The sequence below is a fragment of the Citrobacter sp. Cf072 genome, from assembly GCF_030334485.1.
Lineage (GTDB): Bacteria > Pseudomonadota > Gammaproteobacteria > Enterobacterales > Enterobacteriaceae > Citrobacter > Citrobacter freundii.
This window is the reverse complement of the sequence record NZ_JAOWDX010000045.1, coordinates 332780-390233: the sequence shown is the minus strand read 5'-3', so window position 1 is coordinate 390233 and position 57454 is coordinate 332780. Positions and strand designations below refer to the sequence as shown.

Genomic DNA, 57454 nt, shown 5'->3' with positions numbered 1-57454 from the left:
GTCAGCATGGCGGCATCATCCACGCCCGGAAAAATATGATTGTGTCTGATTATCTGGGCGGTGGCCTGACTTACGACCAGCTGGAAGCCGCGGCGTTCGACTATACAACCTTCGGGGATATTGCGATTGGCAAAATCCGCAACGGATGGGGGGATGTGATTGCCCTGGAACCTTTACCCGGCCTGTATATTCGCCGCCGCAAAGTCAGGGACAACGCCACAGACCAGCCCGGCGATTATGTGGTATTGCAGGACGGTGAACCGCAGGTATGGCCGCAGGAAGATATCATTTTTATCAAGATGTACGACCCGCAGCAGCATATTTACGGGCTGCCCGACTATATCGGCGGCGTACACTCGGCATTGCTTAACAGTGAAGCCGTAATTTTCCGCCGCCGCTACTACCACAACGGTGCCCATACTGGCGGCATTCTCTACACGCGCGATCCCAGTATGACGGATGAAATGGAAGAAGAAATTGAACAGCAGCTGCGTGACAGCAAAGGTATCGGCAACTTCTCCACCATTCTGGTGAACATTCCTGGCGGGGATGGGGACGCGATCAAGTTCATTGAAATGGGGGATATCTCTGCAAAAGATGAATTTGCCAACATCAAAAACATCAGTGCGCAGGACATTCTCAACGCGCACCGCTTTCCTGCTGGGCTGGCCGGAATTGTCCCGCAGAACACAGCCGGCCTGGGGGATGTTGAAAAGGCAGAAAGGATTTACAAGAAAAGCGAGATAGCGCCTATTCAGCGCCGGTTTATGACCGCTGTTAACAACGATCCCGAAATACCGGAACGTCTGCACCTTCACTTTGATTTAAGTTACACAGAATCAGCGGATAAGGATGCGGCATGAGGCGAAAAAGGCTAAAATCCAGGCATCATTTAACAGCTGGAGCATGGAATATGCGAGTTCTGAAAATCGAATGCCCGGAATGCGGCTCAAAGGCTGTTATTCGTAAAACAAACCGGAAGCACCGGCAGATTGCGGATATTTACTGCGCCTGTTCAGATGTGGAGTGTGGCCATACGTTTGTGATGAATCTGACGTTCTCCCACACTCTCAGCCCCAGCGCGAAAACGGGTGATGCGATGGTGCAGAAAATACTGAATGCACTTTCACCCGACCAGCGCCAAATGGCATTAGACCTACTGAAAGCGACTCCCGCCGCCTGATAAGCCCCCTTCCTGGGGGTTTTTAGCTTCTGTTCTGACCATCTTCCGCATTTCTCCAGCAATCTCACCAATCCAGGCCAAAGCGATTGTTTTTTCTCTCTGGTTACTTTCGTACACATGGGCAATTTTGGCCAATAACTCAATGCGCTCCAGCTGTGCCGACGCTTCCAAAAGATCCATTTAGCCCCCACAAACAATATATCACTGTATATACATACAGTACACCGTAAAGCACAAATTGTGAAATGTATTTTCCTGCCATCTACTGACAAATTAACGTGTTACACAGATTTATACCGCTACAACCACCCCGGCCACAGCTCGTGCATTGGCTCGCTTCGTGTCTCTTGCAACCGGCCATTACGGTAAATCAATGCCACCTGGCCAAATCTCAAACCACTACCCCGCATGAGAATGGCTATTTCATCGTCAGAACCATCAAAACCCCGGCTGCGCAATTCCAGTTTTAACCGTCTGCGGGTTCCACCCTCCGTACAGTTATTGACAGAACTCCAAGGGGCGGCGTTGCCGCCAGAAAAACCCGCCTCCGCTGGCGCTTCGGCCAACTTCGCAACCTTCTGCCACTTCACCAGGCGCGTACATACCGCTGAATCTGGAATCAATGGAGAATAGACACCCTGAACGCGCTGCACGTCCTCTGCGTATTCATTGCCCTGCTCTGTGATTTCATAAGCCAGACGAACAACCAGATCACGACGGGCAACCAGTGCGCCACCCTGCGCCTGGGTGTATGCCGCCCAGTCCCCAACATCCGCAGCAGCCAGAACCGCATCCATTCTGCGGTCAGTCAGCACCTGATCACGTAACCGGCGCAACTCGCGCCAAACTGTCACCGGCGCACCGCCAATCTGCTGAAACTGGCGAATGCGCCAGCGTGAAGCCCATGCAGAAACGGACTTGGCCATATCCCGCAGGTTCTCCCCTGTTTCGTCGTCCTGCTCACCATCCAGCGCAAACCCATCAATGTTTTTGGATATGTATTTGGCGATGTAACCCGTAGCCGAACCTTTAGCGGGATCGATGGCTTCAACATGGAAACGTGCCTTTAGCGCGTTTGGCGTTTGCAGTTCTTCGGAGTCGGTAATTCTGGCGTGATAGCAAAGAATATCGCGCACGGTATCCACATCACCAGGACGCATAAAAAGCAGCATGTGCCAGTGCGGTGTCCCATCGTGGTGAGGCTCTACCACACGAAAACCAAAAACATGGATACCAGCACGGGAAATAGCGGCGCGGGCTTTCGCCCATACACCGCATAAGTAGCGCTGGGTGTCCTGCGGGGTGCAGCCATCCCACTGTGAAACAAAGCCCCCTTTGCTGTGTACCGCATGGAATCGCGATGGCGCAGTGATGGTGTAAAACTCACCGGCCAGCCCTTCTTCATTGGCCATATCTTCAAATCCTCTCATTCTTACCATTAGCTCACAGCGACGGATCGCCGGATTAGCAACGCTGCGGTGCACCATGCTGTCCAGCGCAATACGCAGCCCTTCATCATTCAGCAGGTCAAACTTTTTGAAGAACTCAAGGTTCCGCTTTTTCTGGTCTATCCATTCACCCAGGGTTTTACGGGACACATAAGCACTGGCGGCTTTCTGTACCTGCCCCACGGCAATGGCCATATGCTCACGCTGCATATCACGCGCCCGCTTAAGACGCAGATACCACCATTCAGGTGCCATCATGCGAAGAATCCCGGATTCAGCCTTACGCGTTTCCAGTTGCCCGCCATTAGCTTCATGCTCTGCCCAGTACGGCGGTTGATTGTTCAGCATCAGGGAACATGTGCATAAATGGCGGTAAGACTCCAGCGTACGGCGGCGCAGCTCTGCGGCATCGTCAGTGCTGCCCACAAACTGATCGGTAAAGTCATACAGTGACTGGGAGATCCAGCCAGATATCTGGCCAGCCAGTTTTTTGAGTTCCGGGCGGTCAAGTGACGGTAGTCGCTCCAGCGACTTACCGAAAGGAAGATCAAGTGCATCAGCGGCCAGTTTGTAACGTGCAGCCACTTTGCGCAGACGTGGCAATACATTCCCGCCGATAGTTTTACGCAGGAATGTATTGGCACGGCGACGCCCGTCACGGCCAGCCAGCAGCTTTTCGTAACGGTTGCCAAAATACCCGGCTAACCAGTCGGGTATTTCATGCAGGTACAGGGAACGCCATTCATAATCCTGTGGGTTTACAGCCCACAAACGGCGTTCTGTGATCGTTGCATCTGAAGGAGTGCCAGGCGCAAAGGTTTCACGCCGCCAGGCATTGACGGCGTGGTGTTGGCCAGGCTCCAGCATATCAACCACGGTTAACCCACTTGCGCCAGAAATCTATCAGGAAAGCCACAAGTACGGACGCTACCAGCGGTAGCCAGAAAACCGCACTCAGAGTGATTAACCCTAAGTCCTCAGCATCGTGATCAAATTCATCCTGGCATTCGTCCCATAAGAGAAAAACGAAAGTGATACAGGCAAACAAGGCATAAATGCCGGTGATTATTTCCGCCATCATGCCACCACCGCCCTAACGTCGATCGCCGGGTTTGCAGGTGACTTAAGAATCAGCTCTGCGGTCACTTTCTGGCTTGCAGCTGCTGCACCCACACTGCGTGGCGCATTTACCCGCACAGCGTCAAATCCTGCATACAGGTAATGCACCATTTCCAGATCGCTGTTTGACGCGACAACCCTAATCCCACGCTCAGCCAGGCGACGCAGCTTACGCGCCAGCCGTCCCTGATCCATGTGCGAAAAACCGCGCTCATGGTAAGCGGTGAAATTGTCGGTATCAGTCAGGTAAGGCGGATCACAATAAACAACGTCATGCCCGTCCCTTACCAAATCAAGCGTTTCTGAATAGTGGGCAGTAATGAACGTTGCACGTTTCGCTTTTTCAGCAAAAGCGCGGATTTCATCAGCAGGAAAGTAGGTTTTTTTGTACTTACCAAACGGAACGTTGAACTGCCCACGGCGATTGTATCGGCACAGGCCATTGAAGCAGTGACGGTTCAGATAAAGAAAACGCGCCGCAGCTTCCACAGATTCAGAACCAAAGGATTTGCCGGACTGGTTGAAGGCATCACGTACCGCGTAATAGAAAATTGCCCGGTTTTCTTCATCACCTACTGAACCGGCAGAAAATAAAGCCTCCAGCTCAATAAGCAACGCGTCGGTGTGATAAGCCATCGTCTTATACAGGTTTACCAGATCAGGATTCACATCAGCGATCAGGTACTCGTCATAATCCGTATTCATCATGACAGCACAGGAACCGGCAAAAGGTTCTATCAGGCGCTTACCCTCCGGCAGATGGGGAAGCAACTGCGGCATAAGGCGGGCTTTGCTGCCCACCCACTTAAGCGGAGTTTTTACTGCCATGCTGCACCGCCTTTGCTGCAAATCGCTGCGGCTTCTTCGCGGATTAACTCAACAATTTCCGTTGCACTTAAACCTTCATTGGCTGCATGGGTGGCCAGCTTATCCAGGCGGATGGAACACAGATCAGCAGCTGCGGCTTTACCTTCCTGCATGGCTTTGGTGAGCATGGCCAGCAGGTCAGTACCTGATTTTGTTGCGGGTAAATCCTGGCGTGTCATGTGCATTTTGGTTTCCTTAAGGCAAAAGAATCCCCGGCCACCTAAGCTGTGGCCAAAAAATTCAGGTTGTTAATTAGTGAAAAGCGGGTTGTACAGTGACGGCTGAATGGTTCGGTGCTGGAATAAGGTGCAGCTCGTACGTTGTCCGCCACCACTCCTGGATCAGTGCTTTAATCTCGCCAACACCCAGCGCTCCGGCTGTATAGAAAATCGCTCGGATCCCGGCCAGCGCTTCAATCTGTGCTTCTTTGCTTTCGGCCTCGCGGTACACGCAGCACCAGAAAGCGGCATTGATTGCCAGCCAGTGACGTGGATTAGTCATGTGCTCAGTGTCATTAAAGAAGAACGGATGCAACGCAATGCGACCATTTTTACTGGTACTTTTCTCTGCAAAAGCCACGGCGTAATTATGAGGAACCCCCCACACGGCCAGCTCAGCCCCTAGCGATTTACCTTCAACGGAAATAATGGCCATCAGTGATTCCCCTGTTGTTGCAACTTATGGACGATGTGAGGTGCGATAACCATCTGCACCCCGCTACTGCTATAAATGGGATGTACCTTTTTGATCGGGCGGTTCGCGGTGCGCTTCGAAAAATCGCTGTCACGTAAACTGCCGAAACCTTCAAACGTTAACCGCGCCCGTGAAATGCCTTGGCGCAGCAGAATCATGTCCCGATAGCCCAAGCGTTCATAAAGTTCCCGCCAGCAGCATTTGCTTAAGTGGGCTTTGAATACACTCATTCCAGAATTAACAGCGGCGGCATGGAGAACAACCCCGCGCCACTCCGGTGTTAATTTGTCCCACCAGTCAGCAGCCTCACTGCTGGTATTGAAGTATTTGCGGCGAATCTTTTTAAGCTGATCAAGTCCGCGCTGTTGCTGTTCCTGACTAATCGCCATAACAACCCCCTATAGCCTCATCAGGCGACGCCACCACGGACGGTGCAGTTGCTGACCATTGAATTTGTACATGTGGCTAGGATTCCAGCGCTGGCCATTTGGCAATTCAATCCAACCAGTGGAACCGCTTGGCAGCTGCATGGCCGGTGATTCATTTTTCAGATAAGTAACAAACGCTTTCATGGTGCTCCCTCACATTAAGCCGGTGGCGTTAGCCGTCACCAGATCCACCGCTGCGGCCAGAACGGGCGCAGACTGGATGCGGCTTTCAACGGTATAAGCCAGCACGGATAAGCTACGGATTGCATCGCGAGCGCGATCCAGAATTTGTGTACGGCGGGCAGCGGTCATATGACCAGTAGATACGGCTTCCCCAGCAATTGCGCCCACACAAGCTGTGGCACTCAGTGCGCACATCTGCATGTTGCCTTCGGTTGCATTGTTCACCGGTACGGATGGAAGGCAGTTAATCTGCCCCAGCATTCCATCCAGTAAACGCGCATCTTCGGTGTAATCCGTAATAGCTAAAAGCTCGTCACAGGTTAAACGGTGTGGCTGTGCTGGATTCAATTTGTTGCGCAGGATCTGCGGCCTCATGCCAACTGCTGCGGCCACATCTTCCAGATTGTGCTCAATCGCAAATGCTCGGCAAGCCGCATCAAAATGCGCATGTTTAGAGGTGAGATAATCAAACATTGTTAGCCTCTCCCTAATCAGTAAGACTGATTACGCGTTAAGCGAAATGTTGCATTCGCTTAACGCCTGAACGGTCAAGGCGGCCATATTAATTTCAACACGGGCGCGGGGCTTATCGCCTTTGCCACGAATCGGCAGACGGCCATCACGCACCATGTCACGGGCTGTCCCCATGGGCGTACCGGTGATTCGGCAGTATTCATCAATAGGGAGGTAAGGCGTGGGAATGGTAATTGTAATGTTAGGACGCATAAGGCAAACTCCTCAGTTCAGCTGAGCGCTGCAACGCTCATTAACATTCGAACTTCAACAACTTTCGGAGCTAGACTAATTCGCGAATCGAGAAGTGTCAATATTCATTTCTTGAATAGCGAATTACGAGATTCGTCATGAGCACATTCAAAATCAATCTGGACGTAGACAGCACCCCTATTCTGAACAGGGTTATCGAGGCTTACGGCTTTACGCAAAAGTTACAGCTTGCCGAACATCTAGACATGGCTGCTAGCTCCCTTTCTTCTCGCTATAAGCGTGGCGTTTTCCCTGCTGATATTGTCGTTAAATGCATTGCTGAAACAGGTGTTAACCTGGAATGGCTGGCAACTGGTGAGGGGAAAAAATTCAATGACAATGAACTCGATATTTTAAAGTTTCCACGCAAAAAGCTTGTAGATGGCCAACTCTACGATTCTGGCTATGCCATGTTTGACAAGATATTTTTCCGAGCTGGTACACCACTACCGGCAGCGCCAATCTGTGTTCAGGATGAAAAAGCGCAGTACATCCTAGATCAGCAATTTGCGGAGGTTTTCGATGGAGAATGGCTTGTTAACATTGAAGGCAAATCAAGCATAAGAACACTGACCCGTATTCCTGTTAAAAAAGTACGAGTTAGCGGCGTGGGTATGGCTTTTGACTGCGGCTTGGAAGATATAGAAATTATCGGCCGAGTCGTGATGACTATCGTTAATTCATAATGAGCATACGAAAGAAGGCGGACGGGAAATGGCTGCTAGACTTTTACCCGGAAGGAAAACCCCAGGGGAAAGCCAGCAAGCGCATCCGTAAAACCTTTACCACCAAAGGTGAGGCGTTGGCCTACCAAAGCCACATAATGGAAAACGTCCATGTAAAACCCTGGCTGGACGGAAAAGAAGATCGCCGCAAATTGCGCGACCTAGTAAACCAGTGGTTCGATGAACATGGCGTAACACTGGACGATGGCGAAAAACGCAAAAGCGCTATGGAATTTGCCTGTGAAAGCATGGGCGATCCCCTTGCTCATGAATTTGATGCAACCATGTTTTCCCTATACCGTAAAAAACGCCTATCCGGGGAGATATCCCGCACACCTCGCGTTAAGCAGGTTTCACCCAGAACCATGAATTTAGAGCTGGCATATTTTCGCGCGGTGTTTAATGAGCTGAAGAGACTTGGCCACTGGAAGCCGGAAAACCCTCTTTCAAATGTTCGGGCCTTTAAATCAGAAGAAGCAGAACTGGCATTTCTCGAAGACGAGGAAATTGAACGACTGCTGAATGAATGTTCCAAAAGTCGGAATGAAAGCGCATATTGGGTTGCCTGTCTGTGCTTAGTAACAGGGGCGCGCTGGGATGAAGCTGAATCGGTAACAACCAAACAAATCAGAAATCTCAAAGTCACCTTTTCAAAAACTAAGGGGAACAAAAACCGCACAGTGCCGATCAGCCAGGAATTCTTTGATGCACTTCCAAAACCAGCAAAACCCGGCCGCTACTTTAGTTCTTGCTATTCGGCGTTCCGTAAAGCAGTTGAACGCGCTGATTTAGATTTACCAGACGGACAGCTCTCACATGTACTGCGTCATACATTCGCAAGCCACTTTATGATGAACGGCGGAAACATACTGGTTCTTAAAAGCATACTTGGCCATACGGATATAAAGATGACTATGCGCTATGCTCACTTTGCTCCAAATCATTTGAACGAAGCAACAAAATATAACCCTTTAAATTATAAAAACTCGGTCTTTGGTATAAGAGAGAGAAAAAAATGAGTATATTTGCTAATGAAGATGAAATGCAGGAATGGATGGAAGAAAGATTGGAGGAGGTTGAAGGCCTTCACGAATTAATATTGAACACTGATGACATATCAAACTTTCTCCCTACTAATACCCCCGAACAAAAAATTAAAGATAGCTTCATCTCGTGTTTGAATGGCTTGCATATCACGAATGTTATATCTAAAAATGAAAATATATCGAATAAGAAGGGTGATGTACTAAAGCCAGATATTCTTGCATATGCGCCTGAAAAAGAAGCAATCGTAATAATAGAATTAAAAAACTTCGGAAATGCTACAAGAGAGGCCGGTACTGAGTTATCTGCCTACGCAGCTGAAGTCAAAACATCCCTAGACCATTTATCGGATGGAGATATTATTAGCATAATTGTGTCTCCAAAATGGCCTACTTTAATCAAACATCATTTATACAACGCGATTGTCTGGCAAAACAAGAACATTCTCTGCCTTGAACCGCTCATGAAAGGCGATGATATCTTTCTTAAAGTGGTGGACATACAGACGCTTGTACAAGGAATTCCTCCAGAAAAATTTAGCGAACAACAACTAGCAGCATATACTATCTGCCTGTATGACGATACACAACAGTCTCGCACTCCTCCGCCAACGAAACTGCATGGACAATTACCATTAATGCTCGCAAGCATCGATACGATCGCGACAAAAGGAGAGAAAATAAACAGTCATGGATTCGCATTTTTAAGTAAGGAGAATTTAGGGTTTGGTTTATCGCCATATTTCATTCATGTGGTAAGCATCGCCCCTTTTAAATGTCTTGAGAGAATACTCCATACAAATGAAATATCCACATATGACGACCTTCCCAAAATGACGAAGAAATACATAGATATTTATATGGAACATTCGCCATATGGTTATGGTTCAAATATGGACTCAATAATAAAAACCTCTCTTGAATTTCTTAATAATATTTGCTCGCCTCATATTGAAGGATTAACAACATGGGAGATTATTAAGGAAGGATTTGATTCCTTACAATGGGAACCATTATATTTTACTTCATGGGGTTTATTCAAAGACATTGCAATAAACAAACTTGGCGTGGAATATTGTTGCGGCAATACCAGTCTAAATATAAACTCAGTTAAATTGGGCCTGGATGTTGTGAATGAGACTATAGATGTAAATCATAGATATATTGAAATACAAAGCATGCATGAAAGCTTTTTCCCTGAAGGCTACTTTGACGATTGAGCATTAGTAGCGGTACAGTCTCTGTTCCTTGAAGCCTGTCCCCTTTCTGCCCCCTCAGAACTCAGACGACCAATAAAGACCGGCAACATTCATTCTTTAAGCTTATGATTCACCTGTAACTTATTGTTTTTTCAAGGTGAGACAGCGTTCTCATAATCGCTTGGTCGCTGGTTCAAGTCCAGCAGGGGCCACCAAATTTCAAGGACTTGCGAGAAATCGCAGGTCCTTTTTGTTATTGGAAATATATGCAATTGTTGGCAAAGCCAATAATTGGATGGCTCTGAATGCGTAGCGGGGGATGGCGTGGGAATAAGGATATATCACGCGATACGCCAGCCCATATCGCTGGCATTCCATTTGGACGCCGCCATCCCGAGATGGAAACGTCCGTTAGAGTTTGATTCGATAGTCAGCTCACACTAGCTCTTTGAGCTGCTCCTGCATATAGGTTGAAAAATACTCTGGGTTCTTGATAAGGATGCGGTTACCGGAGGCAACTTTTTCTGCCCATCCGGCCACTTTTTTCGTGAACTCGGGATTCCATCCCTCCTGCTCACCCCGTGCCATCACAACTTCCGGACTCGCTGGCACACCTAAGTCATGCAAATACTTTAAGATTCCCTTAGCGGTGCTTTCATCCATTGAATGGGGTACTGACGCCGAAGTGTTCATACCACCAATAAAATCCAATGCTTTCTCAATTGCTGTTGGCATGCTCTTATCCTTAAAATTAACCACGTGAGAGACACATTTATACTATGTACCCAACTCCGCCGGGATATCAAAGAGAACATCGCCTTTATTTGACTTACCCCGCAGCTAAACGCTTGCGCGGCTGTTTTCTGCGCTATTTTTTTGCATCTCCGGCTAAAACCAGTCCAGTTGCCACCGCATTACGCGGCCCTTCGGTACCTCGAATATTGCCCTGCCCGGCGACAACGCCGTAATGCGCCAGCGCATCGGTGATCATCTGCGGGATTTCGAAATCCAGAGAAGAACCGCCTACCAGCACCACAAAAGTCATATCGCGAATAGATCCACCGGGTGACACCTGGCGTAACGCGCGCAGGCAGTTGGTCACAAAAACCTTCTCTTTGGCCTGTCGGCGCACCAGACGTATTTTTTCCAACGAGGTCTGGTTATCTACCGGGATCAGCTCGCCCTCTTTCAAATACACAACTTTGGCAAACACCGACGGGCTGAGCGGTTCGCGGAAAAACTCTACCGCGCCGTTCTCATGGCGAATGCTGAACAGGCTCTCCACTTTTGCCAGCGGGTATTTTTTAATTTCCTCCGCCAGAAATGCATCGCTTAAGCCCAGCTCTGTTTGAATCAACAGGCTGACCATATTCCCCGCCCCGGCCAGATGTACCGCTTTCACTATGCCATCGCTATTGATGACGGCTGCATCGGTAGATCCTGCGCCTAAATCGAGGATTGCCAGCGGCGCAGCGCATCCAGGTGTTGTTAACGCCCCCGCTACAGCCATGTTGGCCTCCACGCCACCAACTTCAACCGGCGTGTTTAACCGGGCACTCAGCTCACTGGCGATGGCCTGCATCTGTAAGCGATCGGCTTTCACCATCGCCGCAATGCCCACGGCGTTCTCCATTGAACACTCTCCGGCGATGCCGCCCTGCACCTTACGCGGAATAAATGTATCGACCGCCAACAGATCCTGAATATGCACCGTGTTCATGTCATGACCGGTCAGCGAGGCCATCACCTTTCGCACCCGCTCCAGCATGCCGCCTGCGTGCGTACCAGCTTCCCCGGCAATATCGCGCACGGGCGCGCAAGCGCTCATCGCCTGCATAATGGCCTGCGCGCCTTGCGCTACGTCGGCTTCACCGCCACGCTTTTCACCACGGATAAAGATCTTACCCGCCGGGATCACTCTTGATTGCACATCGCCCTGCGGGGTTTTCAGCACCACGGCGGAACGGTTGCCAATCAGCGCTCTGGCGATGGGGACGATAGTTTGCGTTTCCTCGGGCGTCAGGGCAAAGAAGGTCGCAATGCCGTAAGGGTTCGACAGCACCCGTACCACCTGTCCCGGGGCCGCCACTTCCACCGCCGCCAGCACACCTTCCGGCACCTTCTCCAGCAGGGTGACTTCATCAACCACCGGCATTGGCCGACGCAGGCGATTATTCACCAGCACCCCATCATCTTTTTTCAGGATGGCCGCCACCACATTTACGCCGCGATCCAGCGCTTCATTGATAAACCAAACCGCCTCAAGGAAATCCATCTCCTCACCTACCAACGGGATCCAGCCCTGGGCAAATCGATCCTCGCTCAACGCCGCCAACTTCTCCACGGCGATGGTGGTTCCCATACCCACGCCAACGCCACCGGGCGTTTGCGGGTTATGGCCAATCATTGTCGATTCGGTAATGATGGTTTCAGTGATGGTTTCCATCGCCACATCGCCAATCACCGGTGCGGCCTCGTTGATGCAAATTTTTGCTACGTCCTGCAGCGACCACGGCGTGTTTTTCAGCGCCTGCTGCAGGGACGCGACTACCCCGGCGATATTATCCCGCGTGCCTTTCATACCGGTCGTGGCGACAATCCCGCTGCCGATAAACCGGCCATCCTGCGCCAACGCCACTTCGGTGGTGGCGTTGCCGATATCGATCCCTGCAATTAACGGCATGCTGCCTCCGTCACTGGCTGCCTTTACGCAGCTTATTTCTCTGCTGGTATACCTCTGCCGATTCGCGGACAAACCCGGCGTTCACCGTGGCATGCCATGTGTGTTCCAGTTCATCGGCAATGGCCTGCAACTCGGCGAACGAAGAACGAAACGGCCGCAGCGCGTTGTAGATCTCCAGAATGCGGGCATCCGGAATCGCAATCAGCTCAGCCGCACGACGAAAATTGCGCGCCACGGCATGACGCTGCATCTGCTCGGCAATCTGCGCCTGGTACTCCAGCGTTTGCTGAGAAATACGCACATCCTGCGGTCCTACGCGGCCCGCCAGCACATTCTCAAGAGTAATGTCGGTTAGCGGCTTGCCGGTAGGCGTCTGGATTTTCTCCGGGCAGCGGGTCGCTAATGGGTAATCCTGCGCAGTCATGATGTTGTCGTTCATGGTCATTCCCTTACCAGTGCAATGTGCAACGTGACAGGCGCAGCATCCTGCACCACGTGTTTTGTTTCTTTGATATGAAACAGCGCGGCCTTGGCCATAAATTTAGGGCGCACCATCTGGTCATTGACCACTGGTACCGGCGAAGGCGACTCTTTGCGTGCATATCGCGCGGCGTTTTTACCAATCTGACGATAGGTTTCCAGCGTCAGCAGCGGAGCTTGAGAAAACAGCTCGAGGTTGCTTAACGGCAGCAGATCGCGCTGATGAATCACCGTGGTTCCTTTCGACTGGATGCCAATCCCGATGCCTGAGCCGCTGAGGTTTGCCGCATCCCATGCCATAAAAGAAACATCCGAGGTGCGCAGGATCCTTACTACCCGCGCATGTAATCCCTCTTCTTCGATGCCAGCAACCAGCTCTTTCAGAATCGCGTTGTGAGGCATATCAATCAGGGTTTTATGCTGGTGCTTGCCAAAGGCCGGGCCGACGCCAATCACCACTTCATCCACGCGTTCATCCGCGTTAGCCGCCTCGCCTTCGCTCACCTGTAAGGTGAAAACCGGCTTACGTTCAGTTGTGCATTCCACAGTGTTCCGCCTTATTCGATCGAGCTGGGCTGAACCACGCCCGCAATATTTTTAATTTCCGCCCAGCGTTCGGCACTGATGCGATAGCCGGTACCAGGTCCCTGATAATCATTGATGTCGTTGACGGCGCTGACGACGTCGAACTGGCGATCCAGAATGGCTGACGTTTGCAGGTAATCACCGGTAACACGCTGTCTCAGCATATTGAGGATATTGCTGGCGATATCTTCAAAACCGCTGCAACTCAACGCGCCGACGATATCCAGCCCGGTGATATTACGCTTCATCATCTCTTCCACGGCCGCCAGATCCTCCACTACATTGCGCGCAGGCATATCTTTGCTGCCGTGAGCATAAGTAGCGGCTTCCACTTCTTCATCGCTAATCAGCGGCAAGCCCAGTTCGCGGAACACCGCCTGAATGGCGCGTGCAGCCTTATTGCGTATAGCGATAGTTTCTTCTTCAGTCACCGGACGCAGACCGCCGTCAACCATCAGATCGCGTTGCAGGATGTTGTAATCATCGAAGTCTTCAGCGTCGAAGTTCGACCCGGCAAACATGTTGTCGTAGTTGGGTACCGCGCTGTAACCAGAGAAAATAAAGTCGGTACCCGGCAGCATCTGCATCAGGGTGCGGGCAGTACGGCGAATATCGGAGTGAGAAAAGGTCTGGTCATTGGCGGAGGCCACTTCAAGGTCGAGCATTGAGGCAATCAGGTTTTCCGCCAGCACCGCGCGGATCCCCGAAGGCACAGCGCCGGTCATGCCGATACAGCTGACCGCACCGTTTTGCAGCCCCTGTACGCCCGCGCCTTTAGTGATAAAAATGCAGCGCGACTCCAGATATAGCATCGATTTACTTTCGGAATAGCCCATCAGCGCTTCCGAGCCAGTGCCGGAGGTGTAGCGCATCTTCAGGCCACGCGATGCATAAGCCGAGGCGAGAAACGCTTTGGACCACGGCGTGTCATCACCGTCGGTAAACACCGATTCTGTGCCATACACCGACACCGTTTCGGCATAACTGGTTAGCCCACGCATGCCCAGCTCCAGCTCCGTGGCCTCTTCAACAGAACATTGCGTCAGCACACCGGGACGACCGCATTGGGAACCCACCAGCAGCGCCAGGGCGTTAAACGGCGCGTAGCGGGCGATCCCGACCGTCGTTTCCTGCTCGGAAAAGCCGCGGATCCCCGCTTCAGCAGCGTCGGCGGCAATCTGTACCGGGTTATCTTTCAGGTTGGTCACGTGGCACTGGTTGGATGGCGTGCGTCTGGCACGCATTTTTTGCAGCGCCATCATCATCTCCACCACGTTCATTTGCGCCATCACTTCCACCGCTTTCGCCGGGGTGATGGCGGTGGTAATGGCAATAATATCTTCCCGACTGACGTGGATATCCACCAGCATTCTGGCGATCTCCAGCGCGTCGAGCTGCATGGCGTGCTCGGCCTCAGCCACGTTAATGGCGTAGTCGGCAATGAAACGGTCGATCATGTCGAACTCGGCGCGGCTCTTACCGTCCAGCTCAACAATACGACCATTTTCCACCTTCACCGACGACGCTGGATCGTAGGGGCTTTCCATGGCGATCAGCCCCTCTTCAGGCCATTCGCCAATCAGCCCATCCTGATTTACAGGCCGCTTCGCAAGTACTTCGAATCGTTTTGATCTTCTCATGATTTATTGACTCAAAAGATAAAAAATAGGGACGCCGGGCCGCATTGCCGGGGACACAACACCCGTCATTCGCCTTTCATCAGCAATGGTCGAACTCTAAATGAGCAGAACAATAAAGAAATAAAATTAATTTCGTTCCAATTTGGTACCTAATAAAAACGCATCGTTTCATATTGAAACGCAATTCAGGAATATCCATCGTGAATTGTGACGAGGTTAAATGATCATTATCAATAAACGCAAAACCGGGAAGGTGAATTTAATATCTTTGAAATTTTCGCCCTATTGACTTAATAACGCACGGCGAGAAAATAAGGTAAAGCCAATGATAAAAATAGCTGTTGCGCGATATGTTTCGTGACCTCAGCCCTACAACATTTTCAGGAGAAACTGTGAATAAGAGCCAACAAATTGCCACCATTACGCTGGCGGCTGCAAAAAAAATGGCGCAGGCCGTTGAGGCTAAAGCGCTTGAGATCAGCGTTCCGGTGGTCTTTTCCGTGGTGGATCGCGGTGGGAATACGCTGCTAATGCAACGCATGGACGATGCTTTTGTCACCAGCTGTGATATCTCTCTTAATAAAGCGTATACCGCCTGCTGCCTGCGCCAGGGTACCCATGAAATTACCGACGCGGTACAACCTGGTGCTTCGCTATATGGTTTGCAGCTTACCAACCAACAGCGCATTGTTATTTTCGGCGGCGGTTTACCCGTTATATTAAACGGTGAATTAATTGGTGCCGTTGGCGTTAGTGGCGGCACCGTGGAACAAGACAGATTATTAGCAGAAACCGCACTGAATTGTTTCTCTGAATTATAATTTAAATCTAAGAAGGTATATTATGAGCTATCGTATGTTTGATTACCTGGTGCCAAATGTGAACTTCTTTGGCCCCAATGCTATTTCCGTTGTCGGCGAACGCTGCAAACTGTTAGGCGGTAAAAAAGCGCTGCTGGTTACTGATAAAGGTCTGCGGGCCATTAAAGACGGCGCGGTAGATAAAACCCTCGCCCATTTACGTGAAGCGGGCATTGACGTGGTGGTTTTTGATGGCGTTGAACCTAACCCCAAAGACACCAACGTGCGTGACGGTCTGGAAGTCTTTCGCAAAGAGCATTGCGATATCATCGTTACCGTCGGTGGCGGTAGCCCGCATGACTGCGGTAAAGGCATCGGTATCGCAGCAACTCACGAAGGCGATCTCTACAGCTATGCCGGGATTGAAACCCTGACCAACCCGCTGCCGCCGATCGTTGCGGTAAATACCACTGCCGGTACCGCCAGCGAAGTCACCCGCCACTGCGTGCTGACCAATACAAAAACCAAAGTGAAGTTTGTGATTGTCAGTTGGCGCAACCTGCCGTCGGTCTCCATTAACGATCCACTGCTGATGCTCGGCAAACCCGCCCCGCTGACCGCCGCGACGGGTATGGACGCCCTGACCCACGCCGTAGAAGCCTATATTTCCAAAGATGCCAACCCGGTCACCGACGCTGCCGCTATTCAGGCTATTCGCCTGATCGCACGCAACTTGCGTCAGGCCGTAGCGCTGGGCAGCAACCTGAAAGCTCGCGAGAATATGGCCTACGCCTCCCTGCTGGCAGGTATGGCTTTCAACAACGCCAACCTCGGCTACGTTCACGCGATGGCGCATCAACTTGGCGGTCTGTACGACATGCCGCACGGCGTGGCGAATGCCGTACTACTGCCGCACGTGGCGCGCTATAACCTGATCGCTAACCCGGAAAAATTTGCCGACATTGCAGAGTTTATGGGCGAAAACACTGACGGACTTTCCACCATGGATGCCGCAGAACTGGCCATTCACGCCATTGCTCGTCTCTCTGCTGACATCGGCATTCCGCAGCATCTGCGCGATCTGGGTGTCAAAGAAGCCGATTTCCCGTACATGGCGGAAATGGCGCTGAAGGACGGCAACGCCTTCTCTAACCCGCGCAAAGGAAACGAGAAAGAAATTGCCGAGATCTTCCGTCAGGCATTCTGATAGTACAGGGGGCGCAATGTCACTTTCATCACCGGGCGTACATCTGTTTTATCACTCGCGCTGGCAGGATACTCGCGTGCTTGATGAGCTGTGCTGGGGACTGGAAGAGCAAGGCGTCCCTTGTCGGGCAATCTGTTGCAACGAGCATGACTGCGCACTGGCATTGAGCAAACTTGCGGCCAAAAGCTCAACGCTACGTGTCGGTCTGGGTCTTAACGCCACGGGTGATATTGCGTTAACCCACGCCCAGTTGCCCGAGGATCGGGCGCTGATCCGTGGGCATATCACCGCCGGAATTGCGCAGATCCGCACGCTTGGCGCCAATGCCGGTCAACTGGTCAAAGTGATTCCCTTCAGCGAGATAAAATAAATGTACCGCATCTACACCCGAACCGGCGATAAAGGCATGACCGCACTGTTTGGCGGCAGCCGTATCGACAAAGACGACATCCGCGTTGAGGCCTATGGCACGGTGGATGAACTGATTTCCCAACTTGGCGTCTGCTATGCCAGCACGCGTCATGCCGGGCTACGCCAGGATCTGCACGCCATACAGAAAATGCTGTTTGTTCTGGGTGCGGAACTCGCCAGCGATGAGAAAGGACTCGCTCGCTTACAACAGCGTATTGGTGAAGAGGATACTCAGGCGCTGGAGCAGCTTATTGACCGCAATATGGCGCAAAGCGGCCCGCTCAAAGAGTTTGTTATTCCGGGGAAAAATCTCGCATCGGCACAGCTACACGTAGCGCGAACCCTGACGCGCCGACTGGAGCGGGTCCTCATCGCGATGAGCAGATCGCTAACGTTACGCGATGAACCCAGGCGTTATATCAACCGACTGTCAGACGCGCTGTTCTCGATGGCGAGAATTGAAGAAACTAGTCCAGATGCTTGCGCTTAAACTGGCTGGCATCAATGTCGTACTGCTTCATCTTGCGCCACAAGGTAGTGCGACCGATATTCAACAGTTGCGACATCTCCTGCACGCGCCCGCTGGTGACGCGGGCAGCATGGATAATCGCCTCTTTTTCGATAGCGGTAAACGTCAGACTAGCAGGCAGCAGTGAAGACGCCGTCTCCAGACCAGGACGTTCGGCAAACAAATAATCCGGTAGATTGCTCAGCCGAATATGGCCGTTATCACTGCTGATGGCGATGTTTTCGATAATGCTGTTCAGCTCAAAGTCATTGCCCGGCCACGAATAGGCCACCAGTTGCGCCAGCGCGTCGTCGTCGATCTTCAAACTGTATGAAAAGCGTTTTTTCAGGCTATTCAGCCGCGTATAAATCAGCGAGGGAATACTACTGCGCCGCGCCCGCAGCGGTGGGATCACTATCTCAAAAGAGTGCAGCGCATAATACAGCTGACGGCTAAAGCGGTTTTGCTCCACCAGATTGGCGAGATCAACCGTGGTGGTGGCGATCACTTTGACATCCACCGGAATCAGCCGACGGGCATCCAGGCGGGTTAACACCCCCTGTTTGATCACCTGTAACAGCGCGGATTGCAGCTCCGGTGCCAGATATTCAATTTTTTCCAGAAACAGCGTGCCGCCGTTCGCCAGTTCAAGACGGCTCAACCGGCCATTTTCATCGTCGGTGGGCGCACTGCCCATAAAATCCTGCCCCAGTACGCTGTTGGCATACAACTGACAGTTCACGGCGATATACGGCCCGCTGGCGCGCTCGCTTTCATTGTGGATGGCTTGACTCAGCAGTTCTTTGCCAACACCCTCTTCCCCGCACAGCAGGATCGGGAAACTCCCCCTCGCTGCCTGGCGTCCAAAATGGATCAAGCGGCGGGTTTCCGGATCGTCAGTCGACATCTGCTCAAAGGTGTGGCTCACCTTGCCGAGCTGGCTGGTCATCAGCTGGCGCATTTGTTCCACCGGATGCAGTAGCAGAATAAAGCTGTTGCCCTGCTCCTCAACAATCGGCTTCAGGGTAATGACGGCATCAACAAACTGATGCTGGCTTTCAAAGGTAACTTCGACGTGATTCAGACCGCGGGCATGTTTGATCGCCCGGCGCAACAGCATGGGGAGATTGAGCAGATCGTGAATGTTTTTCCCCTGACTGGCCTGCGCATCGAGATGCAAAAGCAGCGCCGCTCGCGCATTGATGAACTGCAATACGCCCTGTTCGTTCCAGGCCATCACACCATCATCCATACTCTCCAGCAGCCCGTACATCTGGTTCAGATGGCGGTTGGATTCAGCCAGCAGGCTGTCGGTCAGCAAAGAGTTGCCGACTTCTCTGGCAATCGCCAGCGTCAGGGATAAATCAGAAACGCACTCATGCTCCACCAGACAACACAGCGAAATGGAGCCGAACAGTCGACCATGGTTATCGAAGACCGGCGTCGAGCAGAACGACCACGGATGTAGCGCCTGTTTAAAATGCTGATCGCCAGAGGTTTTTGTCGGCTGACCCGGCATCGTCGCCAGCGACAGGGCACAACTGCCAATGATGCTTTCCGCACAGTAGCTGCCGTCACGAAACCCAAGCTCCGCCAGCTGTTCTACCGTCTGCGGATCGCCGCAACGGCTGAGAATACAGGCTGATTCATCCAGAATCAGCAGCGCGCACGGGCGGCCGTCCATAAACTCCCAGGCATCTTCCAGCGCAGCCTGAGCAATCGTCAGCAACGCCGTCTTGCGACGACAAATCGACTCAAAAGTCAGTCCCTGCGCCTGATGCGGCGCCTGCCAGGTTTCCCGCTGCATAAACTTGCTGCAACGATGCCATGACTGGGCAATGACTGAAGAGACTTCCTTCCCGATGCTATGCGTGTGCGCCGTCATATCCCTTTCCGCTGTTTAACCATAGACAACCCCTCCGGCAGAAACTGTCAGAGGGGGAGAAGATGCCGGATAAAAACCTACCGACGACTGATTAACGCGCCAGCCACTGCTGCCCCAGCAGATCTGCCGTCAAGATAGCGGCATGTACGCTTTCAGGCGTTACCGGGAACGGCATATTGTGGATGGTTTCACCTTCTGCGCAGGTCGCTTTCGCCACGGCCATGATCTTGCCGTCAACGTCTTCTTTCACGCCCATTTCCGCTAACGTTACCGGCAGGCCTACTTTCTGACAGAAATTCAGCACGGTTTCGATCTCTTCCATCGGGCTGTTTTGCAGCACCAGTTGCGCCAGCGTACCAAAGGCGACTTTTTCACCGTGGTACAAATGGTGGCACTCTTCCAGAATCGTAAAGCCGTTGTGGATCGCATGCGCCCCTGCAAGACCGCTGCTTTCAAAGCCGATGCCGCTGAGGTAAGTGTTAGCTTCGACAATACGCTCCAGCGCATCGGTCACCACGCCAGCCTGCGCAGCAAAGCGTGCCTTCTCGCCTTCCGCCAGCAGGGTATCATAGCACAAGCGCGCCAGGCTCAGCGCCGCCACGGTGGACTGTCCGCCCGCCATGCTGGTCGCTCTGGCGTCATAACAGGCTTTCGCTTCAAACCAGGTCGAGAGCGCATCGCCCATCCCGGCCACCAGCAGACGTACCGGCGCTTTGGCAATGATCGCAGTGTCCATCACCACCATATCCGGGTTTTTCGGGTAGATCAGATACTCTTCAAACTCACCGGCTTCGGTATAGATAACGGACAACGCGCTGGTTGGCGCATCGGTAGACGCGATAGTCGGGATCACCACCACCGGCAGCTTCTGGTAGTAACCAATCGCTTTGGCGGTATCCAGCGTTTTCCCGCCGCCAATCCCAACCACGCCGCGACAACCGTGCTGTTTCAGAATGGCAATCAGTCGATTAATTTCAACATGGCTACATTCACCGTTAAAGCGTTCCGCATGGCAGCTAATGTCGTGGCTGTGCAGGCCGTTGAGTACTTTCTCTCCCGCCAGCTTCATCACGAAGTCATCCGCAATCACAAAAAAGCTGTCCGCCAGATTTTTAGCGTATTGACCAAACAAGGTGGAAGCGTCAGGACCCTGGAGATATTTGGCTGGAGATTGAATAACTTTTAGCATTCCTTTCATCCTCAAATAAGTACATGTTTTTACATGGTGAGCCCTGGCGTTAACCTGTTTGGCCTGATGCAGACGGCGAAAACGGGAGGTACCGGAGCGATGCAATAACTGTATGGCGAGGCGTGCACAAAAAAATCTTTCGTCTTTTTGTTCTGATATGAAACAGATAAAAACGGAGTACGTTCCATATTGGAACGCTTATCCACAAAAATGATAAGGTTTGCGATCCCGATCCGCTCATTTGCCACCAAATCTCCGGCACAGACGAATCTCACTTTCTTTTTTACCTACTCACTTGCCAAAAAACCGGCAAAAAAAAAGCCGACAGTGCCGTATCAGCTGCATTCATCGCGAGAGAAAAAAGTCGAGCGAGCTCGCATTGTGATCGTTCCTCGTTCTTTTCAGTTTCATTATGGAACAAAAAACAATGACAACGTTCCGTAATGAAACTCATTTTAACGTTGTTTTTTTCCGCGCTGACTTCGCCAGAATCTCTCTATCGCCTCCGTACCATGACCATGCTTCCGGGGGTTTGTCTTACACTCAACCTCAAGGAGCCGTTATGTCTCAATTCTTTTTTAATCAACGCACCCATCTCGTGAGCGACGTCATCGACGGTACGATTATCGCCAGCCCGTGGAATAACCTGGCGCGTCTGGAAAGCGATCCGGCCATTCGCATCGTGGTCCGTCGTGACCTCAACAAAAATAACGTGGCGGTAATTTCCGGCGGTGGTTCAGGGCACGAACCCGCGCACGTTGGGTTTATCGGTAAAGGTATGCTAACCGCTGCGGTTTGCGGCGACGTTTTCGCTTCCCCGAGCGTGGATGCGGTACTGACCGCCATCCAGGCGGTAACCGGTGAGGCGGGCTGTTTATTGATCGTGAAAAATTACACCGGTGACCGTCTTAATTTCGGTCTCGCCGCCGAGAAAGCCCGTCGCCTTGGTTACAACGTTGAAATGCTGATTGTTGGCGACGACATCTCCCTGCCTGATAACAAACACCCACGCGGCATTGCGGGAACCATCCTGGTGCATAAAATCGCAGGCTATTTTGCCGAACGCGGCTACAACCTCGCCACCGTCCTGCGTGAAGCGCAGTACGCGGCCAATAACACCTTCAGCCTGGGCGTTGCGCTTTCCAACTGTCATCTGCCGCAAGAAGCCGACGCCGCCCCGCGTCATCATCCGGGCCACGCGGAACTGGGCATGGGCATTCACGGCGAACCAGGCGCATCGGTTATCGACACCCAGAACAGTGCGCAGGTGGTGAACCTGATGGTGGATAAACTGATGGCAGCCCTGCCTGAAACCGGCCGTCTGGCGGTGATGGTTAACAATCTTGGCGGCGTTTCCGTTGCCGAAATGGCCATCATTACCCGCGAACTGGCCAGCAGCCCGCTGCACCCACGTATCGACTGGCTGATTGGCCCGGCCTCACTGGTCACCGCGCTGGATATGAAAGGCTTTTCACTGACGGCCATCGTGCTCGAAGAGAGCATCGAAAAAGCGTTACTCACCGAGGTGGAAACCAGCAACTGGCCGACGCCGGTCCCGCCGCGTGAAATCAGTTGTGTACCATCATCTCAGCGTAGCGCACGCGTGGAATTCCAGCCTTCGGCGAACGCCCTGGTGGCCGGGATTGTGGAACTAGTCACCACAACCCTTTCCGATCTGGAGACTCATCTTAATGCGCTGGACGCCAAAGTCGGCGATGGCGATACCGGTTCGACCTTTGCCGCTGGCGCGCGTGAAATTGCCAGTCTGTTGCATCGCCAGCAGTTACCGCTGGATAACCTTGCCACGCTGTTCGCGCTGATTGGCGAACGTCTGACCGTAGTGATGGGTGGTTCCAGCGGTGTGCTGATGTCTATTTTCTTTACCGCTGCGGGGCAGAAACTGGAACAGGGAGCTAGCGTTGCCGAATCCCTGAATACAGGACTGGCGCAGATGAAGTTCTACGGCGGCGCAGACGAAGGCGATCGCACCATGATTGATGCGCTGCAACCGGCCCTGACTTCGCTGCTCACGCAGCCGCAAAATCTGCAGGCCGCATTCGACGCCGCGCAAGCGGGAGCCGAACGAACCTGTTTGTCGAGCAAAGCCAATGCCGGTCGCGCATCGTATCTCAGCAGCGAAAGCCTGCTCGGAAATATGGACCCCGGCGCGCACGCCGTAGCGATGGTGTTTAAAGTGCTGGCAGAGAGTGAGCTGGGATAAGCCATAAGTGCCTGATGCGCTGCGCTTATCAGGCCTACGAGTGCAAAGCTTTGTAGGCCGGATAAGGCAACGCCGACATCCGGCGGACGTTAACGATAAACGCGGATCCCACCCTCTACGCCGCGGCTAAACAGCACCTGCCAAAGCTCAATATCTCTGGCGCGGAAAGCCCCTGCGCACGCGCATAAATAGTAATTAAACATTCTTCTGAAGGTGGCGGAATAACGTGATGACAGCTCCGGCCATGCCTGATTAAAGCGCTCATGCCAGGCCATCAGCGTTTTATCGTAATCGCTGCCGAAGTTATGCCAGTCTTCCATCACAAACCGTGATTCGCTGGCCTCGGCAATATGGGAAATCGCCGGTAAGCAGCCATTTGGGAAAATGTATTTATTGATCCACGGATCGACGCTCATCCCTTTTTTATTGCTACCAATGGTATGCAGCAGGAACAGTCCGTCTGGTTTTAAACAACGGTCGGCGATACTGAAATAGGTGTCGTAGTTTTTCGGCCCGACATGTTCAAACATCCCCACGGAGACAATGCGATCGTAGTGTTTATTAAGATCGCGATAATCCTGCAGCAGAATGTTAACGTCCAACCCTTCACAGCGCTGCTGCGCCATTTTCTGCTGCTCTTTGGAAATGGTAACGCCTTCTACTGCCACGCCATAATGACGCGCCGCATATTCCGCCAGCCCGCCCCAGCCACAACCGATATCGAGTAAACGCATACCCGGTTTAAGCTGCAGCTTCTCGCAGATCATTTTTAATTTGGCATTTTGCGCATCGTTTAATGTGGTTGCATCTTTCCAGTAACCGCAGGAATATTGCATATGCGGATCAAGCATCAGCGCAAAGAGATCGTTACCAATATCATAATGTTCTTTACCGACGATCCATGCACGGCTACGTGACTGCAAATTAAACAGGCGCGCGCTGGCAATGCGTAAAATATCTTTCAGATTACTTGGCATCTGCTGGTCGAGTTTTGCTTTCAGGATTTTGCAGAACAGAATATCGAGCCGTTCGCAGTCCCACCAGCCTTCCATATAGCTTTCGCCAAGCCCTAATGAGCCTTGCTGCAATACTCGTTTAAAGAAACCGGTATGATGAAGTTGAATGTCCCAGGCGCGTGAGCCATTAATTCTGATATCCGCTTGTGAAAGCAGCTCTTTTCCCATTCGGGTCCAGTTATCATTTGTTTCATTGACGATGACAGCATCTGAACAAAGCGAGTTCATGGTATTTACCAAAAGTGGGCTAAAAATTATTACGCAAGATTATTATGGAAAAAAGAGTGTATGTATTATGATCCGCGGACAAGATCTATCGAGCAGCGGACACATCATCGGGAGCATTGACGATTCATTTATGGAAACTCTGGCGCAAAAACAGTGGAACTCCTTCCCGGATAACTCCATGACCGAACTGCCGCAGGATGTATTCTTTCGCTCTTATGTCCTGGAAGCCAACCACCATGTACCGCAGCATTCACACTCTTTTATGCAATTTCATTTCGCCCGCAAAGGCAGCATGCGCATTGATGTTGCCGGTAAGTGCTGGATAATCCCGGCGCATTATGGCATCTGGATCCCCAATAATACTGAGCATGCAGTTTGGGCATTGGATGATGTGTATTTAGAAAATCTGGATATTAAACCGGGCTTTCTTGAAGAGAACATCAATGAATGCAAAGTTGTGGCTATCAGTGATTTCGCAAGAGAGTTTATTCATTACGCCACGAATTCAATTTCAGGTCATTATGATAGCCAGTCAAAAGAGGGCAAACTGGTTAGCGTACTGGTCGATATTATTCTGCAACTCCCGGAAGTCGCCTTTGTATTACCCTGGCCGCAGGATCGCGAATTAACCAAAGTATGCCGAACCATACAAGAATCCCCCGCCCTGGAGCATTCAGTTGAATACTGGGCGCATCATCTGGGTATGTCTGCCCGTACCTTTTCACGCCATTTCAAAAAAGAAACCGGATTGCCTTTCAGCGTCTGGAAGCAAAAAATGCGTATTCTGGAATCCGTATTAATGCTGAAAAAAAATAAAAGCGTGACCGCCGTGGCGCTCGACGTAGGATATTCAAGCACCGCGGCATTTAGCTATGCCTTCCGCCAGGCGTTTGGCGTTCCGCCATCTAATTATTAATCTGCCGCTTTACGCTGATGCCAGTAGGCTGCCGCACGTACCCGTTGAGGGTCAAACGCCTCGGTTTCAAAGCGAGCACTCAGGTTTTTTACCACCTTGCCTTCGCCAGTGATCCAGACGTAATAATCATCTGCGGGCACGGTTAGTCGCGATAAGCGTTCATTCACCGCCTGCGCGTCATGGCCGATAAACCACTCAATAGTAAACCTGTCGAGATGGGCAAGATAATCCTGGTACGCCGCATCCTGCACGCTGACCAGCGCCGTGACGTTTGGACGTATCGCTAAACGGCTGAGCGACTCCAGGCGTCGGCGTAGCGCGGGCATTCCCGACTCATCGCACACATAAACCTGATACGCATAATCCTCTGGCACCACCAAAGAACCGCGCGGCCCGCCGATTGTCAGCTTGTCGCCCTCGCGGGCATTCATCGCCCATGTACTCGCCACGCCGCCATCATGAATATAGAAATCCAGCGCCAGCTCATGGCGCGCTTCGTCATACAACGGCGTGTAGTCACGGGAAAGCGGACGCACACCGTCAGCCCAGACAATGCCTTCATCGGTGACGACAGGCGGCACAAAGTGGCTGCCCGGTTCAGGGAAAAAGACCTTGGTATGGTCGTCAAAGCCGTGTGAGCTAAAACCGTCCAGAGCGTCACCGCCCAGTACAATGCGCTGAAAGCCCGCGCTAATACGCTCTACGCGCAGGACGGTAAGTTCCCGAAAACGCAGTTCATTGCGAACGCGCTGCGGGTAGCGTGAGGTGTTTTTTGTCATGTTTTCGCCTTCGTGAAAATAATAAGATATATCTAAATTAATTTTTAAATGATAATGATTGCTAATCAATAAGATTGCAAGCACTTTTTTGATATAGTCACCGTTTGATTAAACAGCTATCAAAAATCAATAAAAACACTTTATAATCAACATATTAAACAAAATATAATTTGTAGACTTGCAAAATACCATTTTTTAGATATAAATTAGATATATCTAAACAACATCAGGAGACGATGATGCAAAACCATCATGAAGGTTGCTGCAAAAATACAGAGCACCAACACGAAGGCTGCTGCAAGGGTGAAGGACATCACCACGAAGGCCGCCACAACGAGCACCATGCAGGCTGCTGCAAAGGTGAAGAACATCGCCATGAAGGCTGTAACAAAGATCACCACCACGAGCACGGCTGCGGGCACCGCCACGGTCGCGGCGGTGGTGGTCGTCGCCAACGCTTCTTCGGTCACGGAGAATTACGCCTGGTCATTCTGGATATCTTGACCCGCGACGCCAGCCACGGCTATGAGCTGATAAAAGCGATTGAAACCCTGACTCAGGGTAACTATACCCCGAGCCCGGGCGTTATCTATCCGACGCTGGATTTCTTGCAGGATCAGGCACTGATCACCGTCAGCGACGAGGAAGGTGGGCGTAAACAGATTGCGATCACGACTCAGGGCCAGCAATGGCTGGATGAAAACCGTGAGCATCTGGGCCATATCCACGAACGGATCAAAGCCCGCTGCGTGGGTTTTGAATTACGCAAAAATCCACAGATGAAACGCGCGCTGGAAAACTTCAAAGCCGTGCTGGATCTACGCGTTAATCATGGTGATACCAGCGATGCGCAGATCAAAAAAATCATCGGTATTATCGATCGCGCTGCGCTGGATATTACTCAGCTGGATTAATCTGCACAGCAGGCGAAACCCGTTTGCCCGACGTTTCGCCTGTATTATTAGTATTAATGCAGCACCGTGACCGCATCTTCCAGACGACCCGCGCGATGCTTCACCATTGCGGAAATCTGCGCACTCTCTTCAACCAGTTCGGCGTTTTTCTGCGTAATGTTGCTCAGCTCATTCACCGCGCGGGTCAGGCTGGAAAGACCATCTGACTGTTCCAGCGTTGAGTGGCTGATTTGGGCGATCAGCTGAGTGACGTTTTGCACCTGCGCCACAATATCGTCCATCGTGCGTCCTGCGGCGTGAACCTGGTCGGATCCGGACTGCACTTTGTCGGCGCTGGCATCAATCAACTTGCGGATATCATTGGCCGCACTGGCGCTGCGGCTGGCAAGATGACGCACTTCTCCCGCCACCACGGCGAACCCTTTCCCCTGCTCGCCCGCCCGCGCGGCTTCAACAGCGGCGTTCAAAGCCAGAATGTTGGTCTGGAAGGCAATATCGTTAATCAGCGTGGTAATAGTGCCGATCCGCTGGGTGCTGTTGGCGATATCGTCCATGGTTTTGATGACGGTATCCATCGCCTCACCGCCGTGCGTTGCCGCGCTGCTGGCGGCAATAGAGAGCTTATCAGCCGCCGCGGCGGTCTCTGAGTTTTGTTTTACCGATGCCGCCATCTGATTCATGGTGGTCACCGTTTCCTGCACGTTCTCAACGGTCTGCTGCGTATGCTTATTTAAATCATCGCTACCTTTTGCCAGCGTTTCGCTGTCGCTGCGCACGCAACTCACCTGGCTGGAGACGTCATGAATAAGCCAGCGACACATTAATCCCAGTTGGCCCACTGCTCGCAGCATCAGTCCCAGTTCATCGCTGCGGTTAAGATGCGACACGCTGTTCCGCTCACCGGTCGCCACTTTCAGCGCCTGACGGGTGACATTCTCAATAGGACGCACAATCTGCCATTCGAAAATAGCCGTTCCTAAAAGCATCACCAATGCACTCATCAACAGTAACGGCCATTCAGCACCCATTTGCTGCAATGCGACCGCTAGCAGGACAAACATGAATGCCATCACGCTGCGTACCCGCCAGCGAATCGGCATCGCCGGCAGTCTACCCAGCCAGCCTTTGCGTACCACCAACCCCTTATGGATACGCCGGTTGCAACGTCCTTCGTTCAGCGCTTTATATAAAGGCTCTACCGCTGCAATTTCCTCGTCAGTTGCCCGGGTACGAATCGACATATACCCGGTCACGCGTCCTTCCCGCACCATCGGCACCGCATTGGCCCTCACCCAGTAGTGATCGCCATTCTTACGCCGGTTTTTCACAATCCCGCTCCATGGCTCGCCCTGCTTCAGGGTGTACCACATATCCGCAAACGCCGCTTTTGGCATGTCCGGATGACGAACCAGATTGTGCGGCTTTTCAAGCAACTCATTCAGTTGATAGCCGCTGACCTGAACGAAGGTGTCGTTCGCATGGGTGATATAGCTTTGCAAATCGGTGGTCGACATGAGGGTGATATCATCATCCAGCGGTGTATTTTGCTGACTAACGTAGGGATGAGAAGACATGATTGCGTCCTGTGCAGGTTATCTGGTTGTTAACTCTTTCGGCTTATGTTATTTCGGCGATAATTTTTTTATCTTTAGTTGTTAAATTTGATTTAGATCGCAATTTGCGATTAAACCTCAAAAACTGTACGCATTCTAATCCATTGATTTAAAATACTTTCATCCAGTAACTATTCAATATCACTTCTACCAGCGCACTGTCACAGTGCAAATATTGCCCATTTTTAGAGCAAATTTGCGTTTATTCGATCTGTTTTCAGGCTCCTGACTTGGGCAAAATGCCAGCAAATGTTAAATAATGGCATTAAATGTTGCGTAAATAAGATATTTCCTGGTGTTTATCCCGATTTTTGCTAAGCGCGCCGGAATGGCGCAATCCCTGCAATACTTAAATCAGTATCATGTGATACGCGAGCTCCGGGAGCATATTTTGAACAGGTTACCTTCCAGCGCATCGGCCCTGGCCTGCAGCGCACACGCACTGAATCTCATCGAAAAGCGCACGCTTGATCATGAGGAAATGAAATCGTTAAACCGAGAGGTGATTGAGTACTTCAAGGAGCATGTCAATCCGGGGTTCTTAGAGTATCGAAAATCTGTAACTGCAGGCGGGGATTACGGAGCCGTAGAGTGGCAAGCGGGAAGCCTGAATACGCTTGTCGACACCCAGGGGCAGGAGTTCGTCGATTGCCTGGGTGGTTTTGGAATTTTCAACGTGGGGCACCGTAATCCAGTCGTGGTTTCCGCCGTACAGAATCAACTCGCGAAACAACCTCTGCACAGCCAGGAGTTACTTGACCCTCTGCGGGCCATGCTGGCAAAAACTCTCGCCGCACTGGCGCCCGGTAAACTGAAATACAGTTTTTTCTGTAACAGCGGGACCGAGTCGGTTGAAGCCGCCCTGAAGCTGGCGAAAGCGTATCAATCACCGCGCGGTAAATTTACGTTTATCGCCACCAGCGGCGCATTCCACGGTAAATCACTGGGCGCGCTGTCCGCCACGGCTAAATCTACCTTCCGCAAACCCTTTATGCCGCTGCTGCCGGGCTTCCGTCATGTGCCGTTTGGCGATGTTAACGCGATGCGCACCATGCTCAGCGAGTGTAAAAAGACCGGTGACGATGTCGCAGCCGTGATCCTCGAACCCATCCAGGGTGAAGGGGGGGTGATCCTGCCGCCACAAGGCTATTTAACCGCTGTTCGTAAACTTTGCGATGAGTTCGGCGCACTGATGATCCTTGACGAAGTGCAGACCGGGATGGGGCGTACCGGCAAGATGTTCGCCTGTGAGCACGAAAATGTGCAGCCCGACATTATGTGTCTTGCCAAAGCGTTAGGCGGCGGCGTGATGCCCATTGGCGCAACCATTGCCACCGAAGAGGTGTTCTCCGTCCTGTTCGACAATCCTTTCCTGCATACCACCACGTTTGGTGGCAACCCGCTCGCTTGTGCGGCTGCGCTGGCCACCATTAACGTCCTGCTGGAGCAAAATTTACCGGCTCAGGCGGAGCAGAAAGGCGATATGTTGCTGGATGGTTTCCGTCAGCTTGCGCGGGAATACCCGGACCTGGTACATGATGTACGCGGCAAAGGCATGCTGATGGCGATTGAGTTTGTCGATAATGAAATCGGCTATAACTTTGCCAGTGAGATGTTCCGCCAGCGGGTGCTGGTCGCTGGGACGCTGAACAATGCCAAGACGATCCGCATCGAACCGCCGCTAACGTTAACGATCGAGCAATGCGATCTGGTGTTGCGATCAACACGCAAAGCCCTGGCAGCATTACGGGTGAGCGTGGAGCAGATGTAACAGATGTCTGTCCGGCCTGCGTGAGCAAACGTAGGCCGGATAAGGCGTAGCCGCCATCCGGCATCAGCACCATTTAAACAATCCGCACGCCTGCAGGCATCACCCGTTCTGGCGTTAACAGCACGCTTTCGCTGCCATCGTCCGTCTCAGCGCACAGCAGCATACATTCTGATGTTTCACCGCGCATTTTGGCCTTTTGCAGATTACACAGCACCACCACCGTTTTCCCCATCAGCTCCTCTTCGCTGTAATAAGGCACCAGGCTGGTCACGGTTTGCAGCGTACGTTCTCCCACATCAACCTGTACGATATACAGCTTATCGGCATTGTCATGGCGCTTAACCTGTGCGATTTTTCCAACACGTATTTCCATGCGGGCAAAATCAGCAAATGCGACAGTATCCATTGTTTTCTCCTTGGTAAAATTTTACTAAATACTAGCAAATTATTTTCTGGGCATTGTTCTCAAAAGCGGGAAAATGACGTACCCATCACACTCTGCAAGCCCAGCTTTACCCCGAACATGTCAATTAAACGTGCTTTTTTTACTGAAAACAGATGAATAGATAAGCACTTCATTTACAATGCGCAGGTAACTCAGGGAAAAGGCAAACATGGCAACACTTAAAGACATCGCAATCGAAGCTGGCGTGTCCCTGGCGACAGTGTCCCGGGTTTTAAACGATGACCCCACGCTGAATGTAAAAGAAGAGACCAAGCATCGCATTCTGGAGATCGCGGAAAAGCTGGAGTACAAAACCAGCAGCGCCCGTAAGAACCAGACCAGCGCACTCGGCCCCCAGCATATTCTGGCGCTCTACAGCTATCAGCAGGATTTGGAAATCAACGATCCTTACTATCTCGCGATCCGCCATGGGATTGAAACCCAGTGCGAGAAGCTGGGGATTGAACTGACCAACTGCTATGAGCACAGTGGGTTGCCGGAGAGCAAAAACATTACCGGCATTCTTATTGTCGGCAAGCCTTCTCCTGCGCTGCGCGAGGCGGCAACAGCGCTTACCGACAACATCTGCTTTATCGATTTTCATGAACCCGGCAGCGAATATGACGCTGTCGATATCGATCTGGCCCGCATCAGTAAAGAGAGCATCGACTACTTCATCGCCCAGGGCGTGACCCGCATTGGCTTCATCGGCGGCGAAGATCAGCCTGGCAAGGCTGATATCCGCGAAGCCGCGTTTGTCGAATACGGTCGCCTGCAGCAGGTCGTTTCAGAACAGGATATTTATCGCGGTGGCTTCTCCAGTTCATCAGGCTATGAACTGGCCAAAAAAATGCTGGCGAAAGCCGACTATCCCAGCGCCCTGTTTGTGGCTTCTGACTCGATTGCTATTGGCGTTCTGCGCGCCATTCACGAGCGTGGACTGAACATTCCGCAGGATATTTCGCTGATTAGCGTTAATGATATCCCGACGGCGCGCTTCACCTTTCCTCCGCTTTCCACCGTACGCATCCATTCAGAAATGATGGGCAGTCAGGGCGTCAATCTGCTGTTTGAGAAAGCCCGCGACGGGCGTGCACTTCCCCTGCTGGTTTTTGTTCCCAGCAAGCTGAAACTGCGCGGCACCACCCGCTAAAATCCCCCGTTAATCCGTCCGGTTTCTGCTGAAGCCGGGCGCGCATTGTCATGCATTTTTTTCTGCGCCCGAATTATTTTCGTGATCCAGTTAAAGTAAATCACCTCACCCGCTATATTTTAGTAAAACTTTTACTAAAATCACCATCAATTACACTTACTCACCATTAAAATGAATGGTTCCGATTTTTCTCCACCGGGAGGCCTTATGAATCGCTGGGAAAACATTCAGCTCACCCACGAAAATCGACTGGCGCCACGCGCATATTTTTTCTCTTACGACTCCGTTGCGCAGGCTCGCTCGTTTGCCCGCGAAACCAGCAGCCTCTTTCAGTTGCTGAGCGGTCAGTGGAATTTCCAGTTCTTTGAGCATCCGCTGCAGGTGCCGGAAGCCTTTACGTCGCAGTTTATGCGCGACTGGGACAACATCACCGTCCCCGGTATGTGGCAGATGGAAGGGCACGGCAAGCTGCAGTATACCGACGAAGGTTTTCCTTTCCCGATTGATGTCCCCTATGTGCCGACCAATAACCCCACCGGAGCCTACCAGCGTATTTTCTCTCTCAGCGAAGGCTGGCAGGGCAAACAGACGCTGATTAAATTTGATGGCGTAGAAACCTACTTCGAAGTTTACGTGAATGGTCAGTACGTTGGCTTCAGCAAAGGCAGTCGCCTGACGGCCGAGTTTGATATCAGCGCGGTGGTGAAAACCGGTGACAACCTGCTGTGCGTTCGCGTCATGCAATGGGCTGATTCCACCTACGTTGAAGACCAGGATATGTGGTGGTCGGCGGGAATTTTCCGCGACGTCTATCTGGTCGGCAAACAGGCGACCCATATCCAGGATTTTACCGTTCGTACCGATTTCGATGATGACTATCGCGATGCCACCCTCTCCTGCGACATCGTGCTGGAAAACATCGCCTCCACACCAACGATGGCATCGCTCGAATACACTTTGTTTGACGGTGAGCAGACGCTGCATAGCGGCGTGATTAACGCTCTGACGGTGGATAAACTCACCCGCACCGCGTTCAATTTCAAGGTCAGCGCACCACAGCAGTGGTCGGCGGAATCGCCGTATCTCTATCATCTGGTAATGACCCTGAGAGATGCCAACGGCAACATCCTTGAGGTTGTGCCGCAGCGCGTCGGATTCCGCGATATCAACGTTCGCAACGGTCTGTTTTACATCAATAACCGCTATGTCATGCTGCATGGCGTCAACCGTCATGATAACGATCATCTCAAGGGTCGCGCGGTCGGTATGGATCGTGTGGAAAAAGATCTGCTGTTAATGAAGCAGCACAACATCAACTCCGTACGCACCGCCCATTACCCGAACGATCCACGTTTCTATGAATTGTGCGATATCTATGGTTTGTTCGTCATGGCCGAAACCGACGTTGAATCTCACGGCTTCGCTAATATCGGCGATATCAGCCGGATCACCGACGATCCGCTGTGGGAAAATGTCTACGTTGAGCGCATCGTACGCCACGTCCACGCGCAGAAAAACCACCCGTCGATCGTCATCTGGTCACTCGGCAATGAATCCGGCTACGGCTGTAATATTCGCGCCATGTACCACGCGGCAAAAGCGCTGGATGACACGCGTCTGATCCACTACGAAGAAGATCGTGACGCCGAAGTGGTGGATATCATTTCCACCATGTACACCCGCGTACCGTTGATGAATGAGTTTGGTGAATACCCACATCCTAAACCGCGCATCATCTGCGAATATGCTCACGCAATGGGCAACGGCCCCGGCGGGCTAACGGAATATCAGAACGTCTTCTATCAGCATGATTGCATTCAGGGACACTATGTCTGGGAGTGGTGCGATCACGGGATTCAGGCCAAAGATGACGACGGTAACGTCTGGTACAACTATGGCGGTGACTACGGCGACTACCCGAACAACTACAACTTCTGCCTTGATGGCCTGATTTATTCCGATCAAACCCCAGGCCCGGGTCTGCAAGAGTACAAGCAGGTAATTGCACCAGTGAAAGTGCGCGCGCAGGATCTGGCTCGCGGCGAGCTGCGGGTAGAAAACAAACTGTGGTTCACCACGCTTGACGACTACACCTTGCATATTGAGGTTCGCGCCGAAGGAGATACGCTCTCTGCTCAGCAGATAAAACTGCGCGACGTTCCTCCCAACAGCAATACGCTGCTGCAATGCACGCTGCCGGAGCTGGATGCGCGCGAGGCGTTCCTCAACGTCACCGTGACGAAAGATTCCCGCACGTTATACAGCGAAGCCGGGCATCACATCGCGACTTATCAGTTCCCGCTGAAGGCCAGAACGGCGACTGCCGTACCGTTCAGTCTGCAAAACGCCACCCCTTTGACGCTGGAAGAGAACCGTCAGAGCTGCACCGTTCGCGGTTATAACTTCCATCTGATCTTCTCAAAGCTGACCGGTAAACCCATTAGCTGGAACGTCAATGGTGAAGAGCTGATTACCCGCGAGCCGAAGATTAATTTCTTCAAACCAACCATAGATAACCACAAGCAAGAGTTCGAAGGCCTCTGGCAGCCAAATCATATACAGATAATGCAGGAGCATCTGCGCGACTTTACCTTTGAGCAAACCGAAGATGCGCTGCTGATAACCAGCCAGACGATTATCGCCCCGCCGGTATTTGATTTCGGTATGCGCTGCACCTATCGCTGGCGGATTGCCGCAGACGGTCAGTTGAATGTGGAGCTTTCCGGCCAGCCTTACGGCGAGTACCGGGACATTATTCCGTGCATCGGCTTCACGATGGGCATCAGCGGTGATTTGGGACAGGTGGCCTGGTACGGACGTGGTCCTGGTGAAAACTATGCCGATAGTCAGCAGGCCAACATCATCGACATTTGGCGCAGCAGCGTGGATGAGATGTTCGAGAATTATCCGTTCCCGCAAAACAACGGCAATCGTCAGGACGTACGTTGGGCAACGCTAACCAATCGTCACGGTAACGGTCTGCTAGTGATTCCGCAGCGCCCTGTCAACCTGAGCGCCTGGCGTTATACGCCAGAAAATATCTTTGCCGCACAGCACTGTAATGAGCTGCAGCACAGCGATGACATCACTCTCAATCTGGACCATCAGCTACTGGGCTTAGGTTCTAACTCGTGGGGAAGCGAGGTACTTGATTCCTGGCGCGTCTGGTTTACGTCATTCGGCTACGGCTTCACGTTGTTGCCGGTTGCCGGCAGTGAGTCTGGCGCTCAAACCACCGCCAACCGTGCCTTTGGCACCGGGTTCTTTTCCACGAATATGCACAGCGAGAATACAAAATGAGGATCATCGACAACTTAGAGCAGTTCCAGCAACGCTATGCTTCGGGTCGAAAATGGCAACGCTGCGTCGAGGCCATTGAAAATATTGACAATATTCAGCCAGGCGTCGCTCACTCTATCGGTGATTCTCTGAGCTACCGCGTAGAGACAGACTCTGCAACCGATGCGCTGTTTACCGGTCATCGTCGTTATTTTGAGATCCATTACTACCTGCAAGGACAGCAAAAAATAGAGTATGCCGCCAAAGAGGATCTCCAGGTGGTTGAATATTATCGCGATGAAACCGACCGCGAATATTTGAAAGGCTGCGGAAAAACCGTAGAAGTGCACGAAGGACAAATGGTTATTTGTGACAACCATGAAGCCTATCGTTTTATCTGTAATAGCGTAGTGAAGAAAGTCGTACTCAAAGTCACCATCGAAGATGGTTATTTTCATAATAAATAAAAAACACAGGCGGCGCCGACGTTGCGCCGCCAGTACCCTATAATAATCAGGAATCGGAGATGTGCTATGTCTGATACCAAACGTAATACCATCGGCAAGTTCGGCTTACTTTCACTCACCTTTGCCGCGGTTTATAGTTTTAATAACGTTATCAACAATAATATTGAGCTTGGTCTGGCATCCGCACCGATGTTTTTCCTCGCGACAATTTTCTACTTTATTCCATTCTGCTTAATCATCGCCGAATTTGTTTCGCTGAATAAAAACTCCGAAGCCGGTGTCTACGCATGGGTGAAAAGCTCTCTGGGCGGGCGCTGGGCCTTTATTACCGCCTACACCTACTGGTTCGTTAACCTGTTCTTTTTTACCTCGTTACTCCCGCGCGTTATCGCCTATGCCTCGTACGCATTTTTAGGCTACGAATACATTCTGACGCCCTTCGCCACAACCGTGTTAAGTATGGTGCTGTTTGCCTTCTCGACCTGGGTTTCGACCAACGGCGCAAAAATGCTGGGGCCGATTACCTCCGTCACCTCCACGTTAATGCTGCTGCTGACGCTGTCCTACATTTTACTGGCGGGTACTGCGTTGGTGGGCGGCGTGCAGCCTGCTGACCCCATCACCGTTGATGCAATGATCCCGAATTTTAACTGGGCATTCCTCGGTATCACCACCTGGATCTTTATGGCGGCAGGCGGCGCGGAGTCCGTGGCGGTATATGTCAACGACGTCAAGGGCGGGTCAAAATCGTTCGTGAAGGTCATTATCATTGCCGGGATTTTTATCGGCGTGCTTTATTCCATCTCCTCGGTGCTGATCAACGTCTTCGTCAGCAGCAAAGAGCTGAAGTTTACCGGTGGATCGGTGCAGGTATTCCACGGTCTGGCGGCATACTTTGGTCTGCCGGAACTGATCGTTAACCGCTTTGTCGGCCTGGTCTCCTTTACCGCGATGTTCGGCTCTCTGTTGATGTGGACCGCAACGCCGGTGAAGATCTTCTTCTCTGAAATTCCGGCGGGTATTTTCGGTAAAAAAACCGTCGAACTGAACGAAAACGGTGTACCGGCCCGCGCAGCGTGGATCCAGTTTCTGATCGTTATCCCGCTGATGATTATCCCAACGCTCGGTTCCAATACCGTGCAAGACTTAATGAACACCATCATCAACATGACCGCCGCCGCATCGATGCTGCCGCCGCTGTTTATTATGCTGGCCTACCTGAATCTGCGCGCAAAACTGGACCACTTACCGCGCGACTTCCGTATGGGTTCGCAAAAAACTGGCATTATCGTGGTATCAATGCTGATCGTCCTGTTCACCATCGGATTTATTGCCTCTACCTTCCCAAGCGGCGGAAATATCATAACCATTATTTTCTATAATGTCGGTGGGATTGTTATTTTCCTCGGTTTTGCCTGGTGGAAATATAGCAAATACATCAAAGGGCTGACTAAAGAAGAAAAAGCTATTGAGGCTGCTCCCGCTTCAAACATCAATTAATGACTAAAACATAATAACAATAAACAATATTCTCCAAGGCTATAACCAAAATAATTCGAGTTGCATGAAGGCGGCAAGTGAGTGAATTCCCAGGAGCATAGATAACTATGTGACTGGGGTGAACGAACGTAGCTAACGCACATGCAGCTTGAAGTATGAAGGGTATATAACAATAAAAATTATATTTTATTTGCTTAGGATCGAAGCATGAATAACATTAGCCATTATTGCAGGGCAATTATTGCCCTGCCCTTTTTCTGCGTCTCTTCTCTGGGTGCTGAAGAAGTTCGCCCTGCTGAACACGACGATACGAAAACACCTGCCATAACCTCCCCCTCTTTTCGTTTTTATGGCGAATTGGGCATGGGTGGATATATGGATTTAGAAGGAAAAGATAAGCATAAATACAGCGACGGTACTTACATTGAAGGTGGCCTGGAGATAAAACACGGTTCATGGTTTGGTCTGATCTACGGCGAGGGCTGGACCGTACAGGCCGACCATCAAGGCAATGCCTGGGTTCCTGACCATAGCTGGGGCGGATTCGAAGGCGGGATCAACCGCTTTTACGGTGGTTACCGTACCGATGCAGGAACAGAGGTGATGCTCAGCCTGCGCCAGGACTCCTCGCTGGATGACCTGCAGTGGTGGGGGGATTTCACGCCAGACCTGGGCTACGTTATTCCGAATACCCGAGACATCATGACCGCCATTAAGGTGCAAAACCTGACCGGCCCTTTGCGCTATAGCGTGACCGCTACACCCGCCGGACATCACGATGAAAGCAAAGCCTGGTTGCACTTTGGTAAATACGATCGCTACGACGATAAATATACCTATCCGGCTATGATGAATGGTTACATCCAGTACGACCTGACTGAAGGCGTAACCTGGATGAACGGTCTGGAGATAACGGACGGTACCGGACAGCTGTTCCTGACCGGCATCCTCTCGCCCAACTTCGCCGCCCGCGCGTGGCACCACACGGGTCGCGCCGACGGGTTGGATGTATCCGGCACCGAGACCGGCTATATGGTCAGCGCGATGTATGAAGCGCTAAAAGGCGTTTACCTCTCCACCGCATATAGCTACGCCAAACACCGACCAGATCGCGCTGAGGAAGAAACCACGTCCTTTATGCAGTTCGGTATCTGGTATGAATACGGCGGCGGACGTTTCGCTACCGCCTTCGACAGCCGGTTCTATATGCAGAATGCATCTGGTGATCCGAGCGACCAAATCTTCCTGATGCAATATTTCTATTGGTAACAAGGACCGGAACCCATGAATATCAAACCTCTTCTTACGCCGCTGGCCTGCCTCCTGCTGATGAACGTCTCTGCGCATGCCGCCAGCGTTAATGACTTCAAAAACATCATTAATCGCACCGGTGCGCCGGACTACATGCATGACTACGATCACGACGACCACCAGCGTTTTAATCCATTTTTCGACCTCGGCTCATGGCACGGGCATCTGTTGCCAGATGGCCCCGCAACAATGGGCGGCTTTCCTGGCGTCGCACTGCTGACCGAAGAGTACATCAACTTTATGGCCAATAATTTTGACCGACTGACGGTGTATCAGCACGGTAAAAAGGTCGATTTCACCCTTGAGGCTTACAGCATTCCCGGGGCGCTGGTACAGAAATTGTCATCAAAAGATGTACAGGTAGAGATGACGCTACGCTTCGCCAGTCCGCGCACTTCGCTGCTGGAAACCAAAATCACCAGCAACTCGCCGCTGGATCTGGTGTGGGACGGCGAACTGCTGGAAAAACTGGAGGCAAAAGAGGGAAAAGCCCTGTCGGATAAAACCATTGATGGCGAGTTCCCTGGCTATCAGCGCAAAATCACCGCCACGCACGACGGCCTGAAAGTCACCTTCGGCAAGGTGCGTTCAACCTGGGATCTGCTCACCTCCGGCGAGTCGGAGTATCAGGTGCATAAATCTGTCGCCATGAAAACCACGGTTAATGGTCATCGCTTCACGGGGAAGACCCATATCAACGGTTCGACGACGATTTACACCACCTGGTCTCATCTGCTTACCGCCGAAGATGTGGCAAAAGAGCAGCCGCAGATCCGCGATATTCTGGCGCGTCCTTCTTCTTACATGCTCGCCTCGCAGCAGCGCTGGGACGACTATCTCAAGAAAGGCTTAAACAACCCGGACGCCACGCCAGAACAAACCCGAGTGGCGGTGAAGGCGATCGAAACGCTGAACGGTAACTGGCGATCGCCGGGCGGCGCGGTAAAACACAATACCGTGACACCGTCGGTTACCGGCCGTTGGTTCTCCGGCAACCAGACCTGGCCGTGGGATACCTGGAAGCAGGCCTTCGCCATGGCGCACTTTAACCCGGAAATCGCCAAAGAGAACATCCGCGCCGTCTTTTCATGGCAGATTAAACCCGGCGATCCCGTTCGCCCGCAAGACGCCGGATTCATTCCCGACCTGATTGCCTGGAACCTTAGCCCCGAACGCGGCGGCGACGGCGGCAACTGGAACGAGCGTAACACCAAGCCAAGCCTGGCTGCCTGGTCGGTGATGGAAGTCTACAACGTCACCAAGGATAAGGCCTGGCTCGAAGAGATGTATCCAAAGCTGGTCGCATATCACGACTGGTGGCTGCGAAACCGCGATCATAACGGCAACGGCGTACCGGAATACGGCGCGACCCGCGATAAAGCCCACAATACCGACAGCGGTGAAATGCTGTTTACGGTGAAAAATGGCGACAAGGAAGAAACCCTATCCGGACTGAAAAACTACGCCAACATCACCAGTAAAGGCCAGTATGACAGCCTCGAGATCCCAGCACAGGTTGCTGCTTCCTGGGAATCCGGGCGTGACGATGCGGCAGTCTTTGGTTTTATCGACAAAGAGCAACTGGATAAATACGTCGCTAACGGTGGGAAACGCAGCGACTGGGTGGTGAAATTTGCCGAAAACCGCAGTAACGACGGTAAGTTGCTGGGTTACTCGCTGCTGCAGGAATCGGTCGATCAGGCCAGCTATATGTACAGCGACAACCATTATCTGGCAGAGATGGCGACCCTGCTCGGTAAACACAAAGAAGCGCAGCGCTACCGCCAGCTGGCGCAAAAACTGGCGGATTACATCAATACCTGCATGTTCGACCCAGACACCCGATTCTTCTATGACGTGAGGATCGAAGATACCCCGTTGACCAACGGCTGTGCGGGTAAACCAATCGTCGAACGTGGCAAAGGGCCGGAAGGCTGGTCGCCGCTGTTTAACGGGGCGGCAACGCAGCCCCATGCGGATGCGGTGGTTAAGGTGATGCTCGATCCCAAAGAGTTCAACACCTTTGTCCCGCTTGGCACAGCGGCGCTAACCAACCCCGCCTTCGGCGCGGACATTTACTGGCGCGGGCGCGTCTGGGTGGATCAGTTCTGGTTTGGGCTAAAAGGGATGGAGCGTTATGGCTATCGCGATGAAGCATTAAAACTGGCGGATACCTTCTTCAGCCACGCCAAAGGCCTTACCGCAGATGGTCCGATTCAGGAAAACTATAACCCGTTGACTGGCGCACAACAGGGCGCGCCGAACTTCTCCTGGAGCGCGGCACATCTCTATATGCTGTATAACGATTTTCTTAAAAAACAGTAATCTGTGACATACCGCCGGATGGCGCTTCGCTTATCCGGCCTGCAAAGACACATTTTCACAGGCCGGATTAGGTGCTTGCATCGATATCCGGCAAATTCATTCTCTGGCCCCACTCCTTTTTTGAATCCCATCACAATCACGGCATTCCCCTTTTCCCTTTTACGTGGCGACGGCTAAATTAGAACTCATCCGACCATATAACAATAATTTTACATACTGGACACCTTTATGAGCTATCCGTCGCTATTCGCCCCGCTCGATTTAGGCTTCACCACGCTTAAAAACCGCGTGCTGATGGGTTCAATGCATACCGGGCTGGAGGAGTATCCCGACGGTGCAGAACGGCTGGCCGCGTTCTACGCCGAGCGCGCTCGTCACGGCGTAGCGTTAATTGTGAGCGGAGGCATTGCGCCTGCGCTTTCCGGCGTGGGGATGGAAGGCGGCGCGATGCTCAACGACAGCAGCCAGCTTGCACACCATCGTGTCATTACCGATGCCGTTCATGACGAAGGCGGCAAAATCGCCCTGCAAATCCTGCACACCGGGCGTTACAGCTACCAGCCGCATCTGGTGGCACCATCTGCTATTCAGGCCCCCATTAACCGCTTTACGCCACATGAGCTGACGCACGATGAAGTGCTGCAGTTGATTGAAGATTTTGCCCATTGCGCCCAACTGGCGCGGGAAGCGGGCTACGATGGCGTAGAAGTGATGGGGTCGGAAGGGTATCTCATCAACGAATTCCTGACTCTGCGTACCAACCAGCGCGATGACCAATGGGGCGGTGAGTATGCCAACCGCATGCGTTTTGCCGTTGAGGTGGTGCGAGCGGTACGTCAGCGTGCCGGTAATGACTTTATTATTATCTTCCGCCTGTCGATGCTCGATCTGGTAGAAAACGGCGGAACCTTCGACGAAACTGTCCAGCTGGCGCAGGCGATAGAAGCCGCCGGGGCCACCATCATTAACACCGGTATTGGCTGGCATGAGGCGCGTATTCCCACTATCGCTACCCCGGTACCGCGCGGCGCGTTTAGTTGGGTGACGCGTAAGCTGAAAGGGCATGTGACAATCCCACTGGTCACCACCAACCGCATTAACGATCCCCAGGTCGCCGATGACATTCTGGCCCGTGGCGATGCCGATATGGTGTCGATGGCCCGTCCGTTCCTCGCCGATGCCGAACTGCTGTCAAAAGCGCAAACCGGACGAGCGGATGAGATCAACACCTGTATCGGCTGTAACCAGGCCTGTCTGGACCAGATCTTTGTCGGCAAAGTCACCTCTTGCCTGGTCAATCCGCGCGCCTGCCATGAAACTAAAATGCCGATCGTTGCGGCAGCTGTACCAAAGAATCTGGCGGTTGTCGGTGCGGGTCCTGCAGGCCTCGCCTTCGCCATTAATGCCGCCGCACGCGGACATCACGTCACGCTGTTTGACGCACATGGCGAAATTGGCGGGCAGTTTAATATCGCCAAACAGATCCCCGGCAAAGAAGAATTCTATGAAACCCTGCGCTACTTCCGCCGGATGATCGACGTGACTGGCGTGACCCTGAAGCTGAATCACTTTGTCAGCGCACACGATCTGCACACTTTCGACGAAGTGATCCTTGCCAGCGGGATCGAGCCACGTATGCCGCCGATCGAGGGGATCGAACATCCAAAAGTGCTGAGCTATCTCGACGTCCTGCGCGATAAAACGCCAGTGGGCAAACGCGTAGCGATCGTTGGCTGCGGCGGGATTGGTTTCGATACAGCCATGTATCTGAGTCAACCCGGTGAAGCCACCAGCCAGAACATTGCGGAGTTCTGCGTGGAATGGGGGATCGACACCAGCCTGCAACAGCCTGGCGGCTTACGCCCGGAAGGTCCGCACTTATCCCGCAGCCCGCGCCAGATAGTGATGTTGCAGCGCAAAGCCAGCAAACCGGGGCAAGGTTTAGGTAAAACGACGGGCTGGATCCATCGCGCCACCCTGCTCTCACGCGGCGTGAAAATGATCCCGGCAGTCAGCTACCAGAAGATTGATGATGATGGGTTACACGTCGTGTTGAACGGCGAACCGGTGATCTTTAACGTGGATAACGTGGTGATTTGCGCCGGACAAGAGCCACGCCGTGAACTGGTCGATCCGCTGCACGCGGCAGGTAAAACGGTGCATCTGATCGGCGGCTGCGATGTGGCGATGGAACTGGATGCCCGACGCGCTATTGCGCAGGGGACCCGCTTAGCGCTGGAGATTTAACACGTTGTATCCCGTAGGTCGGATAAGACAACTGCGCACATCTTTGCCTGATGGCGCTACGCTTATCAGGCCTACGAGGCGGCCGGATAAGGCGTTAGCCGCTATCCGGCACAAGGGCTTAACGACGGCGACCGGTTTTGACCGCTTTTAGCACCACGAATTTATTATTGGTGGCGATGGTTACGCAGTTGCCGAAAATCTTCTTCAACTTGTGGAAGTAGTCGAGGTGACGGTTAGCCACAATGTACAGCTCACCGTTGATTTTCAGGCAGCGGCGGGCGTGGTGGAACATCTCCCAGGCGATATTATCGGTCAGCGCATGCTTCTGGTGGAACGGAGGGTTGCAGAACACCGCGTTGAAGCGGAACGGTTCTACGCCGGAGAGCGCGTTATTAATCATAAATTCGCTGCGATCCAGCGCGTCCGGCAGGTTGGTTTCCACGTTCAGACGGCTGGAAGCGACCGCCATCGGTGATTCATCAACAAACACCACGCTGGCTTCTGGGTTCTTCGCCAGCAGCGTCATGCCCAGCACGCCGTTACCGCAGCCGAGATCGACAATCTCGCCTTCCAGGTTTTCCGGCAGATGCTCCATAAAGAAACGTGCCCCGATGTCCAGCCCGGTACGGGAGAAGACGTTGGCATGGTTGTGGATGGTCCAGTCGGTGCCTTCCAGCTTCCAGCTCAGGGTCTGGGCGGTATCGGCCAGCGCCGGTTTGGTAAAGGTGCCGTTGATCAGGCGCGCCTTTTTCCATGCCAGCGTGGTGGTGGTTGGTCCCAGCACTTTCTCAAACAGCTCCAGCGTAGAGGTGTGGATATCACGCGCTTTTGCACCGGCGATGATACGCGTCTGCGGCGTGACCACTTCACGCAGGGCGCGCAGTTGCTGCTCCAGCAGCGCCATGGTTTTTGGCAGCTTAATCAGCACCACGCCCGGCGCCTGCGGATAGTCAGCGGTACTGTCGAGGAACTTGACGCTCGACTCGGCAATATCGTTGTGACGCAGGTTCTCACGTGTGGCAAGCTCGCTGAGATAGGAGTCGCCAATGCTGTACGGCGTATGTTCCGCCAGCGCACAGCCCAGCGCGCCGAAGGTATCATTCAGGATCAGCACCGGGCCGCTAATTTCGGTATCGTCCAGCTGTTGCAGCAGATATTCATCTGCAGCTTCCCACGCCAGCAGCGGGTTAACGTCATCCGTTTCCGGGAAACGTTTAAGTGACAGCGAACGGAAACCGTTGTCTATGTGGCTCATCGGCCCTCCTGAATGGTAAAATTTCGGCGTATCCCTGAAAAGGGTGCGTGAGTATACACTTTTTATACTTTATATGGGGCACTAATGAGTCAGTTGACCTATCTGCAAGGATATCCGGAGAATTTACTTTCTCAGGTGAGAACGCTGATTGCTGAGCAACGCCTGGGCGCAGTGCTGGAGAAGCGCTATCCGGGTACGCATGACTTCGCGACCGACAAAGCGCTCTGGCAATATACTCAGGATCTGAAAAATCAGTTTCTGCGTAACGCCCCGCCGCTGAATAAAGTCATGTATGACAGCAAGATCCACGTTCTGAAGAATGCGTTGGGGCTGCATACCGCCGTCTCTCGCGTGCAGGGCGGTAAGCTCAAAGCTAAAGCGGAGATCCGCGTGGCGACCGTTTTTCGCAATGCCCCCGAACCCTTTTTGCGTATGATTGTCGTTCATGAACTGGCGCATCTGAAAGAAAAAGAGCACGACAAAGCGTTTTACCAGCTGTGCTGTCATATGGAGCCTCAGTATCACCAACTGGAGTTCGATACCCGCCTGTGGTTAACGCAACAATCGTTAAAGCAAACTGCGTAGTCGCGCACTGGCTTTGTCTTCAGAGCATGCTAAATTGACGAAAGAATCCCTTTTCGCAGCCTGAAGGCCTTTATGATACGTTTCGCAGTAATTGGCACAAACTGGATCACCCGCCAGTTTGTCGATGCCGCCCATGAAACCGGCAAGTATAAGTTAACCGCAGTCTATTCTCGTAGCCTTGAGCAGGCACAGACCTTCGCCAACGATTACCCCGTCGAGCATCTGTTTACTTCGCTGGAAGCGATGGCGCAAAGCGAGGCGATCGACGCCGTCTACATCGCCAGTCCAAACTCCCTGCACTTCCCGCAGACCGAGCTGTTTTTGCGGCACAAAAAGCATGTTATTTGCGAAAAGCCACTGGCCTCCAACCTGGCGCAAGCCGAAGCCGCTATCGCCTGCGCGCGTGAAAACCAGGTCGTGCTGTTTGAAGCGTTTAAAACCGCCAGCCTGCCTAACTTCCTGCTGTTACAGCAATCGCTCCCAAAAGTTGGAAAAATCAGGAAAGCATTTATCAATTACTGCCAGTACTCCTCGCGTTACCAGCGCTATCTGGATGGTGAAAATCCGAACACGTTTAATCCGGCGTTCTCCAATGGCTCGATTATGGATATCGGTTTTTACTGCCTGGCCTCGGCGATTGCGCTATGGGGCGAACCACAGAGCGTTCAGGCCAGCGCCAGCCTGCTGGAAAGCGGCGTGGATGCCCACGGTGTGGTGGTGCTGAATTACGGTGATTTCAGCGTTACGCTCCAGCACTCAAAAGTAAGCGATTCAGTATTAGCCAGTGAAATTCAGGGCGAGTCGGGATCGCTGGTCATCGAGCATATTTCCGAATGCCAAAAAGTGTGCTTTGTTCCGCGCGGGGGAAAAACGCAGGATCTGACGACGCCTCAACACATCAATACTATGCTGTATGAGGCAGAGGCTTTTGCCCATTTGGTTGAATCCGGCGAAGTGGATCACCCGGCACTGGCCGTCAGCCGTATCACCGCTAAACTGCAAACGGAGATTCGCCGCCAGACCGGCGTGGTTTTCCCGGCAGACGAGACGGTAACCTCGCTGACTGCGTAAAAGTGTGTAAATGGAATGTTGCAGGCCATTGACTGAATGCATGGCCTGTAATATTTTGTAACCCGCAAAGGGGAGTAACTTCGTTGTCGGTTGATCGTCATTACGATGTGTGAAAAACCACATCCGGTCACCGGGCGATAACAAAGGAATACGCCATCGTATTCCTTTGTTGTTGTAAGTGAGACCTTGCCGAATGGCAAGGTCTATGCATAAAAAGCAGCGGCTAACGTCATTCGGCGTTGGCCGTTTTTTTTATGCATGGGGAAATACAATGAATACTGTCGGCACACCGTTGTTATGGGGTGGCTTCGCTGTCGTAGTGGTAATTATGCTGGCCATCGACCTGCTGTTGCAGGGTCGTCGTGGCGCACATACGATGTCGATGAAACAGGCTGCGGCCTGGTCAATCGTCTGGGTAACGCTGTCGCTACTGTTTAACGCCGCCTTCTGGTGGTACCTGGCGGAAACCCAGGGCCGCGCCGTTGCCGACCCACAGGCACTGGCGTTCCTGACCGGCTATCTGATCGAAAAATCGCTGGCAGTAGATAACGTCTTTGTCTGGTTGATGCTCTTCAGCTACTTCTCAGTGCCGCCTGCGTTGCAGCGCCGGGTATTGGTGTATGGCGTGCTGGGAGCAATTGTTCTGCGTACGATCATGATCTTCGCCGGCAGCTGGCTTATCACCCAGTTTGAGTGGCTGCTTTACGTGTTCGGCGCGTTCCTGCTGTTTACCGGCGTGAAGATGGCGCTGGCGAAAGAAGATGCCTCCGGTATCGGCGACAGACCGTTAGTACGCTGGCTGCGCGGCCATTTACGCATGACCGATACCATCGAAGATGAAAAATTCTTCGTGCGTAAAAACGGTCTGCTGTTTGTCACGCCGCTGATGTTGGTGTTGATTCTGGTTGAGCTGAGCGACGTGATTTTCGCCGTCGACAGTATTCCGGCTATCTTTGCCGTTACCACCGACCCGTTCATCGTGTTGACCTCGAACCTGTTTGCTATTTTGGGGCTGCGTGCGATGTACTTCCTGCTGGCGGGCGTGGCAGAGCGTTTCTCCATGCTGAAGTACGGCTTGTCGGTCATTCTGGTGTTTATCGGTATTAAGATGCTGATCGTCGATTTCTACCATATTCCGATCGCTATCTCGTTAGGCGTGGTATTTGGCATTCTTTTTGTGACGCTAATTGTTAACGCATGGGTCAACCACCAGCACGATAAAAAGCAGCAAATACAGTAAGTTTCATCTGCTAGCTGAAAAGCCCGACAGCACACTGCGTGCGTCGGGCTTTTTGTCTATCATGTCAAAATAATGTTAACTCAAAGTTATAAAATATGATCTCAGCGCGGAATCCAGTATATTTCGCTTCCAGAACCCCGTTCTTTCCTTATACTCAGCCATGCAAACATTTGCCCCATCCTGAAAGATGCGTCAACAGAACGCACAAAGGTAAGGCAACAACACAATGAAAGGATCACGACATGACTACGCAACGTTCATCGGGGCTACTCTCGCGTTTGGCGCAAGGGAGCCTGGTTAAACAAATTTTGATCGGTTTGGTACTGGGGATTTTACTGGCACTGGTGTCAAAACCTGCGGCAGAAGCCGTTGGTTTACTGGGTACGCTGTTCGTCGGCGCATTAAAAGCTGTCGCACCAATTCTGGTTCTGATGCTGGTAATGGCCTCTATCGCCAACCACCAGCACGGGCAAAAAACCAATATCCGCCCCATTCTGTTCCTTTACCTGCTCGGAACATTTTCAGCGGCATTAGCCGCCGTTGTCTTCAGCTTTGCTTTCCCATCAACACTGCATCTTTCCAGCAGCGCCAGCGATATTGTGCCACCGTCCGGCATCGTTGAAGTAATGCGTAGCCTGCTGATGAGCATGGTTTCTAACCCAGTTGATGCCCTGCTTAACGCTAACTATATTGGTATTCTGGTCTGGGCCGTCGGTCTGGGCTTTGCACTGCGCCACGGTAATGAAACGACCAAAAATCTGGTCAATGATATGTCCAACGCCGTCACCTTTATGGTAAAGCTGGTGATTCGTTTCGCGCCAATCGGTATCTTTGGTCTGGTCTCATCCACGCTGGCAACCACCGGTTTTGCAACGCTTTGGGGCTACGCCCAACTGCTGACCGTACTGGTAGGCTGTATGCTGCTGGTGGCGTTTGTGGTCAACCCACTGCTGGTCTTCTGGAAAATTCGCCGTAACCCGTATCCGCTGGTGCTGGCCTGTCTGCGCGAAAGCGGCGTGTACGCTTTCTTTACCCGCAGCTCCGCCGCCAACATTCCGGTGAATATGGCGCTATGTGAGAAGCTGAATCTGGATCGTGATACCTACTCGGTATCTATCCCGCTGGGCGCCACCATCAATATGGCGGGTGCGGCGATCACCATTACCGTGCTGACGCTGGCGGCGGTGAATACGCTGGGTATTCCGGTCGATTTACCGACGGCGCTGTTACTGAGCGTTGTGGCTTCGCTTTGCGCCTGTGGCGCATCTGGCGTGGCGGGTGGCTCTCTGCTGCTGATCCCACTGGCGTGTAATATGTTCGGTATCCCGAATGATATCGCCATGCAGGTAGTTGCCGTCGGCTTTATCATCGGCGTATTGCAGGATTCCTGTGAAACGGCGCTGAACTCTTCTACAGATGTCTTGTTTACCGCGGCAGCCTGCCAGGCTGAAGACGAGCGTCTGGCAAACAACGCCCTGCGCGGCTAATCCCTGCGCCCCTCCGTCATCGGGCGGAGGGGCTCTTTTCTTGTACGCTTTTTTCAATTTTGAACGGATCAATTCCGCGTTTTTGCATCCGCCGGAAGCGAATAATGTTCAGGCCATTCATCACCAGAAAACTCCCTTCGATCATCGTCCCGCCAATCGATCCCAGCCAGAAATTATGGATAACCCAACAGGCGGTTGCGCACCACATTACGCAACGCACGGTTAACCCTTTGCAGCGAAACAGCGCCCAGGTGCTGGCCAGCGTGCCAATTATCGGTAACAGCTCCATCGCATGCTGTAATTTCGCCAGACCGAGAACCAGGGTGAGGATAATAAAAACGGTCATCACCCACAGTTTGCGGGTATGCATTGAGACAAGTGTGCGGATGGTGTTGAGTTCTGCGCTCATTCCCGCGGGCCAGGCGCCCATCAGAAAAAAATGCACGCCAATGGTGGCGCTATAGACAGCAAGTTGCAGCCGGAAGCGGCGCTCATCGCGATTGAAAAAGGTGGTAATGCCGATCAGAAAGGCGATGACACCTACGCCCTGGGCCAGCCAATACGCGGTCATGCAAGCAACCCCAACTCCATTTTGTATGCCGGATAAGGCGTTTTCGCCGCCATCTGGCAACGGTTTGTGCCTGATGGCGCTACGCTTATCAGGCCTACGATTTGCGCAGACCTGCAGGCACCATCAGGCATTTATTACAACGTTACGCCACTTTTGAAAATAGCCAGTTCCCGGAAATCGTTGCGCTCGTTGCAGGTTTGCTTACCGTTGGCGAACTCAACGATCGTATCGACAAACTCGCTCAGCAGTTGAGGCATCGCTTTACCGTGGATCAACTGTCCAGCGTCAAAATCGATCCAGTGCTTTTTCTTCGCTGCCAGCTCGCTGTTGGTGGCAATTTTCACCGTCGGTACAAAACCACCGTACGGCGTACCGCGACCGGTACTGAACAACACCATATGACAGCCCGCGCCCGCCAGCGCGCTGGTGGCGACGGCATCGTTGCCCGGTGCGCTCAGCAGGTTCAGGCCGTGGGTTTTCAGACGCTCGCCGTAGCGCAGCACGTCCACCACCTGACTGGAGCCTGCTTTTTGCGTGCAGCCCAGAGATTTATCTTCCAGCGTGGTGATACCGCCCGCTTTGTTGCCCGGCGATGGGTTCTCGTAGATCGGCTGGTCGTGGGCAATGAAATACTGCTTGAAGTCATTAACCATGGTGACCAGCTTGCCAAACGTTTCTTCATCGCGGCAGTGGTCCATCAGCAGCTGCTCGGCGCCGAACATTTCCGGTACTTCGGTCAGCACTGTAGTTCCGCCGTTAGCAATCACGTAGTCGGAGAAACGGCCCAGCATCGGGTTGGCGGTAATACCGGAGAGGCCGTCAGAGCCGCCGCATTCCAGACCAAACTTCAGCTCGCCCAGCTTACCCGGTTCACGCTTATCGTTACGCATCACGTTGTACAGCTGGTGAAGATGTTCAATCCCCGCTTCCACTTCGTCTTCCTGATGTTGGCAGACCATGAAGTGAACGCGATCAGGATCGTACTCGCCTAAGGTTTCGCGGAAGGCATCCACCTGATTGTTTTCACAGCCCAGACCAACCACCAGCACCGCACCCGCATTCGGGTGACGCACCATGTTTTGCAGCATGGTGCGGGTATTAATGTGGTCGTCGCCGAGCTGTGAACAGCCGTAGGTGTGGCTGAAGAGATGCACGCCGTCGATTCCTTCGGCGTCGTTGGTCTCTTTCAAAAAGCGGTTCTGCATCTGACGCGCCATCGCGTTAACGCAGCCTACCGTTGGCAGGATCCACAGTTCGTTACGCACCCCAACGTCACCGTTCGCGCGGCGATAAATCTGCACATCGCGATCCGCCGGTTGGGCAACTTCAGGCTGAAAATCAGGTTGGTAGCGATACGTATCCAGGTCGCTCAGATTGGTACGCGTGTTATGGGCATGAATATGCTCACCCGCCGCAACGTCCACCAGCGTATGGCCAATTGGCAAACCGTATTTAATGACGTTTTCGCCTTTCGCAATATTGCATAAGGCAAATTTATGGCCACGAGAGACCGCCTGACGCAGGATTACCGCCTGCCCATCAATGGTGACTTCGTTTCCTTCAGCCAAATCAGCAAGCGCAACCGCGACGTTATCCAGCGCATGGATCTTGATGTATTGCATACCTTCACCCAGGCCTTAGTTCAGTTCAATGGCGAAATAATCGCGCGCATTGTTGAAGCAAATATTTCTGACCATTTCACCCAGCAGCTGGATATCTGCCGGTGCTTCACCTGCAGCAACCCAACGGCCAATCATCTGGCACAGAATACGACGGAAGTATTCATGGCGTGTGTATGACAGGAAGCTACGGCTATCGGTCAGCATACCGACGAAACGGCTAAGCAAACCGAGCTGGGCCAGCTGCGTCATCTGACGTTCCATCCCGTCTTTCTGATCGTTGAACCACCAGCCGGAACCGAACTGCATTTTGCCCGGCATACCTTCGCCCTGGAAGTTACCGATCATAGTGCCCAGCACTTCGTTATCGCGCGGGTTCAGGCAGTACAGAATGGTTTTCGGCAGCAGGTTTTGCTCGTTCTGCTTGCTCAGCAGTTTGGACAGTTCTTCGGCCATCGGACGATCATTGATGGAGTCGAAACCGACATCCGCGCCCAACAGTTTGAACTGGCGCAGGTTGTTATTACGCAGCGCGCCGATGTGGTACTGCTGTACCCATTCGCGACGAGCGTATTCCGCACCAAGGAACACCAGCACGGCGGTTTTAAACTGGGCAACTTCATGTTCACTCAGGGTTTCACCCGCCAGGCGACGCGCCAGAATGCTATCCAGTTCAGATTCGTTAGATTCGGCAAACAGCACCACGTCCAGCGCGTGGTCAGAGACTTTACAGCCGTGCGCCGCGAAGTGATCAAGACGTTTGGTCAGTGCAGCTTGCAGGTCGCTGAAGCGGCGGATATCCGTGTCAGACACTTCACCGAGCTTCGCCATGTAGTCATTAAAGGTCGCCAGCTCAATGTTAAAGGCTTTATCCGGACGCCAGCTCGGCAGCACTTTCACATCAAAGCTTCCGTCTTTAGCAACGGCCGCATGGTGCTCCAGAGAGTCGATCGGATCATCGGTAGTGCCGACCATTTTCACATTCATCTGCTGCATGATTCCGCGCGCAGAGAATTTATCCTGCGCCAGCAGCTCGTTGCACTGGTTCCAGATTTCGTCAGCCGTTGCCGGAGACAGCAGCTTACCTGTAATACCAAACGGACGACGTAATTCGAGGTGGGTCCAGTGGTACAGCGGGTTACCGATAGTGTGCGGAACCGTGGCGGCCCATGCGTCAAACTTCTCGCGATCGGACGCATCGCCGGTACACAAGCGCTCAGCGACGCCATTGGTACGCATCGCACGCCATTTGTAGTGATCACCCTTCAGCCAGATGTCATACAGGTTATTAAAACGGTAGTTTTCAGCGATTTGTTGCGGTGGTAAATGGCAGTGGTAATCGAAGATCGGCTGGTCTTTGGCGTAATCATGGTACAGACGGCGGGCAAATTCGGTGTCCAGCAGGAAATCTTCAGTCATAAACGGGGTCATTATCGTCTTCCTCTCAACGAGTGCGTCAGATTGCTTATGTTTTGATGTTGACAAAGTTATCACACCAATTTCTATACGCTGAAGATATTTTCGTGAGTTAGATCAACAAATGGTGACAAAAAAATTACTCTCAAAGAGGTAAATCACGCGTCAAGCCGCGCCAGTTCTGGCTTTGCTGAATCGAAATAATGACCACACGAAGATTCACACTTTTGTGATGGCACTCACCTTTTAAAGCTGTATGACAAGTTATCTTTTGGCCGTCGCGATACATAAGCCGACGGAATGCAAATTACCGATGGATATCCATCGGATTGACCGGTACGGAAACCGAATTAGCACAATTATTGACATGGCAAAGTTCGGGGAGTACCGGCTTTTTTTTTCGGTCCCCCCTCGTAAAAGAACATCCTCCGCCCTGAACTGGAAGATGACCGCTCGTTCGCGGACATAACAAAACGATGAGGTTTTACATGCGTAAAATTAAAGGGTTACGTTGGTACATGATTGCACTGGTGACACTTGGCACCGTGCTGGGTTACCTGACACGTAACACTGTGGCGGCAGCTGCGCCAACTCTGATGGAAGAGTTACACATCTCCACTCAACAGTATTCCTATATCATCGCAGCGTATTCTGCTGCTTACACCGTAATGCAACCCGTTGCCGGCTACGTGCTCGATGTGCTCGGCACAAAAGTGGGTTACGCGATGTTCGCCGTTCTGTGGGCCGTCTTCTGTGGCGCGACCGCACTGGCTGGCAGTTGGGGTGGACTGGCACTGGCGCGTGGTGCGGTAGGTGCCGCTGAAGCCGCAATGATCCCTGCGGGTCTGAAAGCCAGTTCTGAATGGTTCCCGGCAAAAGAGCGTTCAATTGCCGTAGGTTACTTTAACGTCGGCTCTTCTATCGGCGCGATGATTGCTCCACCGCTGGTGGTCTGGGCCATCGTCATGCACAGCTGGCAGATGGCATTCATTATTTCCGGTGCGCTGAGCTTCATCTGGGCGATGTGCTGGCTTGTGTTCTACAAACACCCGCGCGACCAGAAAAAACTGTCTGATGAAGAACGTGATTACATTCTGAATGGTCAGGAATCACAGCATAAAAACGCGACCTCGAAAAAAATGTCGCTCGGTCAGATCTTGCGTAACCGCCAGTTCTGGGGCATCGCGCTGCCGCGTTTCCTGGCAGAGCCGGCCTGGGGTACCTTCAACGCCTGGATCCCGCTGTTCATGTTTAAAGTCTACGGCTTTAACCTGAAAGAAATTGCGATGTTTGCCTGGATGCCGATGCTGTTTGCTGACCTGGGCTGTATCGTTGGGGGTTACTTACCGCCGCTGTTCCAGCGCTGGTTCGGCGTTAACCTGATCGTTTCACGTAAAATGGTTGTCACCATGGGTGCATTGCTGATGATTGGCCCTGGGATGATTGGTCTGTTCACCAGCCCATACATTGCTATCGCCCTGCTGTGCGTCGGTGGCTTTGCTCACCAGGCGCTGTCCGGTGCGCTGATTACACTCTCTTCTGACGTGTTTGGTCGTAATGAAGTGGCTACTGCGAACGGTCTGACCGGTATGTCCGCCTGGCTTGCAAGTACGCTGTTTGCGCTGGTGGTCGGTGCACTGGCTGACACCATCGGCTTTAGCCCACTGTTTGCCGTACTGGCGGTATTCGACCTGCTCGGCGCGTTAGTCATCTGGACGGTATTGCAGAACAAATCGGCCAGCGAGGTAGAGTCAGAGTCGCAAACTGGCGATCCCGCTGCGCAAAGTTAACCGGACAAGATTTAACAAGGTTTTGTCATGCTAAGCCGCCAGTTATCTGGCGGCTTTTTTGACGTCGCGAGTGGAGCCGTAATCGTAAAAGTGGTATAACAAATAGAGTCTGCCGTATCATGCCTGGAGCGCATATGGAAATCACTGAACCACGACGTTTGTACCAACAACTTGCCGCTGATCTGAAAGAACGCATTGAGCAGGGCGTCTATCTGGTGGGTGAAAAACTCCCCGCTGAGCGCTTTATCGCCGATGAAAAAAATGTCAGCCGTACCGTGGTTCGTGAAGCGATTATCATGCTCGAAGTTGAGGGCTATGTAGAAGTGCGCAAAGGTTCTGGCATTCATGTCATTTCGAACCAGGCCCGTCACCAGCAGGCCACCGACGAATCGCTTGAATTCGCCAATTATGGTCCTTTCGAGCTGCTTCAGGCTCGTCAGTTGATTGAAAGCAATATCGCTGAATTTGCTGCTACGCAGGTTACCAAGCAAGACATCATGAAACTGATGGACATTCAAGAGCATGCGCGGAATGAAAAATGCTTCCGCGATTCCGAATGGGATCTGCAGTTTCATATTCAGGTCGCGCTAGCCACGCAGAACTCAGCGCTGGCCGCCATTGTGGAAAAAATGTGGACCCAGCGCAGCCACAACCCGTACTGGAAAAAACTGCACGAACATATCGACGCACGTACCGTCGATAACTGGTGTGATGACCATGATCAAATTCTCAAAGCGCTGATCCGTAAAGATCCGAACGCGGCAAAACTGGCGATGTGGCAACACCTGGAGAATACCAAAATCATGTTGTTCAACGAGACCAGCGATGATTTTGAGTTCAACGCCGATCGTTATCTTTTTGCAGAAAATCCGGTCGTTCATCTCGATACGGCAGTTAACAGCGCTAAATAAGCAATCTTTTCGATGCAGGCGCGACAAAGCGCCTGTTTCTCCTGCTTGGTAAGCATTAGGTATAAAGTGTCAGCCTGTGTAAATCCTCTCGCCTCCCTCCATTGCGATAAGCAAAATCACAGTTCAACAACCGTAATTTCTATAACGGACAACGTTGACCTTTGTTACAATTAGATGCTATTTGAATTTTTGTGTTTGAGAGCTTGCTTACTTCACAACTTTACAGGGAATAGTTCAGGCCGTGAATTTGTGTCAGACCGCGATCCATGTAAAAAACACCAATAAAATTGCGGCGTTACAAACTCCAGAAAACCGGCATGACGACAACCGATTCTCCAGGAATATTGAATGGAACTACTGACTCAATTACTGAATGCTTTATGGGCTCAGGATTTTGAAACGCTGGCCAATCCTTCCATGATTGGCATGCTCTATTTCGTACTATTTACCATTTTGTTTCTGGAAAACGGACTGCTGCCAGCGGCCTTTTTACCTGGCGACAGTCTACTGGTGCTGGTCGGCGTACTTATCGCCAAAGGCGCGATGGGTTTCCCGCAAACGGTACTGCTGCTCACTACCGCAGCCAGCCTGGGTTGCTGGCTTAGCTATATCCAGGGGCGATGGCTGGGGAATACCCGCACAGTACAAAACTGGCTATCTCATCTGCCCGCGCATTACCATCAGCGCGCGCATCATCTGTTCCATAAGCATGGCTTGTCTGCGCTGCTGGTCGGTCGCTTCATCGCGTTTGTCAGAACATTACTGCCGACCATCGCAGGATTGTCCGGCCTGAACAATGCGCGCTTTCAGTTCTTCAACTGGATGAGTGGACTGCTTTGGGTTTTGATTCTCACAACGCTTGGTTATCTGCTGGGCAAAACGCCGGTGTTTCTCAAGTATGAAGATCAGCTGATGTCTTGTCTGATGCTGCTTCCTGTGGTGTTACTGGTGTTTGGTCTGGCAGGTTCACTGGTTGTTCTTTGGAAGAAGAAATACGGGAACCGAGGGTAAATTATGCTGAAATCATGCATAACGCTCCGACGACTTGCCTGGTCCACCACTTTTATGTTGTTCATTGGCGCGTTGCTCCTGACCTGGTCTGTCATTCGCCAGCAGGAATCAACGCTCGCCATTCGTGCCGTAAACCAGGGAGCCAGCATGCCTGATGGCTTCTCTATCTGGCATCACCTGGATGCCAACGGCATTCGTTTTAAAAGCATCACTCCGCAAAATGACGCACTGCTGATTACCTTTGATTCCAGTGCGCAAAGCGCAGCGGCAAAGGTCGTACTTGATCGAACGTTACCGCACGGTTTCGTTATTGCTCAGCAGGATGATGATAATCAGGCGGTGCAGTGGTTATCCCGCTTACGTGATACTCCACACCGCTTTGGTTAATTTCCAGGAATCTGAATTAGATCACTCACTTTGGTGATTTCACCGTTTAGCGCCTATGATTAATAAACTGGGCTTATGACCCAACGTTTTATTATTCTGGAGCATCGACCCTAAACGACGAGGTCGAATCACAATGGAAGGTTCAAGAATGAAATACCGCATCGCTTTGGCAATTAGCCTTTTCGCTCTAAGTGCCGGCAGCTACGCCAACACCCTCTGTCAGGAAAAAGAACAAGACATTCAGCGGGAGATTAGCTATGCCGAAAAACACAATAATCAGAGCCGCATCAATGGGCTGAACAAAGCGCTGAGCGAAGTCAGGGCAAACTGTACTGACAGCAAACTGCGCGCCAACCATCAGAAAAAAATCGCCGAGCAGAAAAATGAGATTGCCGAGCGTCAACGTGACTTAGCCGAAGCTAAGCAAAAAGGCGATGCGGATAAGGTAGCAAAGCGCGAACATAAGCTTGCTGAAGCTCAGAAAGAGCTAAAAGAACTCGAGACCCGCGATTACTAAGTACGGTAACTAGCCACTCAACTGGAGAAAACTATGTCGAAAGATAATGCTACGGAAAACCTGCGCGCTGAGCTGAAATCTCTTGCGGATACGCTTGAAGAAGTACTTAGCTCTTCTGGCGATAAGTCGAAGGAAGAGATGAGTAAAATTCGCAGCAAAGCCGAACATGCGCTGCGCGAGAGCCGCCATCGTCTGAGTGAAACCAGCGATGTGATTGCCAAACAGACCCGTGAGGCCGCGGCTAAAGCCGATAACTACGTGCGCGAAAACCCATGGACAGGCGTCGGCATTGGCGCTGCAGTCGGTGTGGTGCTTGGTGTACTGCTGTCGCGCCGTTAACAATGGCTGATTCTCAACACGCACAAGGT

General features: G+C 52.2%; 56 protein-coding genes (2 of these 56 cut by a window edge). 31 read left to right on the top strand and 25 right to left on the bottom strand.

Features of this window, described 5'->3' with window-relative positions; all coding sequences use genetic code 11:
- Together OGX66_RS14210 and OGX66_RS14205 are read left to right on the top strand one after the other, a co-directional pair.
- A protein-coding gene (locus OGX66_RS14210; protein WP_286511709.1) for a phage portal protein crosses the window boundary here: on the top strand, positions 1–863 show its 3' portion. Its footprint begins 199 nt before the window's first position; the window shows 863 of its 1062 coding nt (coding positions 200–1062); its start codon lies beyond the left edge, outside the window; it ends in the stop codon at positions 861–863.
- Positions 860–1183 (top strand): Ogr/Delta-like zinc finger protein, encoded by a 324-nt coding sequence (locus OGX66_RS14205; protein ID WP_012602735.1) that lies wholly within the window; start codon positions 860–862, stop codon positions 1181–1183. Before OGX66_RS14210 ends, OGX66_RS14205 begins: the two co-directional genes overlap by 4 nt.
- On the opposite strand, the gene OGX66_RS14200 is transcribed toward OGX66_RS14205, so the two are convergent.
- The 10 genes from OGX66_RS14200 to OGX66_RS14155 form a co-directional block, all read right to left on the bottom strand.
- Positions 1157–1363, bottom strand: a complete 207-nt coding sequence (locus OGX66_RS14200) for a hypothetical protein (RefSeq protein ID WP_286511707.1) — start codon at positions 1361–1363, stop codon at positions 1157–1159. The genes OGX66_RS14205 and OGX66_RS14200 overlap by 27 nt on opposite strands.
- A 119-nt stretch (positions 1364–1482) precedes the next feature.
- Positions 1483–3498: a replication endonuclease gene (locus OGX66_RS14195; protein ID WP_286511942.1), complete on the bottom strand. Its 2016-nt coding sequence runs from the start codon at positions 3496–3498 to the stop codon at positions 1483–1485.
- A gap of 1 nt (position 3499) precedes the next feature.
- Positions 3500–3712, bottom strand: coding sequence for a hypothetical protein (locus OGX66_RS14190; RefSeq protein ID WP_286511705.1), 213 nt, complete (start codon positions 3710–3712; stop codon positions 3500–3502).
- On the bottom strand, positions 3709–4578 hold the full coding sequence (locus OGX66_RS14185) for a DNA adenine methylase (protein ID WP_286511703.1): 870 nt from the start codon (positions 4576–4578) through the stop codon (positions 3709–3711). The genes OGX66_RS14190 and OGX66_RS14185 overlap by 4 nt, the downstream gene beginning before the upstream one ends.
- A complete protein-coding gene (locus OGX66_RS14180; protein WP_286511701.1) occupies positions 4569–4802 on the bottom strand; it encodes a DUF2732 family protein in 234 nt (77 codons plus the stop codon). Before OGX66_RS14180 ends, OGX66_RS14185 begins: the two co-directional genes overlap by 10 nt.
- 67 nt (positions 4803–4869) lie before the next feature.
- Positions 4870–5271, bottom strand: a complete 402-nt coding sequence (locus OGX66_RS14175; RefSeq protein ID WP_003838010.1) for a hypothetical protein — start codon at positions 5269–5271, stop codon at positions 4870–4872.
- Positions 5271–5699 (bottom strand): hypothetical protein, encoded by a 429-nt coding sequence (locus OGX66_RS14170; RefSeq protein ID WP_284903747.1) that lies wholly within the window; start codon positions 5697–5699, stop codon positions 5271–5273. Before OGX66_RS14170 ends, OGX66_RS14175 begins: the two co-directional genes overlap by 1 nt.
- 9 nt (positions 5700–5708) lie before the next feature.
- Positions 5709–5882 carry a phage filamentation protein Fil family protein gene (locus OGX66_RS14165; protein WP_286511696.1) on the bottom strand — a complete coding sequence of 58 codons (174 nt, stop codon included), beginning with the start codon at positions 5880–5882 and terminating at the stop codon, positions 5709–5711.
- Positions 5883–5891: 9 nt separating this feature from the next.
- Positions 5892–6395, bottom strand: coding sequence for a phage regulatory CII family protein (locus OGX66_RS14160; protein ID WP_286511695.1), 504 nt, complete (start codon positions 6393–6395; stop codon positions 5892–5894).
- A 30-nt stretch (positions 6396–6425) separates the two neighbouring features.
- Complete coding sequence (locus tag OGX66_RS14155) at positions 6426–6647, bottom strand: helix-turn-helix domain-containing protein (RefSeq protein WP_001247710.1); 222 nt, start codon at positions 6645–6647, stop codon at positions 6426–6428.
- Between the two features lie 137 nt (positions 6648–6784).
- Between OGX66_RS14155 and OGX66_RS14150 the strand changes: the two genes are divergently transcribed.
- Genes OGX66_RS14150 through OGX66_RS14140 form a run of 3 tightly spaced genes read left to right on the top strand, consistent with a single transcriptional unit; the run spans position 6785 to position 9674 of the window.
- Positions 6785–7372 carry a phage repressor protein CI gene (locus OGX66_RS14150; protein WP_286511692.1) on the top strand — a complete coding sequence of 196 codons (588 nt, stop codon included), beginning with the start codon at positions 6785–6787 and terminating at the stop codon, positions 7370–7372.
- A complete protein-coding gene (locus OGX66_RS14145; protein WP_286511690.1) occupies positions 7372–8430 on the top strand; it encodes a phage integrase in 1059 nt (352 codons plus the stop codon). Before OGX66_RS14150 ends, OGX66_RS14145 begins: the two co-directional genes overlap by 1 nt.
- On the top strand, positions 8427–9674 hold the full coding sequence (locus OGX66_RS14140) for a hypothetical protein (protein ID WP_286511689.1): 1248 nt from the start codon (positions 8427–8429) through the stop codon (positions 9672–9674). The genes OGX66_RS14145 and OGX66_RS14140 overlap by 4 nt, the downstream gene beginning before the upstream one ends.
- A gap of 414 nt (positions 9675–10088) precedes the next feature.
- Here the strand turns inward: OGX66_RS14140 and OGX66_RS14135 are convergent, their stop codons facing one another.
- The 5 genes from OGX66_RS14135 to OGX66_RS14115 form a co-directional block, all read right to left on the bottom strand.
- Entirely contained in the window at positions 10089–10412 is a 324-nt protein-coding gene (locus tag OGX66_RS14135; protein WP_001573898.1) for a DUF1889 family protein, read from the bottom strand.
- A 109-nt stretch (positions 10413–10521) separates the two neighbouring features.
- Positions 10522–12336: a diol dehydratase reactivase subunit alpha gene (locus OGX66_RS14130; RefSeq protein WP_088903041.1), complete on the bottom strand. Its 1815-nt coding sequence runs from the start codon at positions 12334–12336 to the stop codon at positions 10522–10524.
- Between the two features lie 10 nt (positions 12337–12346).
- On the bottom strand, positions 12347–12775 hold the full coding sequence (locus tag OGX66_RS14125) for a diol dehydratase small subunit (RefSeq protein ID WP_003024721.1): 429 nt from the start codon (positions 12773–12775) through the stop codon (positions 12347–12349).
- Positions 12776–12777: 2 nt separating this feature from the next.
- Positions 12778–13362 (bottom strand): propanediol/glycerol family dehydratase medium subunit, encoded by a 585-nt coding sequence (locus OGX66_RS14120; protein WP_003024724.1) that lies wholly within the window; start codon positions 13360–13362, stop codon positions 12778–12780.
- A gap of 11 nt (positions 13363–13373) precedes the next feature.
- Positions 13374–15041: a propanediol/glycerol family dehydratase large subunit gene (locus tag OGX66_RS14115; RefSeq protein ID WP_088903040.1), complete on the bottom strand. Its 1668-nt coding sequence runs from the start codon at positions 15039–15041 to the stop codon at positions 13374–13376.
- A gap of 392 nt (positions 15042–15433) precedes the next feature.
- Between OGX66_RS14115 and OGX66_RS14110 the strand changes: the two genes are divergently transcribed.
- The 4 genes from OGX66_RS14110 to OGX66_RS14095 are packed head-to-tail and all read left to right on the top strand — an operon-like array spanning position 15434 to position 17949.
- Positions 15434–15862, top strand: a complete 429-nt coding sequence (locus OGX66_RS14110) for a GlcG/HbpS family heme-binding protein (protein ID WP_003846242.1) — start codon at positions 15434–15436, stop codon at positions 15860–15862.
- Between the two features lie 22 nt (positions 15863–15884).
- A complete protein-coding gene (dhaT, locus tag OGX66_RS14105) occupies positions 15885–17048 on the top strand; it encodes a 1,3-propanediol dehydrogenase (RefSeq protein WP_003024734.1) in 1164 nt (387 codons plus the stop codon).
- Positions 17049–17064: 16 nt separating this feature from the next.
- On the top strand, positions 17065–17418 hold the full coding sequence (locus tag OGX66_RS14100) for a glycerol dehydratase reactivase beta/small subunit family protein (protein ID WP_088903039.1): 354 nt from the start codon (positions 17065–17067) through the stop codon (positions 17416–17418).
- Positions 17419–17949: a cob(I)yrinic acid a,c-diamide adenosyltransferase gene (locus tag OGX66_RS14095; RefSeq protein ID WP_103798289.1), complete on the top strand. Its 531-nt coding sequence runs from the start codon at positions 17419–17421 to the stop codon at positions 17947–17949.
- Here OGX66_RS14095 and dhaR read toward each other — a convergent pair.
- On the bottom strand, positions 17927–19852 hold the full coding sequence (dhaR, locus tag OGX66_RS14090; RefSeq protein ID WP_032950263.1) for a dihydroxyacetone kinase operon transcriptional regulator DhaR: 1926 nt from the start codon (positions 19850–19852) through the stop codon (positions 17927–17929). The genes OGX66_RS14095 and dhaR overlap by 23 nt on opposite strands.
- Before the next feature lie 91 nt (positions 19853–19943).
- Positions 19944–21041, bottom strand: a complete 1098-nt coding sequence (locus tag OGX66_RS14085; protein WP_003024745.1) for a glycerol dehydrogenase — start codon at positions 21039–21041, stop codon at positions 19944–19946.
- Between the two features lie 562 nt (positions 21042–21603).
- On the opposite strand from OGX66_RS14085, the gene OGX66_RS14080 reads away from it, so the two are divergent.
- Entirely contained in the window at positions 21604–23262 is a 1659-nt protein-coding gene (locus OGX66_RS14080) for a glycerone kinase (RefSeq protein ID WP_088903037.1), read from the top strand.
- Between the two features lie 89 nt (positions 23263–23351).
- Here OGX66_RS14080 and cfa read toward each other — a convergent pair whose 3' ends face one another.
- A complete protein-coding gene (gene cfa, locus OGX66_RS14075; RefSeq protein ID WP_270933091.1) occupies positions 23352–24506 on the bottom strand; it encodes a cyclopropane fatty acyl phospholipid synthase in 1155 nt (384 codons plus the stop codon).
- Between the two features lie 67 nt (positions 24507–24573).
- Between cfa and OGX66_RS14070 the strand changes: the two genes are divergently transcribed.
- Positions 24574–25422: a helix-turn-helix domain-containing protein gene (locus OGX66_RS14070; protein ID WP_032941143.1), complete on the top strand. Its 849-nt coding sequence runs from the start codon at positions 24574–24576 to the stop codon at positions 25420–25422.
- Here OGX66_RS14070 and OGX66_RS14065 read toward each other — a convergent pair.
- The gene (locus tag OGX66_RS14065; RefSeq protein WP_088903036.1) at positions 25419–26201 is read right to left on the bottom strand and encodes a siderophore-interacting protein; all 783 of its coding nucleotides are present in this window, start codon (positions 26199–26201) and stop codon (positions 25419–25421) included. The genes OGX66_RS14070 and OGX66_RS14065 overlap by 4 nt on opposite strands.
- 236 nt (positions 26202–26437) lie before the next feature.
- Here OGX66_RS14065 and OGX66_RS14060 point away from each other — a divergent pair, with 236 nt between their 5' ends.
- Positions 26438–27115 carry a PadR family transcriptional regulator gene (locus OGX66_RS14060; RefSeq protein WP_161799266.1) on the top strand — a complete coding sequence of 226 codons (678 nt, stop codon included), beginning with the start codon at positions 26438–26440 and terminating at the stop codon, positions 27113–27115.
- A gap of 53 nt (positions 27116–27168) precedes the next feature.
- On the opposite strand, the gene OGX66_RS14055 is transcribed toward OGX66_RS14060, so the two are convergent.
- Positions 27169–28689, bottom strand: a complete 1521-nt coding sequence (locus OGX66_RS14055; protein ID WP_003024763.1) for a methyl-accepting chemotaxis protein — start codon at positions 28687–28689, stop codon at positions 27169–27171.
- Between the two features lie 430 nt (positions 28690–29119).
- Here OGX66_RS14055 and ygjG point away from each other — a divergent pair, with 430 nt between their 5' ends.
- Entirely contained in the window at positions 29120–30499 is a 1380-nt protein-coding gene (ygjG, locus tag OGX66_RS14050) for a putrescine aminotransferase (protein ID WP_168150126.1), read from the top strand.
- 73 nt (positions 30500–30572) lie between these two features.
- Here the strand turns inward: ygjG and OGX66_RS14045 are convergent, their stop codons facing one another.
- Positions 30573–30905 carry a tRNA-binding protein gene (locus OGX66_RS14045; protein WP_003024768.1) on the bottom strand — a complete coding sequence of 111 codons (333 nt, stop codon included), beginning with the start codon at positions 30903–30905 and terminating at the stop codon, positions 30573–30575.
- Positions 30906–31113: 208 nt separating this feature from the next.
- Between OGX66_RS14045 and ebgR the strand changes: the two genes are divergently transcribed.
- From ebgR to OGX66_RS14010, 7 genes are all read left to right on the top strand, one after another.
- A complete protein-coding gene (gene ebgR / locus OGX66_RS14040) occupies positions 31114–32097 on the top strand; it encodes a transcriptional regulator EbgR (RefSeq protein WP_003024771.1) in 984 nt (327 codons plus the stop codon).
- Positions 32098–32304: 207 nt separating this feature from the next.
- Positions 32305–35397, top strand: coding sequence for a beta-galactosidase subunit alpha (gene ebgA / locus OGX66_RS14035; RefSeq protein ID WP_200011558.1), 3093 nt, complete (start codon positions 32305–32307; stop codon positions 35395–35397).
- Complete coding sequence (locus OGX66_RS14030; protein WP_003024776.1) at positions 35394–35843, top strand: beta-galactosidase subunit beta; 450 nt, start codon at positions 35394–35396, stop codon at positions 35841–35843. The genes ebgA and OGX66_RS14030 overlap by 4 nt, the downstream gene beginning before the upstream one ends.
- A 66-nt stretch (positions 35844–35909) precedes the next feature.
- Positions 35910–37343 carry an amino acid permease gene (locus tag OGX66_RS14025; protein ID WP_003846220.1) on the top strand — a complete coding sequence of 478 codons (1434 nt, stop codon included), beginning with the start codon at positions 35910–35912 and terminating at the stop codon, positions 37341–37343.
- Between the two features lie 207 nt (positions 37344–37550).
- Positions 37551–38612, top strand: a complete 1062-nt coding sequence (gene ygjJ / locus OGX66_RS14020; protein ID WP_003841480.1) for a protein YgjJ — start codon at positions 37551–37553, stop codon at positions 38610–38612.
- A 15-nt stretch (positions 38613–38627) separates the two neighbouring features.
- Positions 38628–40979, top strand: coding sequence for an alpha-glucosidase (gene ygjK, locus OGX66_RS14015; RefSeq protein ID WP_057102071.1), 2352 nt, complete (start codon positions 38628–38630; stop codon positions 40977–40979).
- A gap of 228 nt (positions 40980–41207) precedes the next feature.
- On the top strand, positions 41208–43226 hold the full coding sequence (locus OGX66_RS14010; protein WP_270933093.1) for an oxidoreductase: 2019 nt from the start codon (positions 41208–41210) through the stop codon (positions 43224–43226).
- Between the two features lie 118 nt (positions 43227–43344).
- Here the strand turns inward: OGX66_RS14010 and rlmG are convergent, their stop codons facing one another.
- Positions 43345–44481 carry a 23S rRNA (guanine(1835)-N(2))-methyltransferase RlmG gene (rlmG, locus tag OGX66_RS14005; RefSeq protein ID WP_003024789.1) on the bottom strand — a complete coding sequence of 379 codons (1137 nt, stop codon included), beginning with the start codon at positions 44479–44481 and terminating at the stop codon, positions 43345–43347.
- Between the two features lie 84 nt (positions 44482–44565).
- On the opposite strand from rlmG, the gene OGX66_RS14000 reads away from it, so the two are divergent.
- The 4 genes from OGX66_RS14000 (at position 44566) to sstT (ending at position 48864) form a co-directional block, all read left to right on the top strand.
- A complete protein-coding gene (locus tag OGX66_RS14000) occupies positions 44566–45066 on the top strand; it encodes a M48 metallopeptidase family protein (protein WP_044700945.1) in 501 nt (166 codons plus the stop codon).
- Positions 45067–45138: 72 nt separating this feature from the next.
- A complete protein-coding gene (locus OGX66_RS13995; protein WP_049001658.1) occupies positions 45139–46137 on the top strand; it encodes a Gfo/Idh/MocA family protein in 999 nt (332 codons plus the stop codon).
- Positions 46138–46408: 271 nt separating this feature from the next.
- Positions 46409–47377: a TerC family protein gene (locus tag OGX66_RS13990; protein WP_003828551.1), complete on the top strand. Its 969-nt coding sequence runs from the start codon at positions 46409–46411 to the stop codon at positions 47375–47377.
- Positions 47378–47619: 242 nt separating this feature from the next.
- Positions 47620–48864 carry a serine/threonine transporter SstT gene (gene sstT, locus OGX66_RS13985; RefSeq protein WP_049001660.1) on the top strand — a complete coding sequence of 415 codons (1245 nt, stop codon included), beginning with the start codon at positions 47620–47622 and terminating at the stop codon, positions 48862–48864.
- Between the two features lie 16 nt (positions 48865–48880).
- On the opposite strand, the gene OGX66_RS13980 is transcribed toward sstT, so the two are convergent.
- The 3 genes from OGX66_RS13980 to uxaC all read right to left on the bottom strand — a co-directional run bounded on the left by OGX66_RS13980 (position 48881) and on the right by uxaC (position 52485).
- Positions 48881–49435 carry a YgjV family protein gene (locus OGX66_RS13980; RefSeq protein ID WP_003024807.1) on the bottom strand — a complete coding sequence of 185 codons (555 nt, stop codon included), beginning with the start codon at positions 49433–49435 and terminating at the stop codon, positions 48881–48883.
- 134 nt (positions 49436–49569) lie between these two features.
- On the bottom strand, positions 49570–51057 hold the full coding sequence (locus tag OGX66_RS13975) for a UxaA family hydrolase (RefSeq protein WP_057102073.1): 1488 nt from the start codon (positions 51055–51057) through the stop codon (positions 49570–49572).
- Between the two features lie 15 nt (positions 51058–51072).
- The gene (uxaC, locus tag OGX66_RS13970; protein ID WP_003024811.1) at positions 51073–52485 is read right to left on the bottom strand and encodes a glucuronate isomerase; all 1413 of its coding nucleotides are present in this window, start codon (positions 52483–52485) and stop codon (positions 51073–51075) included.
- 473 nt (positions 52486–52958) lie between these two features.
- Here uxaC and OGX66_RS13965 point away from each other — a divergent pair, with 473 nt between their 5' ends.
- The 7 genes from OGX66_RS13965 to OGX66_RS13935 all read left to right on the top strand — a co-directional run.
- Complete coding sequence (locus tag OGX66_RS13965; RefSeq protein ID WP_003024814.1) at positions 52959–54260, top strand: MFS transporter; 1302 nt, start codon at positions 52959–52961, stop codon at positions 54258–54260.
- A gap of 134 nt (positions 54261–54394) precedes the next feature.
- Complete coding sequence (gene exuR, locus OGX66_RS13960; protein WP_003024817.1) at positions 54395–55171, top strand: transcriptional regulator ExuR; 777 nt, start codon at positions 54395–54397, stop codon at positions 55169–55171.
- Positions 55172–55519: 348 nt separating this feature from the next.
- The gene (gene yqjA / locus OGX66_RS13955; protein ID WP_003024820.1) at positions 55520–56182 is read left to right on the top strand and encodes a DedA family general envelope maintenance protein YqjA; all 663 of its coding nucleotides are present in this window, start codon (positions 55520–55522) and stop codon (positions 56180–56182) included.
- A gap of 18 nt (positions 56183–56200) precedes the next feature.
- Complete coding sequence (mzrA, locus tag OGX66_RS13950) at positions 56201–56569, top strand: EnvZ/OmpR regulon moderator MzrA (RefSeq protein WP_162838710.1); 369 nt, start codon at positions 56201–56203, stop codon at positions 56567–56569.
- 148 nt (positions 56570–56717) lie between these two features.
- The gene (locus OGX66_RS13945; RefSeq protein ID WP_003024825.1) at positions 56718–57086 is read left to right on the top strand and encodes a DUF1090 domain-containing protein; all 369 of its coding nucleotides are present in this window, start codon (positions 56718–56720) and stop codon (positions 57084–57086) included.
- A 33-nt stretch (positions 57087–57119) separates the two neighbouring features.
- Entirely contained in the window at positions 57120–57425 is a 306-nt protein-coding gene (locus OGX66_RS13940) for an ElaB/YgaM/YqjD family protein (protein ID WP_003024832.1), read from the top strand.
- 2 nt (positions 57426–57427) lie between these two features.
- Positions 57428–57454 carry the 5' end (the start) of a phage holin family protein gene (locus tag OGX66_RS13935; protein ID WP_003024834.1) on the top strand. The gene runs 369 nt beyond the window's last position, so the window shows 27 of its 396 coding nt (coding positions 1–27); its start codon is at positions 57428–57430; its stop codon lies beyond the right edge, outside the window.

Excerpts from the sequence above, each read along its gene's own strand:
- OGX66_RS13995 (WP_049001658.1), top strand. The coding sequence starts at position 45,139 with ATGATACGTTTCGCAGTAATTGGCACAAACTGGATCACCCGCCAGTTT.
- OGX66_RS14000 (WP_044700945.1), top strand. The coding sequence starts at position 44,566 with ATGAGTCAGTTGACCTATCTGCAAGGATATCCGGAGAATTTACTTTCT.
- OGX66_RS13945 (WP_003024825.1), top strand. The coding sequence starts at position 56,718 with ATGAAATACCGCATCGCTTTGGCAATTAGCCTTTTCGCTCTAAGTGCC.
- OGX66_RS14190 (WP_286511705.1), bottom strand. The coding sequence starts at position 3,712 with ATGATGGCGGAAATAATCACCGGCATTTATGCCTTGTTTGCCTGTATC.
- OGX66_RS14175 (WP_003838010.1), bottom strand. The coding sequence starts at position 5,271 with ATGGCCATTATTTCCGTTGAAGGTAAATCGCTAGGGGCTGAGCTGGCC.
- ygjK (WP_057102071.1), top strand. The coding sequence starts at position 38,628 with ATGAATATCAAACCTCTTCTTACGCCGCTGGCCTGCCTCCTGCTGATG.
- OGX66_RS14070 (WP_032941143.1), top strand. The coding sequence starts at position 24,574 with ATGATCCGCGGACAAGATCTATCGAGCAGCGGACACATCATCGGGAGC.
- OGX66_RS14155 (WP_001247710.1), bottom strand. The coding sequence starts at position 6,647 with ATGCGTCCTAACATTACAATTACCATTCCCACGCCTTACCTCCCTATT.
- OGX66_RS14150 (WP_286511692.1), top strand. The coding sequence starts at position 6,785 with ATGAGCACATTCAAAATCAATCTGGACGTAGACAGCACCCCTATTCTG.
- OGX66_RS14195 (WP_286511942.1), bottom strand. The coding sequence starts at position 3,498 with ATGCTGGAGCCTGGCCAACACCACGCCGTCAATGCCTGGCGGCGTGAA.
- OGX66_RS14170 (WP_284903747.1), bottom strand. The coding sequence starts at position 5,699 with ATGGCGATTAGTCAGGAACAGCAACAGCGCGGACTTGATCAGCTTAAA.
- OGX66_RS14205 (WP_012602735.1), top strand. The coding sequence starts at position 860 with ATGAGGCGAAAAAGGCTAAAATCCAGGCATCATTTAACAGCTGGAGCA.
- OGX66_RS14180 (WP_286511701.1), bottom strand. The coding sequence starts at position 4,802 with ATGCACATGACACGCCAGGATTTACCCGCAACAAAATCAGGTACTGAC.
- OGX66_RS14130 (WP_088903041.1), bottom strand. The coding sequence starts at position 12,336 with ATGCCGTTAATTGCAGGGATCGATATCGGCAACGCCACCACCGAAGTG.
- OGX66_RS14080 (WP_088903037.1), top strand. The coding sequence starts at position 21,604 with ATGTCTCAATTCTTTTTTAATCAACGCACCCATCTCGTGAGCGACGTC.
- OGX66_RS14165 (WP_286511696.1), bottom strand. The coding sequence starts at position 5,882 with ATGAAAGCGTTTGTTACTTATCTGAAAAATGAATCACCGGCCATGCAG.
- ebgR (WP_003024771.1), top strand. The coding sequence starts at position 31,114 with ATGGCAACACTTAAAGACATCGCAATCGAAGCTGGCGTGTCCCTGGCG.
- OGX66_RS14055 (WP_003024763.1), bottom strand. The coding sequence starts at position 28,689 with ATGTCTTCTCATCCCTACGTTAGTCAGCAAAATACACCGCTGGATGAT.
- OGX66_RS13980 (WP_003024807.1), bottom strand. The coding sequence starts at position 49,435 with ATGACCGCGTATTGGCTGGCCCAGGGCGTAGGTGTCATCGCCTTTCTG.
- OGX66_RS14200 (WP_286511707.1), bottom strand. The coding sequence starts at position 1,363 with ATGGATCTTTTGGAAGCGTCGGCACAGCTGGAGCGCATTGAGTTATTG.
- OGX66_RS14010 (WP_270933093.1), top strand. The coding sequence starts at position 41,208 with ATGAGCTATCCGTCGCTATTCGCCCCGCTCGATTTAGGCTTCACCACG.
- OGX66_RS14100 (WP_088903039.1), top strand. The coding sequence starts at position 17,065 with ATGTCACTTTCATCACCGGGCGTACATCTGTTTTATCACTCGCGCTGG.
- yqjA (WP_003024820.1), top strand. The coding sequence starts at position 55,520 with ATGGAACTACTGACTCAATTACTGAATGCTTTATGGGCTCAGGATTTT.
- ygjJ (WP_003841480.1), top strand. The coding sequence starts at position 37,551 with ATGAATAACATTAGCCATTATTGCAGGGCAATTATTGCCCTGCCCTTT.
- OGX66_RS14085 (WP_003024745.1), bottom strand. The coding sequence starts at position 21,041 with ATGCTAAAAGTTATTCAATCTCCAGCCAAATATCTCCAGGGTCCTGAC.
- OGX66_RS14115 (WP_088903040.1), bottom strand. The coding sequence starts at position 15,041 with ATGAGAAGATCAAAACGATTCGAAGTACTTGCGAAGCGGCCTGTAAAT.
- OGX66_RS13965 (WP_003024814.1), top strand. The coding sequence starts at position 52,959 with ATGCGTAAAATTAAAGGGTTACGTTGGTACATGATTGCACTGGTGACA.
- OGX66_RS14045 (WP_003024768.1), bottom strand. The coding sequence starts at position 30,905 with ATGGATACTGTCGCATTTGCTGATTTTGCCCGCATGGAAATACGTGTT.
- OGX66_RS14095 (WP_103798289.1), top strand. The coding sequence starts at position 17,419 with ATGTACCGCATCTACACCCGAACCGGCGATAAAGGCATGACCGCACTG.
- sstT (WP_049001660.1), top strand. The coding sequence starts at position 47,620 with ATGACTACGCAACGTTCATCGGGGCTACTCTCGCGTTTGGCGCAAGGG.
- exuR (WP_003024817.1), top strand. The coding sequence starts at position 54,395 with ATGGAAATCACTGAACCACGACGTTTGTACCAACAACTTGCCGCTGAT.
- OGX66_RS13940 (WP_003024832.1), top strand. The coding sequence starts at position 57,120 with ATGTCGAAAGATAATGCTACGGAAAACCTGCGCGCTGAGCTGAAATCT.
- OGX66_RS13975 (WP_057102073.1), bottom strand. The coding sequence starts at position 51,057 with ATGCAATACATCAAGATCCATGCGCTGGATAACGTCGCGGTTGCGCTT.
- rlmG (WP_003024789.1), bottom strand. The coding sequence starts at position 44,481 with ATGAGCCACATAGACAACGGTTTCCGTTCGCTGTCACTTAAACGTTTC.
- dhaR (WP_032950263.1), bottom strand. The coding sequence starts at position 19,852 with ATGACGGCGCACACGCATAGCATCGGGAAGGAAGTCTCTTCAGTCATT.
- OGX66_RS13990 (WP_003828551.1), top strand. The coding sequence starts at position 46,409 with ATGAATACTGTCGGCACACCGTTGTTATGGGGTGGCTTCGCTGTCGTA.
- OGX66_RS14125 (WP_003024721.1), bottom strand. The coding sequence starts at position 12,775 with ATGAACGACAACATCATGACTGCGCAGGATTACCCATTAGCGACCCGC.
- OGX66_RS14065 (WP_088903036.1), bottom strand. The coding sequence starts at position 26,201 with ATGACAAAAAACACCTCACGCTACCCGCAGCGCGTTCGCAATGAACTG.
- OGX66_RS14185 (WP_286511703.1), bottom strand. The coding sequence starts at position 4,578 with ATGGCAGTAAAAACTCCGCTTAAGTGGGTGGGCAGCAAAGCCCGCCTT.
- OGX66_RS14030 (WP_003024776.1), top strand. The coding sequence starts at position 35,394 with ATGAGGATCATCGACAACTTAGAGCAGTTCCAGCAACGCTATGCTTCG.
- uxaC (WP_003024811.1), bottom strand. The coding sequence starts at position 52,485 with ATGACCCCGTTTATGACTGAAGATTTCCTGCTGGACACCGAATTTGCC.
- OGX66_RS14160 (WP_286511695.1), bottom strand. The coding sequence starts at position 6,395 with ATGTTTGATTATCTCACCTCTAAACATGCGCATTTTGATGCGGCTTGC.
- OGX66_RS14140 (WP_286511689.1), top strand. The coding sequence starts at position 8,427 with ATGAGTATATTTGCTAATGAAGATGAAATGCAGGAATGGATGGAAGAA.
- OGX66_RS14025 (WP_003846220.1), top strand. The coding sequence starts at position 35,910 with ATGTCTGATACCAAACGTAATACCATCGGCAAGTTCGGCTTACTTTCA.
- ebgA (WP_200011558.1), top strand. The coding sequence starts at position 32,305 with ATGAATCGCTGGGAAAACATTCAGCTCACCCACGAAAATCGACTGGCG.
- OGX66_RS14060 (WP_161799266.1), top strand. The coding sequence starts at position 26,438 with ATGATGCAAAACCATCATGAAGGTTGCTGCAAAAATACAGAGCACCAA.
- cfa (WP_270933091.1), bottom strand. The coding sequence starts at position 24,506 with ATGAACTCGCTTTGTTCAGATGCTGTCATCGTCAATGAAACAAATGAT.
- OGX66_RS14145 (WP_286511690.1), top strand. The coding sequence starts at position 7,372 with ATGAGCATACGAAAGAAGGCGGACGGGAAATGGCTGCTAGACTTTTAC.
- dhaT (WP_003024734.1), top strand. The coding sequence starts at position 15,885 with ATGAGCTATCGTATGTTTGATTACCTGGTGCCAAATGTGAACTTCTTT.